We start from the raw sequence: 43,863 nt of genomic DNA, 5'->3' as shown, positions 1-43,863 counted from the left end.
TGAAGGATATTGATAAATGGCAAACCAAAAAATCCGTATCCGCCTGAAAGCTTATGATTACGCCCTGATTGACCGTTCTGCACAAGAAATCGTTGAAACTGCAAAACGTACCGGTGCCGTTGTAAAAGGTCCGATTCCGTTGCCGACCAAAATCGAGCGTTTCAACATTTTGCGTTCTCCGCACGTGAACAAAACTTCCCGTGAACAATTGGAAATCCGCACCCACTTGCGCCTGATGGACATCGTGGATTGGACCGACAAAACTACCGATGCGCTGATGAAGCTGGATTTGCCGGCCGGTGTTGATGTAGAAATCAAAGTCCAATAATTCGGACTGTCGAAAATCCCCAAGCAATCAATGCTTGGGGATTTTTTATGTTATGCCGTCTGAAAATATGCGGCGGCAAACAGATTCAAGATAAAACAACAAAATCAAAAAACAGTGCGGCCGGTGAAATCGGCTTATTTTGTGCCTCAAGAATCTTCAGACGGCATTTTTTAGTGAACAAAACAGGATATTTTTTTATCCATAGCCTTCCGAAGGCTTGCCCTCCCCCCGAAGAAAGGTAGAATCGGGCTTGGTTTGGGCAGAAGCATCCATCTGATTCTAAGGATGGATGATGTTTTATTCTCAAGTAAATAAAGGAAAGATGATGAGCTTACTTAATGTCTTTAAAGATATTTTAAACAACAAAGAATTGAATTCGGAAGAACGGCATGATTTGGAGCGGGCGGTTAAGATATTGCAAGACACGCACGTCAATATTTTGATTACCGGAGCCACCGGTTGCGGAAAATCATCCACCATCAATGCCTTATTCAGCATAGATCAGGCAACGGGAAAGAGTGATGGGGCGGTAAAGGAAGTCGCAAAAGTAGGCGTGGGTGTAGATCCTGAAACTATGGATATTGCCAAATATGAATTGGAAAATATGACGATTTGGGATAGTCCGGGCTTGGGCGACGGAGAGAAGGCAGACCAACGGCACCGGCGCAATATCATCAATAAGCTGCTGGAGAAAGACAGTAACGGCAAAGCCGTCATCGACTTGGTTTTGGTGCTGCTTGACGGCGGTTCCAGGGACTTGGGGACATCGTACGAACTGATTAACAATGTAATCATCAATACATTGAAGAAGAGCGGGGAAGGCCGTACAGACCGGTTGCTGGTTGCGATTAATCAGTGCGATATGGCGATGAAAGGGCGGAATTGGGATGCGGAAGCCGGCCGTCCGAACGCCGCCTTGGAAAACTTTTTGGAGGAGAAAGTGTGTTCGACACGCAAGCGCATTCAGGAAGCTACCGGCGTTACGGTCAATCCGATTTATTTTTCAGCAGGCTTTAAGAGTGAGGATGAGGAGCAGCGTCCCTATAACATAACCCGCCTGTTGCGTTACATCATTACTGCTATGCCGTCTGAAAAACGGGTGATTGTGGCAGAGAAGATCAATGTGGAAGAAATCGAACGAGATACCAGCCGCCGCAAACAGGAGGAGAGGCAAGAAATCGACAGCAGTATCGGCAGTGCGCTGGAGAAAATATTGGGGGCTGCGGGAGGCGTGGTTAAAGAAGTTGTTTCAACGATAGCGAGCGGTGTCGGGACGCTGATTGATAGTGCTGCAAAAACGATTAGAGGGGCGATTAGCACGGTTGCCTCTTGGTTTGGCTGGTAGGAGCGCATATGCATCGTTACCGTATTTCTGAAATCGGGCAAAAAGTCGCAGCAGCCGGTTTCCGTCCTTTGGATGTCTTGCTTGTCGGTGCGACAGGTGTCGGCAAGTCCTCAACCTTAAATGCCTTGTTTGGCGAGCAAAAAGCCAAGGTAGGCACAGGCGTGGATCCCGAAACGCAATTGGTCGAAAGTTATATGCTGAACGATGTGTTGCGGTTTTGGGACAGCGCAGGCTTGGGTGACGGGAAGGAGGCTGACCGCGCACATCGGAAAAAACTGATTGATGTCCTGTCCAAAACCTACACTCATTCGGATGGGCAGTGGGGCTGGATAGATTTGGTGTTCGTTATCCTTGACGGCAGCTCCCGCGATTTGGGTACGGCCTATGATTTATTGAGGGACGTTATCCTTAAAATGATTGATCCGGATAGGGTTGTTGTTGCAATCAATCAGGCGGATATGGCGATGAAAGGACGTTATTGGGATAAGGTGCTGCATCAGCCGCAGCCGAATTTGCAACAGTTTCTAGACGAGAAGGCTGAATCGGTACAAAAAAGGATTCTGGAAGCGACAGGTTTGCAGATTTCTAGACCTGTTTACTATTCGGCATACGAAAACTACCATCTCGAAGAAATAATGGATGCAGTCATCAACCATATTCCGGTTTGTCGGAGAAAGATGCATACGCCGCGATAATCGGATACCGACCCCTTTAAAAGCATCCGACCCTATGCCGTCTGAAGATTCAAAACGCTTCAGACGGCATATTGAAGATATTTCTGATATTTCTATTGATATTTCTTTAACTTGTCGGATATAATGCCGAGCTTGGTACATTCGTGCCAAGTTTAACTTTGTCTGAAAGACAGGCCAATCGTAGCCTGTCCCTTTACTTTAAAAGGAAAATAATCATGACTTTAGGTCTGGTTGGACGCAAAGTTGGTATGACCCGCGTGTTCGACGAACAGGGTGTTTCTGTTCCGGTAACCGTTTTGGATATGTCTGCCAACCGCGTTACACAAGTAAAATCCAAAGATACTGACGGTTATACTGCCGTTCAAGTTACCTTTGGTCAGAAAAAAGCTAACCGTGTCAACAAAGCCGAAGCTGGACACTTTGCAAAAGCAGGTGTTGAAGCCGGTCGCGGTTTGATCGAGTTTGCTTTGACTGAAGAAAAACTGGCTGAATTGAAAGCCGGTGACGAAATCACCGTTTCTATGTTTGAAGTTGGTCAACTGGTCGATGTAACCGGTACCTCTAAAGGTAAAGGTTTCTCCGGCACGATCAAACGTCATAACTTCGGTGCCCAACGTACTTCCCACGGTAACTCCCGCTCTCACCGCGTTCCAGGTTCTATCGGTATGGCGCAAGACCCGGGTCGCGTGTTCCCCGGTAAGCGCATGGCCGGCCAATACGGCAACACCAAAGCAACTGTTCAAAAATTGGAAGTTGTCCGTGTTGATGCAGAACGCCAACTGCTGTTGGTTAAGGGTGCTGTTCCGGGTGCGGTCAACAGCGATGTTGTAGTTCGTCCTAGCGTGAAAGTAGGTGCGTAATGGAATTGAAAGTAATTGACGCTAAAGGACAAGTTTCAGGCAGCCTGTCTGTTTCTGATGCTTTGTTCGCCCGCGAATACAATGAAGCGTTGGTTCATCAGCTGGTAAATGCCTACTTGGCAAACGCCCGCTCTGGTAACCGTGCTCAAAAAACCCGTGCCGAAGTAAAACACTCAACCAAAAAACCATGGCGTCAAAAAGGTACCGGCCGTGCCCGTTCCGGTATGACTTCTTCTCCGCTGTGGCGTAAAGGTGGTCGCGCGTTCCCGAACAAACCTGACGAAAACTTCACTCAAAAAGTAAACCGTAAAATGTACCGTGCCGGTATGGCGACTATTCTGTCCCAATTGGCTCGTGACGAGCGTTTGTTTGCTATCGAAGCGTTGACTGCTGAAACTCCTAAAACCAAAGTTTTTGCTGAACAAGTGAAAAATCTTGGTCTGGAGCAAGTGTTGTTTGTAACCAAACAGCTCGACGAGAATGTTTACTTGGCTTCACGCAACTTGCCAAACGTGTTGGTTTTGGAAGCTCAACAAGTTGATCCTTACAGCTTGCTGCGTTACAAAAAAGTAATCATCACTAAAGATGCAGTTGCACAATTAGAGGAGCAATGGGTATGAATCAACAACGTTTAACTCAAGTGATTTTGGCACCTATCGTTTCTGAAAAAAGCAACGTATTGGCTGAAAAACGCAACCAAATGACGTTTAAAGTCTTGGCAAATGCAACTAAACCTGAAATCAAAGCTGCTGTTGAGCTGCTGTTTGGTGTTCAAATTGCTTCTGTAACTACAGTTACAACTAAAGGCAAAACTAAGCGTTTTGGTCGTACTTTGGGCCGCCGCAGCGATGTTAAAAAAGCTTATGTAAGCTTGGCTGCCGGTCAAGAGTTGGATTTGGAAGCCGCTGCTGCAGCTGCAGATAAGGAATAAACAAAATGGCAATCGTTAAAATGAAGCCGACCTCTGCAGGCCGTCGCGGCATGGTTCGCGTGGTAACAGAAGGTTTGCACAAAGGTGCGCCTTATGCACCTTTGCTCGAAAAGAAAAATTCTACTGCCGGTCGTAACCATAATGGTCATATCACCACTCGTCATAAAGGCGGCGGTCATAAACACCATTACCGTGTTGTAGACTTTAAACGTAACAAAGACGGTATCCCTGCAAAAGTAGAGCGTATCGAATACGATCCTAACCGTACTGCCTTTATTGCACTGTTGTGCTATGCAGACGGCGAGCGTCGTTACATCATTGCTCCTCGCGGTATTCAAGCCGGTGCTGTATTAGTTTCCGGCGCTGAAGCTGCCATCAAAGTAGGCAACACCCTGCCGATTCGCAACATTCCCGTTGGTACGACTATCCACTGTATCGAAATGAAACCCGGTAAAGGTGCTCAAATCGCACGTTCTGCCGGTGCTTCTGCGGTATTGCTGGCTAAAGAAGGCGCATACGCTCAAGTCCGTCTGCGTTCTGGCGAAGTTCGTAAAATCAACGTAGATTGCCGTGCAACCATCGGTGAAGTCGGTAACGAAGAGCAAAGCCTGAAGAAAATCGGTAAAGCCGGTGCCAATCGTTGGCGCGGTATTCGTCCGACCGTTCGTGGTGTTGTCATGAACCCCGTCGATCACCCGCATGGTGGTGGTGAAGGCCGTACGGGCGAAGCTCGCGAACCGGTCAGCCCATGGGGTACTCCTGCTAAAGGCTACCGCACTCGTAATAACAAACGCACGGATAATATGATTGTTCGTCGCCGTTACTCAAATAAAGGTTAATTAGTATGGCTCGTTCATTGAAAAAAGGCCCATATGTAGACCTGCATTTGCTGAAAAAAGTAGATGCTGCTCGCGCAAGCAACGACAAACGCCCGATTAAAACTTGGTCTCGTCGTTCTACCATTCTGCCTGATTTTATCGGTCTGACCATTGCCGTGCACAACGGCCGCGCCCATGTGCCTGTGTTTATCAGCGACAATATGGTTGGTCATAAATTAGGCGAATTCTCATTGACCCGTACCTTTAAAGGCCACTTGGCCGATAAAAAGGCTAAAAAGAAATAAGGTGAATCATGAGAGTAAATGCACAACATAAAAATGCCCGTATCTCTGCTCAAAAGGCTCGTTTGGTAGCTGATTTGATTCGTGGTAAAGACGTTGCCCAAGCTTTGAATATTTTGGCTTTCAGTCCTAAAAAAGGTGCCGAGCTGATCAAAAAAGTATTGGAGTCAGCTATTGCTAATGCCGAGCACAATAACGGTGCGGACATTGATGAACTGAAAGTGGTAACTATCTTTGTTGACAAAGGCCCAAGCTTGAAACGTTTTCAAGCTCGCGCCAAGGGTCGCGGTAACCGCATCGAAAAACAAACTTGTCATATCAATGTGACAGTGGGTAACTAAGGAAAAGCTATGGGACAAAAGATTAACCCTACAGGCTTTCGCCTGGCGGTAACTAAAGACTGGGCTTCAAAATGGTTTGCTAAAAGCACCGACTTTTCTACTGTTTTGAAGCAGGATATCGATGTTCGCAATTATTTGCGTCAAAAATTGGCCAATGCTTCGGTTGGTCGAGTAGTTATTGAACGCCCTGCAAAATCTGCACGCATTACCATTCACTCCGCTCGTCCGGGTGTGGTTATCGGTAAAAAAGGTGAGGATATCGAAGTTTTGAAACGTGACTTACAAGCCTTGATGGGTGTGCCTGTTCATGTAAATATTGAAGAGATCCGCCGTCCTGAGTTGGATGCTCAAATTATTGCTGACGGAATTGCCCTGCAGTTGGAAAAACGCGTTCAATTCCGTCGTGCTATGAAACGAGCAATGCAAAATGCAATGCGTTCTGGTGCTAAAGGCATTAAGATTATGACTTCAGGCCGTCTGAATGGTGCGGATATTGCCCGTAGCGAATGGTATCGTGAAGGTCGCGTGCCACTGCATACTTTACGTGCAAATGTAGATTATGCAACCAGCGAAGCGCACACCACATATGGTGTATTGGGTCTGAAAGTTTGGGTTTATACGGAAGGCAATATTAAATCTTCCAAACCTGAACATGAGAGTAAACAAAGAAAGGCAGGTAGACGTAATGCTGCAGCCAACTAGACTGAAATACCGTAAGCAACAAAAGGGTCGTAATACCGGCATCGCTACTCGCGGTAATAAGGTAAGTTTCGGTGAGTTCGGCTTGAAAGCCGTAGGTCGTGGTCGTTTGACTGCCCGTCAAATCGAAGCTGCTCGTCGTACAATGACCCGTCACATCAAACGTGGTGGTCGTATTTGGATTCGTGTATTCCCTGATAAACCGATTACTGAAAAGCCTATTCAAGTTCGTATGGGTGGCGGTAAAGGTAACGTGGAATATTACATTGCCGAAATTAAACCAGGTAAAGTGTTGTATGAAATGGATGGCGTTCCAGAGGAACTGGCTCGTGAAGCATTCGAGTTGGCTGCTGCCAAATTGCCTATTCCTACAACCTTTGTAGTAAGACAGGTGGGTCAATAATGAAAGCAAATGAATTGAAAGACAAATCCGTTGAGCAGTTGAATGCAGATTTGTTGGACTTGTTGAAAGCTCAGTTTGGCTTACGTATGCAAAACGCTACTGGTCAATTAGGCAAACCAAGTGAATTGAAACGTGTACGTCGCGATATTGCTCGTATTAAAACCGTTTTAACTGAAAAAGGTGCTAAGTAATGAGCGAAACTAAAAATGTTCGTACTTTGCAAGGCAAAGTAGTAAGCGACAAAATGGATAAAACCGTAACAGTATTGGTTGAGCGTAAAGTAAAACATCCGCTGTATGGTAAGATTATTCGATTATCTACTAAAATCCATGCCCATGATGAAAATAATCAATATGGAATTGGTGATGTGGTTGTTATATCGGAATCTCGTCCATTGTCAAAAACTAAATCTTGGGTTGTCAGTGAGCTGGTTGAGAAAGCACGTTCTATTTAAGAATTAAAGCAACGTGCTTGGAATGGGAAACGAAGTATTGCAGCAAATCTAATTTGCGTGTAAACTTCGTTTCCTGTCTTTCAGTTTCTTCTGAAAGTTTCTTCCCTTTCGGGGTCCAAGACTGGTTTACTTGAACCGCAAGGTTTCATTTAATAAGCAGCAGCTTTGCTGTAAGTTATCTGAAAGTGGTAAATTAAGTTGGTTAATTTAAAGGTAATAACATGATTCAAATGCAGACCATCTTAGATGTGGCTGATAACTCTGGTGCGCGTAGAGTAATGTGTATCAAGGTATTGGGTGGGTCTAAGCGTCGCTATGCTTCGGTTGGCGATATTATTAAAGTTGCAATTAAAGATGCGGCTCCGCGTGGTCGTGTCAAGAAGGGCGATGTTTATAATGCTGTCGTTGTTCGTACTGCAAAAGGTGTTCGTCGTCCTGATGGGGCTTTGATTAAGTTTGATAACAATGCTGCTGTGTTGTTGAATAATAAGCTCGAACCTCTGGGTACTCGTATTTTTGGTCCTGTAACTCGTGAGCTGCGTACTGAGCGATTTATGAAAATCGTTTCATTGGCTCCTGAAGTATTGTAAGGGGTGGTGGAATGAATAAGATTGTTAAAGGCGATCAAGTTGTTGTTATCGCAGGTAAAGACAAGGGTAAGCGGGGTCAGGTCATCCGCGTGCTTGGTGGGAAGGTAATTGTTTCTGGTGTAAATGCTGTTAAGCGTCATCAGAAGCCGAATCCAATGCGCGGAGTTGAGGGTGGTATTATTGTAAAAGAAATGCCTTTGGATATTTCTAATGTTGCAATTCTGAATCCCGAGACAAACAAAGCAGACCGTGTTGGTATTAAATTGATTGAAACTGAAGGCAAAATTAAGCGCGTTCGTTTCTTCAAATCTAATGGCTCTATCATTGGAGCATAAGGAGATAACATGGCTCGTTTGAGAGAGTTTTATAAAAGTACTGTTGTTCCTGAGTTGGTTAAACAGTTTGGTTACAAATCGGTTATGGAAGTGCCCCGTATTGAAAAGATTACTTTAAATATGGGTGTTGGCGAAGCGGTTGCTGATAAGAAAGTAATGGAACACGCTGTGTCTGATTTGGAAAAAATTGCCGGTCAGAAACCTGTTGTAACTGTAGCCCGTAAATCTATTGCTGGTTTTAAAATTCGTGACAACTACCCTGTCGGTTGTAAAGTTACTTTGCGCCGTGATCAAATGTTTGAATTTTTGGACCGTTTGATTACTATTGCATTGCCTCGTGTTCGAGATTTTCGTGGTGTAAGCGGTAAGTCATTTGATGGTCGCGGTAATTACAATATGGGTGTTCGCGAACAAATTATTTTTCCGGAAATTGAGTACGATAAAATTGATGCTTTGCGTGGTTTGAATATTACTATTACTACTACAGCAAAAACCGATGAGGAAGCGAAAGCTTTATTGTCATTGTTTAAATTTCCGTTCAAAGGATAATCATGGCTAAGAAAGCACTTATTAATCGTGATCTGAAACGTCAAGCTTTGGCTAAAAAATATGCGGCTAAACGCGCGGCAATTAAAGCGGTAATCAATGATTCGAATGCAACTGAGGAAGAGCGTTTTGAAGCTCGTTTGAGGTTTCAATCCATTCCTCGTAATGCAGCACCTGTGCGTCAACGTCGTCGTTGTGCTTTGACAGGTCGCCCTCGTGGTACTTTCCGTAAATTTGGTTTGGGTCGTATTAAAATCCGTGAAATCGCCATGCGTGGCGAAATTCCGGGTGTTGTTAAAGCCAGCTGGTAATAGGAGTAATTAAGAATGAGTATGCATGATCCTATTTCCGATATGTTGACTCGTATCCGCAATGCGCAACGTGCTAATAAAGCAGCAGTTGCAATGCCTTCTTCAAAATTAAAGTGTGCTATTGCAAAGGTATTGAAAGAAGAGGGATATATTGAGGACTTCACAGTTTCATCTGACGTAAAGTCTATATTGGAAATTCAATTAAAATACTATGCAGGTCGTCCTGTAATTGAACAAATCAAGCGTGTATCTCGCCCTGGTTTGCGTATTTATAAAGCGTCTAGTGAGATTCCAAGTGTTATGAATGGCTTGGGTATTGCTATTGTTAGTACTTCTAAAGGTGTAATGACTGATCGTAAAGCACGTTCTCAAGGTGTTGGTGGTGAGTTGTTATGCATTGTAGCCTAGTGGAGGAAAAGAAATGTCACGTGTCGCAAAAAACCCAGTGACTGTTCCCGCTGGTGTAGAAGTAAAATTTGGAACAGAGGCATTAGTTATTAAGGGTAAGAACGGTGAATTATCTTTTCCTTTGCATTCTGATGTAGCCATTGAATTTAATGATGGCAAATTGACTTTTGTTGCGAATAACAGCAGTAAACAAGCAAATGCAATGTCTGGTACTGCTCGCGCATTAGTCAGCAATATGGTCAAAGGTGTTTCAGAAGGTTTTGAGAAGAAATTACAATTGATAGGCGTAGGTTATCGTGCTCAAGCACAAGGTAAAATCTTGAATCTGTCTTTGGGTTTTTCTCATCCAATCGTATATGAAATGCCTGAAGGTGTCTCCGTTCAAACTCCTAGCCAAACAGAGATTGTTTTAACCGGCTCGGATAAACAAGTTGTTGGTCAAGTTGCTGCTGAGATTCGTGCGTTCCGAGCTCCTGAGCCTTATAAAGGTAAAGGTGTTCGCTATGTAGGCGAAGTAGTGGTAATGAAAGAAGCCAAGAAAAAATAATTGAGGTTCACTAATGGATAAACATACAACCCGACTCCGTCGTGCACGCAAAACCCGTGCTCGTATTGCGGACTTGAAAATGGTAAGATTATGTGTGTTCCGAAGCAATAATCATATTTATGCTCAAGTAATTAGTGCTGAAGGTGATAAAGTATTGGCTCAAGCCTCTACATTAGAAGCTGAGGTGCGCGGTAGTCTGAAATCTGGAAGCAATGTTGAAGCAGCTGCAATAGTCGGTAAACGTATTGCTGAGAAGGCTAAAGCAGCAGGTGTAGAAAAGGTTGCTTTTGATCGTTCAGGTTTCCAATATCACGGTCGTGTGAAGGCTTTGGCTGAAGCTGCTCGTGAAAATGGTTTAAGCTTCTAAATATTTGGAGACTTTCAGATGGCAAAACATGAAATTGAAGAACGTGGTGACGGTCTGATTGAAAAGATGGTCGCAGTTAACCGTGTAACTAAAGTAGTTAAAGGTGGTCGCATTATGGCTTTCTCTGCGCTAACTGTTGTTGGTGATGGGGATGGTCGTATTGGTATGGGTAAAGGTAAGTCAAAAGAAGTGCCTGTTGCAGTCCAAAAGGCGATGGATCAAGCACGACGCTCTATGATTAAGGTACCATTAAAAAACGGTACGATTCATCACGAGGTTATTGGTCGACATGGTGCTACTAAAGTATTTATGCAGCCTGCTAAAGAGGGTAGTGGCGTAAAAGCCGGTGGACCTATGCGTTTGGTTTTTGATGCTATGGGCATTCATAATATCTCCGCCAAAGTGCACGGATCTACTAACCCATATAATATCGTACGTGCAACATTAGATGGTTTGTCTAAGTTGCATACTCCTGCTGATATCGCAGCCAAACGTGGCTTGACAGTGGAAGACATTTTGGGAGTTAACCATGGCTGAACAAAAAAAGATTAGGGTTACATTGGTTAAAAGCCTGATTGGTACAATTGAATCTCATCGTGCATGTGCACGCGGTTTAGGTTTGCGTTGCCGCGAGCATACGGTAGAGGTTTTAGATACCCCCGAAAACCGTGGTATGATTAATAAAATCAGCTACTTGTTGAAAGTGGAGTCTTGATATGTTTTTGAATACAATTCAACCTGCTGTTGGTGCTACGCATGCTGGTCGTCGTGTTGGACGCGGTATTGGTAGTGGTCTTGGCAAAACAGGTGGTCGTGGTCATAAAGGTCAAAAGAGCCGGTCTGGTGGGTTTCATAAGGTGGGTTTCGAGGGTGGTCAAATGCCCTTGCAACGACGTCTCCCTAAAAGAGGTTTTAAATCTTTAACAGCATCAGCTAATGCACAGCTTCGTTTAAGTGAACTGGAATCAATTGCTGTTAATGAGATTGATATTTTGGTCTTAAAGCAAGCAGGTCTGATTGCATCTACAGTCTCTAATGTTAAAGTTATTGCTTCTGGTGAAATTTCTAAGGCAGTTGCTTTGAAGGGTATTAAAGCTACCAAAGGTGCGAGAGCTGCTATCGAGGCTGTTGGTGGTAAGATTGAAATGTAAGGTTTAATATTGTGGCTAATCAACAAACGTCATCAGGTTTATCCAAGTTTGGAGATCTTAAGAAACGTCTTTTGTTTCTATTTGGAGCATTGATTGTTTTTCGAATTGGTGCCCATATACCCGTACCTGGAGTTGATGCTGTTGCTTTAGCTAAATTATACGAAAGCGCTGGAAACGGCATCCTGGGAATGTTGAATATGTTTTCCGGTGGGTCGTTAGAGCGCTTTAGTATATTTGCAATAGGAATCATGCCATATATTTCAGCTTCTATTATTGTGCAGCTCGCTTCTGAAATTTTGCCATCATTGAAGGCTTTAAAAAAAGAAGGGGAGGCTGGTAGAAAGGTAATTACGAAATATACTAGGTATGGTACTGTTTTGTTAGCAATTCTTCAAAGTCTAGGTGTTGCATCTTTCGTATTTCAGCAAGGAGTTGTTGTAACAAGTTCATTTGAGTTTCATGTTTCCACGGTAGTTTCTTTGGTAACGGGAACCATGTTTCTTATGTGGCTTGGGGAGCAAATTACTGAAAGGGGTATCGGGAACGGTATTTCTTTAATCATTACGGCAGGTATTGCTTCAGGTATTCCTTCGGGTATTGCAAAGCTGGTTACACTGACGAACCAAGGTTCTATGAGTATACTTACGGCGTTGCTTGTTGTATTTGGTGCCTTATTATTAATTTATTTGGTTGTATACTTTGAAAGTGCACAGCGGAAGATTCCTATTCATTATGCAAAACGCCAGTTTAATGGCGGGGTGGGTAGTCAAAATACGCATATGCCTTTCAAGTTGAATATGGCTGGTGTTATTCCCCCAATTTTTGCTTCCAGTATTATTCTATTTCCATCTACTCTTTTAGGTTGGTTTGGTTCGGCTGATACAAATAGTGTTTTGCACAAAATAGCTGGATTGTTACAACACGGTCAATTGCTGTATATGGCTTTATTTGCAGCGACAGTTATTTTCTTTTGTTATTTTTATACGGCTTTGTTTTTTAGCCCTAAAGAAATGGCAGAGAATTTAAAAAAGAGTGGTGCTTTTGTTCCTGGGATTAGACCTGGTGAGCAGACCTCTAGGTATTTAGAAAAAGTTGTATTACGTTTGACATTGTTTGGAGCTCTTTATATTACAACTATTTGTTTAATTCCAGAGTTCTTAACTACGGTTTTAAATGTACCTTTTTATTTGGGTGGCACGTCTTTGTTGATTCTAGTTGTTGTAACGATGGATTTTAGTACACAAATAAATTCGTATAGGCTTACTCAACAGTATGATAAGTTAATGACTCGTTCAGAAATGAAATCATTTTCTCGGAAATAGAATTATGGCGAAAGAAGATACTATCCAAATGCAAGGTGAAATTCTTGAAACTTTACCTAATGCAACATTTAAAGTAAAACTTGAGAATGACCATATTGTATTGGGTCATATTTCTGGGAAGATGCGGATGCATTACATTCGTATTTCTCCGGGAGATAAGGTCACAGTAGAGCTGACACCTTATGATTTAACTAGGGCTCGAATTGTTTTCAGAGCAAGATAAACCAATAAAAGGAAAATAAAATGCGTGTACAACCATCTGTTAAGAAAATTTGCCGAAATTGCAAGATTATTCGTCGAAATCGTGTAGTTCGTGTAATTTGTACTGATCCCCGTCACAAACAGCGTCAAGGTTAATGGAATATTTCTTTTAATGTGATTCTGTGATATAGTGACGCACTTTGCCCTAAAAAGGAAAAAATATGGCTCGTATTGCAGGGGTAAATATCCCTAATAACGCACACATCGTAATTGGTCTTCAGGCTATTTACGGTATTGGTGCTACTCGTGCTAAATTGATTTGTGAGGCTGCAAATATTGCGCCTGATACTAAAGCAAAAGATTTGGACGAGACTCAATTAGATGCTTTGCGTGATCAAGTTGCCAAGTATGAAGTAGAAGGTGATTTGCGTCGTGAAGTAACTATGAGTATCAAGCGATTAATGGACATGGGCTGCTATCGTGGCTTCCGTCATCGTCGCGGCTTACCATGCCGCGGTCAACGCACTCGTACAAATGCGCGTACCCGCAAAGGTCCGCGCAAAGCGATTGCTGGTAAGAAATAAATTTTAAGGAATTTTATTAATGGCTAAAGCAAACACAGCTTCACGTGTACGTAAAAAAGTACGTAAAACCGTGAGTGAGGGTATTGTGCACGTTCATGCATCTTTCAACAATACCATCATTACAATCACTGACCGTCAAGGCAATGCGTTGTCTTGGGCTACCTCTGGCGGCGCTGGTTTTAAAGGTTCTCGTAAAAGTACACCATTTGCAGCACAAGTTGCAGCAGAAGCAGCTGGTAAAGTTGCCCAAGAGTATGGCGTTAAAAATTTAGAGGTTCGTATTAAGGGTCCAGGTCCTGGTCGCGAATCCTCTGTACGTGCTTTGAATGCTCTTGGTTTCAAGATTACCAGCATTACTGACGTTACCCCGTTGCCTCATAACGGTTGCCGTCCGCCTAAAAAACGTCGTATTTAATATTGGAGTGATTTGAAACATGGCACGTTATATTGGCCCTAAATGTAAGTTGGCACGTCGCGAAGGTACGGATTTGTTTTTGAAGAGTGCGCGCCGCTCTTTGGATTCTAAATGTAAAATTGATTCCGCTCCCGGTCAGCATGGTGCAAAAAAACCGCGTCTGTCAGATTATGGTTTGCAGTTGCGTGAAAAACAAAAAATCCGCCGTATTTATGGCGTATTAGAACGTCAGTTCCGTCGTTATTTCGCAGAAGCTGATCGTCGTAAAGGTTCTACTGGCGAGTTGCTGTTGCAATTGCTGGAATCTCGTTTGGATAATGTCGTTTATCGTATGGGTTTCGGTTCTACCCGAGCTGAAGCAAGACAGCTTGTTTCTCATAAGGCGATAGCTGTAAATGGACAAGTTGTTAATATTCCTTCTTTCCAAGTGAAAGCTGGTGATGTTGTCTCAGTTCGTGAAAAAGCCAAAAAACAGGTACGTATTCAAGAAGCATTGGGTTTGGCAACTCAAATCGGCTTGCCGGGTTGGGTTTCTGTAGATGCAGATAAACTTGAGGGTGTGTTCAAAAACATGCCAGATCGCTCGGAATTGACCGGTGATATTAATGAACAGCTGGTGGTAGAGTTCTACTCTAAATAATGCTAGCTCAGTGAGGGACAGTTAAATGCAGAATAGCACAACCGAATTTTTGAAACCTCGTCAAATTGATGTAAATACTTTTTCTGCAACTCGTGCAAAAGTATCTATGCAGCCATTTGAACGTGGTTTCGGTCATACCTTAGGTAATGCTTTGCGCCGTATCTTACTGTCATCCATGAATGGTTTTGCTCCTACTGAAGTGGCTATTGCCGGTGTATTACATGAATATTCTACTGTTGATGGTGTTCAGGAAGATGTTGTTGACATCTTGCTGAATATTAAAGGTATTGTATTTAAGCTCCATGGTCGTAGCCAAGTTCAACTTGTGTTGAAGAAATCAGGTTCGGGTGTCGTATCTGCCGGTGATATTGAGTTGCCGCATGATGTAGAAATTCTGAATCCTGGTCATGTCATTTGTCATTTGGCTGATAACGGTCAAATTGAGATGGAAATTAAAGTAGAGCAAGGTCGTGGTTATCAATCTGTTTCAGGTCGTCAGGTAGTTCGTGATGAGAACCGTCAGATTGGTGCAATCCAGTTGGATGCGAGCTTTTCGCCCATCAGTCGTGTTAGCTTTGAGGTTGAGCCTGCGCGTGTAGAGCAGAGGACGGATCTTGACAAGTTGGTTTTGGATATTGAAACCGACGGTTCTATCGATCCTGAGGAGGCTGTACGTAGTGCGGCGCGTATCTTGATTGATCAGATGTCTATTTTTGCTAATTTACAGGGTACGCCTGTGGAGGAGGTTGAAGAAAAAGCACCTCCTATCGACCCCGTTCTTTTGCGCCCGGTAGATGATTTGGAATTAACGGTACGCTCGGCTAATTGCCTGAAGGCTGAGGATATTTATTATATTGGCGATTTGATTCAACGCACTGAAACCGAGCTTCTTAAAACGCCGAATTTGGGACGTAAATCTTTGAATGAGATTAAGGAAGTATTGGCATCTAAAGGTTTGACACTGGGTTCTAAGTTGGAAGCATGGCCACCTGTAGGCTTGGAAAAGCCTTAATGAAGAATTAAAGGATAATTGATATGCGTCATCGTAATGGCAATCGCAAATTAAACCGTACCAGCAGTCATCGTGCTGCAATGCTGCGTAATATGGCGAATTCATTATTGACTCACGAAACTATTGTAACAACTCTGCCTAAGGCCAAGGAATTGCGCCGTGTAGTAGAGCCGTTGATTACATTGGGTAAAAAACCGTCATTGGCAAACCGCCGTTTGGCATTTGACCGTACTCGCGACCGTGATGTTGTGGTAAAACTGTTTGGCGATTTGGGTCCTCGTTTTACTGCTCGTAACGGTGGTTATGTTCGAGTGTTGAAATACGGATTCCGTAAAGGTGATAATGCACCTCTGGCACTGGTTGAATTGGTTGACAAACCGGCTGCTGAGTAATTTTAGTCGTATAACGCCATCTGCCGAAAAGCAGGTGGCGTTATTTTTGCAATATCTGATAGGTAATAGGGTATTGGCTATTATGTTTAAAATATTAATTGAATAGCTAGGGTTTGCGAGGTAAACTTACATCATTAAAAAATTCTATGATGGTCTATATGATGAATGCCTTCGATATAAAGTCGACAAAGATGGACGTATTGTCTATATCTTTGCATACATCAGACTTGTTTGATTTGGAAGATGTGTTGGTCAAATTGGGCAAGAAGTTTCAAGAGTCTGGTGTTGTTCCATTTGTTCTGGATGTTCAAGAGTTTGATTATCCCGAGTCTTTGGATCTTGCTGCATTGGTTTCGTTGTTTTCAAGGCATGGTATGCAAATTTTGGGTCTGAAGCATTCTAATGAACGTTGGGCTGCTGTAGCTATGAAGTATCATTTGCTGTTTTGTCTGTCTCATTCGGAAAATGTTAAAGAACTGGGTCAGGTTGAGGTGCAGAAAACGGAGGATGGTCAGAAAGCAAGGAAAACAGTATTGATTACATCCCCTGTCCGTACCGGTCAGCAGGTTTATGCCGAAGATGGCGATTTGATTGTTACGGGGGCGGTCAGTCAGGGGGCGGAATTGATTGCGGATGGCAATATACATATTTATGCGCCGATGAGGGGGCGTGCTTTGGCCGGCGCCAAGGGTGATACTTCTGCCCGCATATTTATCCACTCCATGCAGGCAGAACTGGTTTCTGTGGCGGGTATTTACCGTAATTTTGAACAGGATTTGCCGGATCATCTGCACAAGCAGCCGGTACAGATATTGTTGCAGGATAATCGGTTGGTTATCAGTGCAATTGGCTCAGAGTAATTGTTTGATATTTTAAAAAGGAAATATTGTGGCAAAAATTATTGTAGTAACTTCAGGTAAGGGCGGTGTCGGTAAAACGACTACCAGTGCCAGTATTGCGACAGGTTTGGCATTACGCGGATATAAAACGGCGGTAATTGATTTTGATGTGGGTTTGCGCAATCTCGACCTCATTATGGGTTGCGAGCGTCGTGTCGTTTATGACCTGATCAATGTCATTCAGGGTGAGGCGACACTCAACCAGGCTTTGATTAAAGATAAAAATTGTGAAAACCTGTTTATTTTGCCGGCTTCCCAGACTCGGGATAAAGACGCTTTGACACGCGAGGGTGTAGAAAAAGTGATGCAGGAGCTGTCCGGCAAGAAAATGGGTTTTGAGTATATTATTTGCGACTCTCCCGCCGGTATCGAGCAGGGTGCATTGATGGCATTGTATTTTGCTGATGAAGCCATTGTAACGACCAATCCTGAGGTTTCCAGTGTGCGTGACTCCGACAGGATTTTGGGAATTTTGCAAAGCAAATCCCGTAAGGCAGAGCAAGGCGGTTCGGTTAAAGAACATCTGTTGATTACGCGTTATTCTCCCGAACGTGTGGCAAAAGGTGAAATGCTGTCTGTACAGGATATTTGCGATATTCTGCGTATTCCTTTGCTGGGTGTGATTCCCGAATCCCAAAACGTCTTGCAGGCATCCAATTCCGGAGAACCGGTCATCCATCAGGACAGCGTAGCGGCTTCCGAGGCATATAAGGACGTTATTGCCCGTCTTTTGGGCGAGAACCGTGAAATGCGTTTCTTAGAAGCTGAGAAAAAAAGCTTCTTCAAGCGTCTGTTCGGAGGATAAGGTATGTCATTAATCGAACTTTTATTCGGCAGAAAGCAGAAAACGGCAACCGTTGCCCGCGACCGCCTTCAAATCATCATTGCCCAAGAGCGCGCCCAGGAAGGTCAGGCTCCGGATTACCTGCCGACTTTACGTAAAGAGTTGATGGAAGTCCTGTCCAAATATGTGAATGTTTCATTAGACAATATCCGTATTTCCCAAGAAAAGCAGGATGGTATGGATGTGCTTGAGTTGAACATTACTTTGCCGGAACAGAAAAAGGTATAGGACATGACCTTAACCGAATTGCGGTACATCGTCGCAGTCGCCCAAGAACGTCATTTCGGCAGGGCGGCGCGGCGTTGTTTTGTCAGCCAGCCCACTTTGTCTATTGCCATTAAGAAATTGGAAGAAGAGCTTGCCGTCTCTTTGTTTGACCGGAGCAGCAACGATATTATTACGACCGAGGCGGGGGAACGTATCGTTGCACAGGCGCGTAAGGTATTGGAAGAGGCGGAGCTTATCAGGCATTTGGCAAATGAAGAACAAAACGAGCTGGAGGGTGCGTTCAAACTCGGGCTGATTTTTACGGTTGCGCCGTATCTGCTGCCGAAACTGATTGTCTCGTTGCGCCGTACTGCACCGAAAATGCCTTTGATGTTGGAAGAGAATTACACGCATACTTTGACCGAGTCGCTCAAACGCGGGGACGTTGACGCGATTATCGTTGCCGAACCGTTTCAAGAGCCGGGCATTGTTACCGAACCCTTGTATGACGAACCGTTTTTCGTGATTGTCCCGAAAGGGCATTCATTTGAGGAACTGGATGCCGTTTCGCCCCGGATGCTGGGTGAGGAGCAGGTTTTGCTGCTGACGGAAGGCAACTGTATGCGGGATCAGGTACTCTCAAGCTGTTCCGAATTGGCGGCGAAACAACGCATACAGGGATTGACCAATACATTGCAGGGCAGCTCGATCAATACAATCCGCCATATGGTTGCCAGCGGTTTGGCAATCAGCGTGTTGCCGGCAACCGCACTGACCGAGAATGATCATATGCTGTTCAGCATTATTCCGTTTGAAGGTACGCCGCCAAGCCGGCGGGTCGTATTGGCGTACCGCCGCAATTTTGTCCGTCCGAAGGCGTTGTCGGCGATGAAGGCGGCGATTATGCAGTCGCAGCTTCACGGGGTAAGTTTTATCCGCGACTAGGCGCAGGCAATGCCGTCTGAAACGGGTTTCAGACGGCATTTGTTCTATTCTTTAGATTGTATTTTGATATGTTGTGGATAAAATCCTATCAGTTGAACGAAACTCCGTTTATTCAATGGAATAGATTTTTACTGAAACAGAATCAACTGATTATTTAAACACAGTTTTTATTTAAATAGGATGTTTTATCCAGTCTTCAGTTCGGGGCAGATAGAGATACCACCTTATTGTTAGTTTGATATATTTGTAGGGATATCATATTTTTGGGATACGCTACAAGCCATATAAAAAACCTCCGTATTGTATTCAATACGGAGGTTTTCCAACTTGGTTTACCAGAGGTAGCCGACGCCGACACCGCCACCGGTTTTGGCTTTAGTATTGACGTTGACTTGACCTTTAATCAACCATTTTCCATTATCGCTGATACTGGAGTAACCAACAGCCAAAGCACCTTGAGAACCGTAGGTGCCGACTGATGCGGCAAACATAGATTTACCCGGCAGATAGGCTTGAGGAAGGGATGCGGCGGCATTCGAGCCGGCTGCCACACTGTCGATTTTATCTTCAAGATCTTTTGTAATGCCTCTGAGCTGGCTTACATTCACAGCATCACTATCTTTTATACCCGGAGCAACATTAGATATACGGACAGGTGCCTGATTGTCCTTGCTGCCAAGCTTCAGCGATCCATCTTCATCAGCACTTAAGGTCGGAGCCTGTTTGGAGGTTCCAAGAGACAGGCTGTTGAAATTCACATCATCTTTTGTCGCATAGGTAATCTTACCATTATTTTCTTGTTTCACAGACATATTTTTGCCTGCAATCATTTCAACGGTATTACCGGCTTTAATAAATTCGGTTTTATCCTTGTCAACATCCCCATCTAATCTCTCACCAAAATCTACGGCAGAAGTTTTCAAGTTAAAACCGGTGTTTTTAAGTTGAGCCACATTAACAGCATCAGTATCTTCATTTCCTGCTGCCACATTGGTAATTTGACGAGTAATTCCTTCTTCTTTATCCCCTACCGAAACCGAATTGGCTGTACTAATCCAAGTAGAAATAAGTTTACGTTTTTCTTTCTTTAATTCGGTAATACGATTTTCATGCGTGTTAAACTCATCCTTATTTTCATTTAAAAAGTTTTCTTTTTCTTCAATTTCTCTTTCAATATCGTGAAGTTTATCCCTATTCAAAATATTGTTAATTCCCAAGTTTCTAGAATCGTTTTCTCTTACTGATATACGTTTCTCTAATGTATTTTTAGCTATTGACTCTAGTTGTACGGGTTTCTAGATTGTTTAAACGTTCGTACTCTGCTTTCCAAGCTGGAAGCATTTTATTTAAATACTCAAGTTTAAGTGTATTTTCACCAATTTTCTCTTTAACTTTACGCTCGTCATTTTTTAGCGTTTTGAGTTCACTTTCGAAGGTTTTATATTTATAGTAAAGCGAGTTAACATCTGCACTCTCTTTTTCTTTTCCAACTATTTCATTATTTAATTCTTCTAAATGGGCTTTATCGTTTTCTGAAAGGATTAATTTTTTATTTTTATCTACTGATGTATTCGATATATCATATCCCGTTACGCCTTTTTCTGTTATAGCCTTGCTTCCATTCCCCAATGCAACGCCATCTTCAATCGCTGAGGCCTGATTACCAATTACTACAGAATTTGTATTAGCAACCGCTTCTGTACCAATAGCTATACCATTATCCCCATCAGCTTTACTGAGACTACCTATTACTATACTATTTTCTCCGTTTGCTACAGCACCAGAACCAGCCGAAAAGGAATATTCTCCATTTGCTATAGAAGACCAACCTATTGAAGTGCTTGATTTCCCATGAGCTTCAGCCGTATGTCCTAATGCAAGTGAATACCATCCATCTGCCGTTGTTGAATTACCAATAGCATACGCTCCACGCCCTCTCGACTGCGCATTTCCCCCTATTGAAATATTTTGAGAACCCAAGGCATTACTACCGTGACCAATGGCAATATTAGATTGAGATTCCCCATTATGATAATCAGGCCATTGTACGGGTGTAGTTTCAGCACGATAACCTATCGCAATAGAATAATCCTGACGAGCAATAGTTCCCGAACCAACTGCGACGCTATTTCTACCCGCACTTTCTGATGCTAAACCAACGGCTAGAGAACCTAATCCTACAGCTTGCGCTCTTTCTAATGCTTCCTCAGCTCTACCATAATTTTCTTTATAATCTAACTTCAGCAAGCGATCGTTTAATTTATCTAAATTCTTTTTTAAATCTTCAGTTGTAGGAGTTGCGGCATAAGCTTGATTATATATAAAAGAAGATAAAATTAATGCAATATATCGTTTCTTGATACCCATAATATTCTCCGGTTAAGATAGTGTAAATTAAAATAATTCTTATAAAGCACAAATAACTACAAGATGACCTTCATCTCCTTCCAAAAAGTTTTTAGGGCTAATCTACTTCAGCCCCTTATTTTATTACCATTGTCAACAACAATTTTTGTGTCAACACGTCTGAGTTAAGTATTGCCAACAGAAACAAATTTCCCTTGCAATGCTAGTATCTCTGCCGTCAATCAGTCAAACTGATTTGACCTGCAATCGCTTTTTACTTCACTTTCGTACATACATCACGGGAAGTTCCGTCTTCGGACACTAATTTGCCTGATTTATCCAGTTGATACACTTCATCTTCACCGGGCTTGTTTATCTGCGCAACCAATCCAGCGTACATCATGCTTTCTAAGAATCGGCCGTCTTCCGACTTTTCCAACCACGCCAGCGTTTCGGGGCTGTGCTGTCGTGAAACTTCGCTATATTTGATTTGGCTTTCCGTCAAGGCATTGTTTTCAAAACGCCATTTCCCTGAGCCGACAACATGGTATGCCAAGATATTGCCGTCATCATCAATTTTGAGTATGGCATCGCCACGGAAACTGCCGTCCTGAAGATATTCAACTTTTGCATCACTGTGAATGTTTTCATCAGTGCCGATGCAATGCCATGTACCGACAATCGGAGAAGCCAGAGCAGTTGTTGCGGATAAAAGTACCGGCAGAATAAAGAGTTTCATCTATTTCCTTTCTTAAAAGAGGCCGTCTGAAAAGTTGTAACGGCATTGAAGCTGCATTTCCAGACGGCCTTTGCGGGTATTTTACTGCAGGCGGACGTTCAAGAAATATAAATCACGAGGCCGGCAATCAGCACCAGCTGGATACCCAGCTTCATCAGTGCGGTACGGCTGACGAAGTAGATAAACCAAGTGCCGGTCAGAATCAACAATAGAATAATCAGCCACGGTCGCCATTTGTTGAGGTGGACGGCTTCGGTAAAGCAGGTATGAATATGAAGTACGACGATGGCGACGACGAGCAATATAGGCACGATGAAGTCCATCATTTGATTTCCTTTTGATGAGGCCGTCTGAAAACCCCGGTTTCAGGTTTTCAGACGGCCTTGTTTATTCAATCAAATCAGTCTTTCAACTTCGCCAATTGAGTTTGAACTTTCACCATTTTGTCTTCCAATTCCGCCAAATCGGCTTTGTCTTTTTCCACCAGATGAGCGGGGGCTTTTTCGATGTAGCCGGGTTTGGAAAGTTTGGCGTTGAGTTTGTCCAAGGCTTTTTGCAGCTTCTCGGCTTCTTTGCTCAAGCGGGCGGTTTCGGCGGCTTTGTCGATTTCGACTTTCAGCATCAGGCGCGCGCCGTTGCAGACGGCGACGGGCGCATCTTCGCTTTCGGGCAGGGCGGCGACTTGCCGTGCTTCGGTCAGGCGGGTCATCATCGGCAGGTATTTGAGGTAGTCCGCCAAGTCGTCCGCGCTTTCGACAAACAGCGGGGCTTTGACATTAGGCTGGATGCCCATTTCGCCGCGCAGGTTGCGGACGGCGCCGATCAAATCCTGCAACACGGTCATTTGCCCGAATGCCGTCTGAACAATCTCGCCGCCGTCGGCTTCGGGGAAGCGGGCGAGCATGATGCTGTCGGCGGTTTTCGCGTCGCACATAGGGGCGACGGTTTGCCACAGTTCTTCGGTGATGAACGGGATAATCGGGTGCAGCAGGCGCAGGGCGGCTTCGAGTACGCGCAACAAGGTATGGCGTGTGGCGCGCTGGCGGCTGGCGCAACCGGTTTGAAGCTGCACTTTGGCGAGTTCCAAATACCAGTCGCAATAGTCGTTCCACACGAAGCTGTACAGGGTTTCCGCCGCCAAATCAAAGCGGTAGGTTTCGTAGGCTTGCGTAACCTGTTCGATGGTCTGATTCAGACGGCCTACAATCCACATATCGGGGAAGGAATAGCCGCGCGGCTCGGTGGCGGTTGCGCCGTAGCCGCAGTCTTGGTTTTCGGTATTCATCAAGACGAAGTTGGTGGCGTTCCAGATTTTGTTGCAGAAGTTGCGGTAGCCTTCGGCGCGTTTGAAGTCGAAGTTCACGCTGCGTCCGAGGCTGGCGTAGCTCGCCATAGTGAAGCGCAATGCGTCCGCGCCCATACCGGGGATGCCTTCGGGGAAGAGTTTTTTGGTGGCTTCTTCCACTTTCGGCGCGGTTTCAGGTTTACGCAGGCCGGTGGTACGTTTTACCAGCAGCTTGTCCAAGCCGATGCCGTCAATCAAATCCACAGGGTCGATGACGTTGCCTTCGGATTTGGACATTTTTTTGCCTTCGTGGTCGCGCACGATGCCGTGGATATACACGTCTTTAAACGGTACTTTGCCGGTGAAGTGGGTGGTCATCATAATCATACGCGCCACCCAGAAGAAGATGATTTCGTAGCCGGTGACCAAGACGTTGGACGGCAGGAAGGCTTTGAGTTCGTCGGTTTCAGACGGCCAGCCGAGTGTGGAGAACGGCACAAGCGCGGAGGAGAACCAAGTGTCCAATACGTCTTCTTCGCGGGTCAAGCCTGTTTTGCCGGCTTGTTTTTCGGCTTCAGCCTGATTGCGGGCGACGTACACATTGCCTGTTTCGTCGTACCACGCGGGGATTTGATGCCCCCACCACAGTTGGCGCGAAATACACCAGTCTTGGATGTTGTTCATCCATTGGTTGTAGGTATTGACCCAGTTTTCAGGGATAAAGCGTACCGCGCCGCTGTCGACGGCTTTTTTGGCTTTGTCGGCGAGGCTCAAGCCTTTGAATTCGCTGTCAGGCTCGCCGCCGTTCGGCGTGGCGGACATAGCGACAAACCATTGGCTGGTCAGCATCGGCTCAATCACCGAACCTGTGCGGTCGCCTTTCGGCGTCATCAGCGTGTGCGCTTTGATTTCGACCAACAGGCCTTGTTCCTGCAAATCGGCAACCATTTGTTTACGCGCGGCAAAGCGGTCCAAACCTGCGTATTTTTCAGGCAGGGCAAAGCCCGGTTGCGCTTCGCCTTTGAAGTTGAACACTTCGGCGTTTGCCAATACTTTGGCTTCCAAGTCGAACACATTAATCAGGCGCGTGTCGTGGCGTTTGCCGACTTCGTAGTCGTTGAAGTCGTGCGCCGGCGTAATTTTCACGCAGCCGGTGCCGAAGTCTTTTTCAACGTATTCGTCGGCAATCACGGGAATGGTGCGGCCGGTCAGCGGCAGGATTAATTCTTTGCCGATTAAGTGGGTGTAACGTTCGTCTTCGGGATTGACGGCAACGGCCACGTCGCCTAGCAGCGTCTCAGGACGGGTGGTCGCCACGATCACGGCTTCGGCAGGATTGTCCGCCAGCGGATAGCGGATGTGCCACATAGAGCCTTGTTCTTCCACGCTTTCCACTTCCAAATCAGACACTGCCGTACCCAATACCGGATCCCAGTTCACCAAGCGTTTGCCTCGGTAAATCAAGCCTTGTTCAAACAGGCGCACGAACACTTCGGTTACGGTTTCGGCACGTACGTCGTCCATCGTGAAATACTCGCGCGTCCAGTCGGCAGAACAACCCACGCGGCGCATCTGCTGGGTAATCGTGCCGCCGGAAACTTCTTTCCATTCCCACACTTTTTCCAAGAATTTTTCGCGGCCCAAGTCATGACGGGACACGTTTTGCGCGGCAAGCTGACGCTCGACCACGATTTGCGTGGCGATGCCCGCGTGGTCTGTGCCGGGAATCCAGGCGGTGTTGCAGCCTTTCATGCGGTAGTAGCGGGTCAGGCCGTCCATAATGGTTTGGTTGAAGGCATGACCCATGTGCAGCGTGCCGGTTACGTTGGGCGGCGGCAGTTGGATGGAAAAAGACGGTTTGGTCAAATCCATATCGGGCTGGAAATAACCTTGGCTTTCCCAGTTTTGATAGTGTTTGGATTCGATTTCGGCGGGGGAGTATTTGTCTAACATATGAAGCCCTGAGGAATAAGATGATTTGATGGTTTGAATTATAGCGCAAATGCCGTCTGAAACGCTTTTGGAGGTTTCAGACGGCATCAAAAGGGTATGGTCAGCGGATGATGCCGCGCGTCGATTGTGCGAAAAAGTCTCGGAATACGGCAAGCTCGGCTTGGGTTTCGGCGCGGAGGAGAATGTCTGCCTTGGCTTCTTCAAACGGAATGCCGCGATGATAGAGGGTTTTGTACACGTCTTTGACGGCGGAAATCTGCTCTGCGGTAAAACCGTTGCGGCGCATACCTTCGCTGTTGAGGCCGGCCGGTTCGGCGCGGTAGCCCGATGCCATAAAATAGGGCGGCACGTCTTTGTGTACGCCTGCGGCGAAGGCGGTCATAGCGTAGTCGCCGATGCGGCAGAATTGGAAAACCAGCGTGTAGCCGCCCAAAACGACGTAGTCGCCGATGGTAACGTGTCCGGCAAGCGAGGCGTTGTTGGCGAAAATGGTGTGGTTGCCGACCACGCAGTCGTGCGCGAGGTGGCAGTACGCCATAATCCAGTTGTCGTCGCCGATACGGGTTTCGCCGATGCCGGTTACCGTGCCTAAATTAAAGGTGGTGAATTCGCGGATGGTGTTGCCGTTGCCGATAATCAGCTTGGTCGGCTCGTCGCGGTATTTTTTGTCCTGCGGAATTTCGCCGAGGCTGGCAAATTGGAAAATGCGGTTGTTTTCGCCGATGCTGGTGTGGCCGTTGATGACGGCGTGCGGGCCGATTTCGGTATTCGCACCGATTTGGACGTTGGGGCCGATAACGGTGTACGCGCCGACTTTGACGCTGGAGTCGAGTTCGGCTTTGGGGTCGATGACGGCGGTCGGGTGGATAAGGGTCATGTTTTTAATACTCCGCTGCTTGTTAAGACAAATAATAGAAAATTACAGTTTGTCGATTTCATCGCAGACCGCAATCACTTGATCGCTAAAATGGCTAAATACTGAAGTAGTATCTACATCCATGTAATTAAGCAGTTCAAAAATAGATTGGTGAATATTTCTAGCGTAGTTGGTATCTTTTATTGCACCTTTAAAACAAATCGGTTCGTGATGTGCCAAACGATTACGGAAATTGTTAATATTGGAAAGTTCTCGAAAAATCCATTTTTGGTTATATTGCACACTTGGTGTAGATTTGGGCTTTTTTGGAAAAACTTTCATCAATACTTTCCCTGTAGCATCAAATTGAGCATCTTTCCCTCCCGCAAACAGATACCGCCAAAAACCGAATCCTAGTCCTGCAACCAATTGGTTGTGGTCAAATTTTCCCCCGCTATTATTTTGTATTTTAGATAATGCAACCTTGATTAATTCAGCAGATTCTTTCGTACCATTTCTTAAAAAGCAACCTTGATATTTCAATGCAGGATTCGTTTGTGGCTGTATGCTATCATATAACCAGTTTCTGTCTTTAAACTCCTGTTGAAGGCAAATGTCAATTTTGTTTCTTAAAACAATCTCAAATATTGAAACAACATGAAAAAGTTCTCTTGATAAAGATAGATTCAATAAATACAATTCAGCCGCTTTGTCTTCCCCAACGGCATTTTTATACCGTTCCATTCTGAAATCAGAAAAAATACTACAGCATTCCTTATAATTCACGCTAATACCTGATTCCTTATTGTATAGTGGATTAACAAAAATCAGGACAAGGCGACGAAGCCGCAGACAGTACAAATAGTACGGAACCGATTCACTTGGTGCTTCAGCACCTTAGAGAATCGTTCTCTTTGAGCTAAGGCGAGGCAACGCCGTACTGGTTTAAATTTAATCCACTATAAAATTGACGTTTCAAACTATATTTGATACAGTTAGATAAAACTAATCCCCACCGTGTCCCTGGGTTTGAATAAACCTAAACCGGTGGGTTTTCTTTTTATTAGGTCGTCTGAAACTTTCAGACGACCTTTTTCTGAACACTCAAACCACGCGTTTGGCGCACATAATCACGGCTTCGACGGCAACTTGCCCGTCCACTTTGGCAACGGCGTTGAATTTGCCGATGCCGCGTCGGCTGGTCAGCAGCTCGACTTCAAAGACGAGTTGGTCGCCGGGGATGACTTGGCGTTTGAAACGGGCTTCGTCTATGCCGGCGAAGAAGAAGAATTCGTTTTCTTTGCGCCCGCCTTCGCTCAAAATCGCCAACGTGCCGCACGCTTGCGCCATGGCTTCGATAATCAGCACGCCGGGCATCACGGGCAGGTCGGGGAAGTGGCCTTGGAACTGCGGCTCGTTCATGGTGACGTTTTTAATCGCGGTCAGGGTTTTCATCGGCTCGAAGGCGGTAATGCGGTCGAGTTGGAGAAACGGGTAGCGGTGGGGGATGAGTTTTTGGATGTCTTTGGCTTCGATGGGGAGTTGAACGTCCATGTTTTTGTGTTCCTTGGAAAAATCGGTTTGGATTTATTGCGTGTCTTTGCCGTCTGAAAGCTGCTGTTCCAGCGTTTTGAGACGTTTGTTCATTTCGCTTAAGCGGTGGATGTAAACGGCGTTGCGCGCCCATTCTTTATGCTCGGACATCGGGAAGATGCCGGCAAGGTGTTTGCCGCTTTCGGTAATGCTGTGGGTGACGGACGTGCCGCCGCCGATGGTGGTTTTGTCGGCGATTTCGATGTGTCCGACCGTACCGACGCCGCCGCCGATGATGCAGTAGCTGCCTATGGTTACGCTGCCTGAGATGCCGGTTTTGGCGGCGATGACGGTGTGCGAACCGATTTTGCAGTTGTGTCCGATTTGGACTTGGTTGTCGATTTTGGTGCCGTTGCCGACGGTGGTGTCGCTCATCGCGCCGCGGTCGATGTTGGTGTTCGAGCCGATTTCCACGTCGTCGCCCAGCGTTACCGCGCCGGTTTGCGGGATTTTAAACCATGAATCGCCGGCAAAAGCGAGTCCGAAACCGTCTGCGCCGATGACTGCGCCGCTGTGGATTTCGACGCGTCTGCCCAGTGTGCAGCCGTAATAAACGACGGCGTTGGGATGCAGGACGACTTCGTCGCCCAGTTTGCAATCGTGTTGGACGACGGCGTTTGCCAAGATGCGGCAGCCTTCGCCGAGTACGGTGTTCGCGCCGATGTAGGCGTTCGAGCCGATTTCGCAGCTTGCGGGAACGGTCGCGCCCGGTTCGACGACGGCGGTCGGATGGATGCCGCCGCGCGCTTTGACGACGGGTGAAAACAGGCGGGCGACTTTGGCGAAATAGAGATAGGGATCGTCGGCGACAATCAGGTTGCGCCCTTTAAATCCGTCTGCCGCTTTGGCGGAAACGATGACCGCGCCCGCGCTGCTGTCGTGGACTTCGGCTTTGTATTTCGGATTGGCGAGGAAGCTGATGTGTTCCGCCTGCGCGTCTGCGAGCGGGCGCACGGCGGTAACGGAAATGTCCTCGCCGCGCCATTCGCCGCCGAGCCGAGCGGTGATTTGGGACAGGGTGTAGGTGGCCGGAATCATGGTTTTCCTGTTCGGTATGCCGTCTGAAAGGGTCAGCGGGCGTTCATTTCTTTAATGACGCTGTCGGTAACGTCGTATTGGGTGTTGACGTAAATCACGTCCTGCAAAATGACATCGTAACCTTCCTGTTTGGCGATTTTGACGATGACGCGGTTGGCGTTTTGCTGGAGGGAGGCAAACTCTTCGTTGCGGCGGAGGTTGTAGTCTTCTTCAAACTGCGCCTGTTTTTTGCGGAACGTTGCGACCAGCCCGCGCCATTTTTCTTCAGCTTGCGCCTTTTTTGCGTCTTTGAGTTTGCCTTCGGCAAGCTGCCTTTCCAAATCCAGGCCTTCGCGTTGCAGTTTTTGCAATTCGTCCTGGCGGGCGGAAAATTCGCCGTCCAGCGTTTTTTGAATCTCGCGTGCCTGCTTGGATTCGAGGTAGATGCGTTCGGTGTTGATAAAGCCGATTTTTTGGAAGGTGTCGGCGTGCGCGCCTGCGGTGCAGCACAAACCGATCAGGGCGGCGGCAAACGCGCGGGTCAAACGGGTCATGGTAAAACTCCTTCGGATGTTGCCGCGAAATGCCGTCTGAAGGGCTTCAGACGGCATTTGCGGGATTAGAACGTCGTGCCGAGTTGGAATTGGAAGCGTTGGATTTCGTCTTCCGGTTTTTTCTTCAGCGGGTAGGCGTAGCTGAATTTCATCGGGCCCAAAGGCGAGAGCCAGGTAACCGCGCCGCCGGCGGAATAGCGCAGTTCGTTGGTAAAGGTGGATTTATGCGCGTTTTCCGAGTAAACCGATTTGTTGTTGCCGCTTTCGGCGGCGGTATAGGTTTTGCCGTCCCATACGCTGCCTGCGTCGGCAAACAGGCTCAGGCGGACGGTGCGCGCGTCTTTCGCACCTGGCATCGGGAAGAGCAGCTCGGCGGAAACGTTGGCTTTTTTGTTGCCGCCGTAGCTGATTTTGTCGCCGTATTCGTCATACACTTTCGGACCGAGCGTGCCGCTTTCGTAACCTCGTACCGAACCCAGGCCGCCGCCGTAGAAGTTTTCAAAGAAGGGGATTTCTTTGGTTTTGCTGTAGCCGTTGGCATAGCCGGCTTCGCCGCCGAGCATCAGCGTGAAGGTTTTGCTCAGGGGGAAGAACCAGGTTTGGTTGTGGGTGGCGGAGTAGTATTGCAGTTTGCTGCCGGGCAGGGCGATTTCGGCATTCACGCCGGTCAGGTAACCGCGCGTCGGCCACAGGGCATTGTCGGTCTTGTTGCGCCCCCAGCCGATTGTGCCTTTGTACAGCCAGCCTTTGAAGCTGCCGTCTGTGCCGTTGGTTTTGCCGTATTGTTTGATAAAGTCGGCATAGCGTTTGGGTGCTTTGTTGTAGGTGTTGACGGTCAGGTGTTCTGCCGCCAAACCGAAATTCACGCGGTCGTATTCGGTAACGGGGATACCCATCCTTACGCCGCCGCCGACGGTGGTGGTTTTATATTGTTTGACGCTGGTCGATGCTTTGCGCGGGTCGAAGGCTTTTCCGTAAATATCGTAGCCCAGGCTGACCCCGTCTGCCGTGAAGTACGGGTCAGTAAACGACAGCGAGCCGTTAAGCGTGGTTTTGCTCCTGGAGGCGCGCAGTGCGGCCGACTTGCCCGTACCGAACAGGTTGTCTTGGGAAACGCCTGCGGACATGACCAACCCGGTATCTTGAACCCAACCCGCGCTCAAATCCAGGGAACCGGTGGAACGTTCGGTCAGACTCATGTTCAAATCGACTTTGTCGGGCGTGCCGGCAAGCGGGACAGCATCAAACTGGACATTGTCGAAGTAGCCCAAAAGCTCGACGCGCTCTTTGGAACGTTGCAGCTTGGAGGTGTCGTAAGGCGCGGATTCCATTTGGCGTAATTCACGGCGGACGACTTCGTCGCGGGTTTTGTTGTTGCCGGTGATGTGTATTTCGTTGACGTAGATTTTCCGGCCCGGTTCGATGTGCAGGACGAAATCGACGGTTTTGGTTTCAGCGTTCGGCAGCGGCTGTACGCTGATTTCGCTGTATGCGTAGCCTGCCGAGCCCATGCGGTTCTGAATCTCACCCAAAACGGCGGTCATCTGCTGGCGTTCGTACCATTTGCCGGGCTTCATGGTCAGCAGTTTTTCCAGTTCGGCTTTGGGGACTTCGTTGGTGTCGCCTTCGATGGAGACTTTGCCCCAACGGAAACGTTCGCCTTCGTGGACGGTGATTTTGATGGTCTGCTTGGTTTTGTCTTCGTTGGTTTGGATGTCGGTATCGAGGATGCGGAAATCGAAGTAGCCGTTGTTCTGGTAGAAGTCGGTTACTTTTTCCATGTCTTGGGCAAATTTCTGCTCGTTGAATTGGTTGCTTCGTGTCAGCCATGTCCAAATGCCGCCTTCGGTCAGCGACATTTGCCGCATCAGTTTGCGGTCGGAATAGACTTGGTTGCCTTCAAATTCGATGTCGGTGATTTTGGCGGATTTGCCCTCGTCAATCGTGATGTCGATGTCGACGCGGTTGCGGGCGAGTTTGGTTACTTTGGGCGTGATTTGGATATTGAGTTTGCCGCGTCCGAGGTATTCTTCTTTCAGGCCGGCGACTGCCTGATTGAGTGTCGCCTGATTAAAGTATTGTGACTGCGCCAGCCCGAACGATTCGAGGTTTTTCTTGATGGCGTCGTTTTGCAGCATTTTTGCGCCGGTGATGTTGAGCGAGCCGATGGTGGGGCGTTCGATAACGGTCAGCAGGAGCTGCCCGTCCGCAGTTTCGACGCGTACGTCGTCAAAGAAACCAGTGGCATACAGGCTTTTGATGATGGCACTGCCGTGTGTGTCGTTGTAGGTGTCGCCGACTTTGACGGGCAGGTAGTTGAATACGGTGCTCGGCTCGGTACGCTGCAAGCCTTCGACGCGGATGTCTTGGATGGTGAAGTCGGCAAATGCCAAAGGCGATATGCCCAACATCATCAGTGCGGAAGCAATCTGTTTCAGTTTCATCGTAAGTTCCTTGTGGTGCGGAATGCGGTTTCAGACGGCATTCCGAAACGTAAAATCTAACCGAGCAGCCGGGTAACGTCGTTGAAGAAGGCGACCGCCATCATCAGCATCATCAGGGCGAACCCGAAGCGCAAACCGATGTTTTGGACGCGTTCGCCCAAAGGTTTGCCGCGTATCCATTCGGCAGTATAAAACACGAGGTGCCCGCCGTCCAAAACGGGGACGGGCAGCAAGTTCAGCACGCCAAGGCTGATGCTGACCAGTGCCAAAAATTCCAAATAACTTTGCAAGCCGAGTTCGGCGGACTGTCCGGCAATATCGGCAATGGTCAGTGGACCGGAAATATGGTTGACGGAGGCGTTGCCGCTGATTAGTTTGCCGAAAAATTTGAGGGTTGTCCACGAGTGGGAAACGGTTTTTTCCCAGCCCATGCCGAACGCGCGGACAACAGACGGACGGTAGTTGCGGCGGATTTGCGCGTCCCACGCCCTGTCCGGCTGCGGACGGAGGCCGACGCGCCCGATTAGGGTGTGGTCGGGCTGTTCGACAGTATCGGGGCGGATGTCGGCGGTATGGGTTTGTCCGGCGCGTTCGTAGGTCAGGGTGATTTTTTTGCCGGGGCTTTGACGGGTCAGGTTTGCCCATTCTTGCCATGAGGCGATGGGTTTGCCGTCGGCGGCAGTCAGCCTGTCGCCCGGTTTCAGGCCTGCTTTTTCGGCGGGGCTGCCTTTTTCCACGCCGCCGGCAACGGTTGTGATTTTAAAGGGCATCAGTCCGATGTAGCCTTGGTTTTTGGCGATTTTGCCGGCTTCCGGCGTGTCTGCGGCATCGATGGTGCGGACGGTTTGCGCGCCCGATGCCGTCTGAACGCCGACGGCGACTTTGCCGGCTTCGAGGTTGAGGACGATTTCGGTTTGCGCGCTGCCCCAATCTGCAACGGGTGTGCCGTTGACGGATTGTATTTTGTCGCCGCTTTGGAAGCCGGCGCGGGCGGCAATGGTGTCGGGTTCGACTGTGCCGACGTAGGGGCGCAGTTCGGTTACTCCGAAGGAAAAGCTCAGTCCGTACAGCAAAACCGCCAGTGCGAGATTGGTCAGCGGGCCTGCGGCGACGATGGCGATGCGCTTGGCGGGGTGTTGTTTGTCAAAAGCGTAGGGTAAATCGGCTTCTGATACTTCGCCTTCGCGCGTATCGACCATTTTGACGTAGCCGCCCAACGGAATCGGGGCGAGGCACCATTCGGTGTCGCCGCGCTTTCGGGTGAAAAACGGTTTGCCGAAGCCGACGGAAAAGCGTACGACTTTGACGCCGCACAATCTGGCAACGATGTAGTGTCCGAACTCGTGCAGGCTAACCAAAATCAGGATGGCGAAGATAAAAGCTAGAAGGGTGTGCAAATGGTTTTCCTTTGATAACGGTGTTCGGACGGCATCAGCGCAGTGTGCCGATAAATGCCCGCGCTTGTGCGCGTGTCCGGGCATCTTGCGCCAAGAGCTCCCCTATATCGCCTATGCCATCTGAAAAGTCTTGTGAAAGACAATGGGCGACGGTTTTGGCAATGTCGGTAAACTTAATCTGTCCGTCCAAAAAGGCGGCGACGGCGGTTTCGTTGGCGGCGTTCAATACGCAGGGCGCGACTCCGCCCGCGTTCATGGCTTCATAGGCGAGCTTTAGGCAGGGGAAGCGGTCAAAGTCGGGCTTTTGGAAGGTCAGCGCGGACAATGCATCAAAATCCAGGTCGCCGACTCCCGAATCGATGCGCTCGGGCAGGCCCAAACAATAAGCGATGGGCGTACGCATATCGGGATTGCCCAGTTGCGCCAGCACGGAGCCGTCGCGGTAGCGCACCATGCTGTGTATCACGGACTGCGGATGGATGACGACTTCGAGTTTATCAGGCGGACAGTTGAACAGCCAATGCGCTTCAATCAGCTCCAAACCTTTGTTCATCATGGTGGCGGAATCGACGGAGATTTTGCGCCCCATACGCCAATTTGGGTGTTTGACCGCTTGGGCGGGCGTAATGCTGTCGAACGTGCCTAAATCGGTCGTTAAAAACGGGCCGCCGGAAGCAGTCAGGATAATCGAACGGATGCCGTGTTCGTTCAGACGGCCTGTGTAATCGCGCGGAAAAACTTGGAAAACGGCGTTGTGTTCGCTGTCGACGGGCAACACTGCCGCGCCGTTTGCGCGCGCCGTTTCGATAAACAGCGCGCCGGAAACCACCAACGTCTCTTTGTTCGCCAGATAAATGGTTTTGCCTTTTTGCGCCGCCGCCAGCGCGGAAGGCAGCCCCGCCGCACCGACAATGGCGCACATCACGCCGCCGGCTTCGCCGGCAGACGCAACGTCGACCAATGCCTGCGCGCCGTGTAAAACCTGCGTCGCCGTGCCGTCGCGTTTCAACAGGGCTTCAAGCCGGGCGGCGTGTTCCGCATCGGCAACGACGGCATATTCGGGGCGGAACGTTTGACATTGAGCCGCCAGTTTTTCGACCTGCTTATGCCCTGCCAGCGCGAATACGCGGAATTTTTCGGGGTGGCGGGAGACAACGTCCAGCGTGCTTTCGCCTATGCTGCCGGTACTGCCTAATATGGTCAGGACTTGTGGTGTCATAATGAGGATAACTTTATACCGGATGCCGTCTGAAGCGTTTTCAGACGGCATAGAATCAATTTAAAACCGACATCATCGCCGCATAGACGCTGATAACGGCAATCAGGCTGTCGGTACGGTCGAACACGCCGCCGTGTCCGGGCAGCAGCTTGCTGCTGTCTTTGATGCCTGCCGCGCGCTTGAGCCAGCTTTCCAACAGGTCGCCGCATATGCTGACGACGGTCAACACCAAACCGATTAACACGGTATCGAACCAGCCTGTATCGAATGCCAGCCAGCCGGCACTTCGTACGGCGGTCATGTACACTGCCACGCAAACCGCACCGCCGATTGCGCCTTCCCAGCTCTTGCCGGGGCTGATTGCCGGTGCGATTTTGTGTTTGCCGAACGCCTTGCCGCTGAAATACGCGCAAACGTCGGCAACCCAGACCAGACCCATGACGGCGAGCAGCGGCAGGGCATCATCGGGATGCGGGCGCAGGGATACGAGCGCGAACCAAAACGGCATGACCAGAAGCCAGCCGACGGCATAAACCTGCCAACCGCCGTTGAGCCTCCATTTGAGTCTCAACCATAAAGGCATGATGGCGAGCCAAAATGCCAAAACAACATACCAAACCAAATTAGGCAGCATCCAACCGCCCGCATAGGCAACCATGCCGAAAACCAAGGTTGCAGCGAGGTAATGGTTGGTTTTGATTTTGCACAAGCCGCCCATACGGGCATATTCCCACAAGGCAATCAGGGCAATCAGTCCGCAAAATGCAGCCCACAACCATTGCGGCGCGTAAAACAGCATGCCCAGCATCAGCGGCAGCAGCCACATAGCGGTTATTACCCGTTGTTTCAGCATATTCAGTTCCTTTGCTGTTCGATAGGCAGTTGCTCGGAGGTGCGTCCGAACCGCCGTTCGCGTTTTTGGAACGAAGCGACGGCATCGTCCAAAGCCTTGCCGTCAAAATCTGGCCACAAAATATCGGTGAAATATAGTTCTGCATATGCCATTTGCCAGAGCAGGAAATTGCTGATGCGCGTTTCGCCGCCGGTGCGGATGAACAAGTCCGGTTCCGGTGCATCACCCAGCATCAGGTATTTCGCCAGCGTGTCTTCCGTAATCTCGGATACGCCTTCGGCAATCAGTTTGTTTGCCGCCTGCAAAATGTCCCAACGTCCGCCGTAATCGGCGGCAATGCTCAGGGTCAGACCGGTATTGTTTGCCGTCAAGGCTTCCGCCTCTTCGATGCCTTGCAGAATCTGCCGATTAAAGCGTTCGCGGCTGCCCAGTATTTTCAGGCGCATATTGTTTTCGTGCAGACGGCGTACTTGTTTTTGCAAAGCCTGTAAAAACAGCCCCATCAGGAACGAAACTTCGTCTTCGGGGCGGCGCCAGTTTTCGGTTGAAAAGGCAAACACGGTCAGATATTGCACACCCAGTTTGGCGCAATGCTTCACCATATTTTCCAATGCGTCCAAACCGCGTTTGTGTCCCATTATACGCGGGAGGAAACGTTTTTTCGCCCAACGGCCATTGCCGTCCATAATCACGGCGATATGCTTGGGAATGGCGGTGTGTTCTAAAACGGCCTGCGTGCTGCTTTTCATGTCTGCCTTTCGCGGTTCGGCGTTCAAATGCCGTCTGAACGCCGAACCGTGCAGGTTAAATTGCCATCAAATCTTCTTCTTTGGCAGTCAGGAGTTTGTCGGCTTCGGTAATGTATTTGTCGGTCAGTTTTTGAACCGCTTCTTCGCCGCGACGTGCCTCGTCTTCGGAAATTTCTTTGTCTTTGAGGAGTTTTTTGATGTGGTCGTTGGCATCGCGGCGCACGTTGCGGATGGAGACGCGGCCTTCTTCCGCTTCGCCGCGCACGACTTTAATCAGGTCTTTGCGGCGTTCCTCGGTCAGCATGGGCATCGGTACGCGGATCAGGTCGCCGACCGCTGCCGGGTTCAGACCCAAGTTTGAATCGCGGATGGCTTTCTCGACTTTGGCCGCCATATTGCTTTCAAACGGTTTCACGCCAATGGTGCGCGCGTCCAGAAGCGTTACGTTGGCAACCTGGCTGACGGGGACCATGCTGCCCCAGTATTCGACTTCCACTTGGTCGAGCAGGCCGGTATGCGCGCGGCCGGTACGCACTTTCGCCAGATTTTCTTTCAGTACTTCGACCGAACGCTGCATCTTGCCTTCGGCTGTTTTTTGAATATCGTTGATCATATTGTTCTTTCGGTAAGATAAGGTAAGCGGGCAGCCGTCTGAAACGTGCTTCAAACCTTTCAGACGGCATGAAAACTGTTAACTGCGAATAGTACCGTTATTCGGGCATGACGACAAGGTAGGCGGATTGGGGATGCCGTCTGAAGCGGCAGGCGTTTCAGACGGCATCGTGTTTGACCGTCAACTGTGTTCCCGTGTTTCAAGCAGGCTTTGGCGCAGGTGTTGGCGTTCGTGGGCATCCAGCCATTTGCGGCGGGTGCGTTGCAGCAGGATGACGAGGGCGGAAATTTCCTGACGCATATTGGTGCTGAGCCAGAGGAAGCCCTGCCATTGGTAGTGGAGGTGTTCGGCGAGGGTTTCCAGTTCGGGGTTGATGGCGGTGTCGATGTGGATGCGGCGGGCGTGTCTGCCGTTGATAAGGGCGACGGTTTGTTGTAGGTCGGTTTGGAGCAGTGTGAAGTGGCGGTCGAGCAGCCGGATTTCGCTGCCGTTGAGTTTGGGAGATTGCAGCTTGGCGGCGGTGGTCAGGAGCAGCTCGGTGGTGTTGACAATTTTACGGTGGGCGTGCTGCATGGCTTCCATCATAGCGGGGCTGATGCGGCTTTCGCCCGATGTGGCGGCGAGATGGCTGCGGCTTTTGACCATGCGTGCGTTGATTTGGCGCATTTTCGCCATGTTCTCCTCGAGGCGTTCGCGCGTCATACGCCTGCCATTGCTGATTTCGGCAATCATTTTGCTGCAGTCGGTCAGGTTGTCGGCAAGCATGAAACGCCACATCAGTGTGGATTTCAGCGGCAGCAGTTTGGCGGCGGCAATGGCGATGGCCGCGCCGATGAGGACGTTCATGGCGCGCATCAGGCCGCTGTCGAGCCATTCGCTGCCGTTGTCGCCGATGAGCATGCACATCGTCAGCCCCGCCAGCATGGGGACGTAACCGTTTTTGCCGACCGCCGCCCAGCCGGCCAGTGCGCTTGCCGTGCCGACGGTAAGGTAGAAGAGGAGGTTGTCGTGGAAATAATGCTGGTTCAGCCATAAGACGCTCAAACCCGCACCCAGGCCGATAACTGTGCCGAGCATACGTTCCACCGCCTTGGAGTAAATCGCCCCTTGAAACTGGAGCATGCCGAGGACGACGAAGACGGTCATGCCTATCCATTCGCCGTGTTGGAGATGGAGCAGCCGGGCGAGTGCGGTGGCGAACAGGACGGCCCCGCCGAGCCGCACGGCGTGTATGAGGCGGCGGTGGCGGTAGCGTTCGTAGGAGTTGAGCCAGCGGCTGACGAGGCGGTTGCGTTGCGAGGTGTTCATATCGGTTGCCGTCTGAAGCGAAAATGTGAAAAAGCACAGGCTTCCCGGGGAAGGGAGGGTCTGTGCTTGGTATTGGTGCCGGAGAAGGGAATCGAACCCCCGACCTTCGCGTTACGAATGCGCTGCTCTACCGACTGAGCTACACCGGCTTTTTTCGTTATGATATATATGAACGGTTGTTTCTGCAACTTTTCGGGCGGCTGCCTGGGTTTTGCACGGTATAATGCGGTTTGCTTCGTGAGGAGGGTCGGTGATGTATGTGAACGAGAAATATCCCTATGCGGCTTTGTTTGCGGGATTGGTGTTTTTGACGCTGCCGTTCGCACTGTCGGTGCATGATGCCTTGGCATTTGTGTTCGGACGGACGGGGCTGCTGGTGTCGGTATCGGACGGCGGATTCGGCTGGCGGGGAGGCTGGGACGGCGTGGTGTGGTTTGTGTATGGCGTGTTTGCGTTTTTGAATGTGGTTGTATCGGCGGGTCTGACGAAGCTGGCGTATAAGAAGATGATGCGGCGGCATTCCCGTTACGCGCTGTTTCTGTCGGGCGTGGCAGCTTGCGCGGCGGCGGCGGTGGCTTGGATTTTCGAGCTGTTGTTGGGCAGTGCCGCCTTGGGCGGGCTGCGCGGGGAGGCGGTGTCGGAATATGCGTTTGCCGTGTGGCTGGTGGCGATGCTGACGCTGCCCAAACGCTTGACGCGCGCGCCGGTGCAGCCGGTGGTGTTTCACAGGAAAAAATAGCTTGGAACGGGAAGTGCCGTCTGAAACCCGACACGCGGTTTCAGACGGCATGTTTTTCCGCTAACATTACGCCTGAATATGGACAGGAAGCAGATATGGAACGCAAAGAACGCCTGCGTGCAGGCATTGCCGCGATGGGGCTGGATATTTCGGAAACGGCGCAGGACAGGCTTTTGGCCTATGTGGATTTGTTGAAAAAGTGGAACAAAACCTACAATCTGACCGCCCTGCGCGACGAGGAAAAAATGATTGTCCATCATCTTTTGGACAGCCTGACGCTGCTGCCCCATATCGAGGGTGTGCAGACGATGCTGGATGTCGGTTCGGGCGGCGGACAGCCCGGTATTCCGGCGGCGGTGTGCCGTCCGGATGTGCAGATTACGCTGTTGGATGCGAATACGAAGAAAACGGCTTTTTTACAGCAGGCGGTTATCGAGTTGGGATTGGACAATGTGCGCGTGGTATCCGGACGCGTGGAGGCGGTTTCGGACGTGCGTGCCGACGTGATTACCAGCCGTGCGTTTGCAGAACTGGCGGATTTTGTGTCGTGGACGGCGCATCTGTTGAAAGACGGCGGCTACTGGGCGGCGATGAAGGGCGTGTATCCGCAGGGGGAAATCGACCGCCTGCCGCAGGATGTGTGCGTCGAAAAAGTCCAAAGGCTTGACGTGCCGGGCTTGGATGCGGAACGCCATATCGCCATACTCCGCAAGCGTTGAGCGCGCTTCAGACGGCATGAATACCTTTTTTGTGCGGATAAAGGTAAAATTCCGCACTGTTTTTCTTTTTTCAACATCAGACGGGACACGGGCGGGACATGAGTGCGAACATCCTTGCCATCGCCAATCAGAAGGGCGGTGTGGGCAAAACGACGACGACGGTAAATTTGGCGGCTTCGCTGGCATCGCGCGGCAAACGCGTGCTGGTGGTCGATTTGGATCCGCAGGGCAATGCGACGACAGGCAGCGGTATCGACAAGGCGAGTTTGCAGTCCGGCGTTTATCAGGTCTTATTGGGCGATGCGGACGTGAAATCGGCGGCGGTACGCAGCAAAGAGGGCGGATACGGCGTGTTGGGTGCGAACCGCGCGCTGGCCGGTGCGGAAATCGAGTTGGTACAGGAAATCGCCCGGGAAGTGCGTTTGAAAAACGCGCTCAAGGCAGTGGCGGAAGATTACGACTTTATCCTGATTGACTGCCCGCCTTCGCTGACGCTTTTGACGCTTAACGGCTTGGTGGCGGCGGGTGGCGTGATTGTGCCGATGTTGTGCGAATATTACGCGCTGGAAGGGATTTCCGACCTGATTGCGACCGTCCGAAAAATCCGTCAGGCGGTCAATCCCGATTTGGACATCACGGGCATCGTGCGCACGATGTACGACAGCCGCAGCAGGCTGGTTGCCGAAGTCAGCGAACAGTTGCGCAGCCATTTCGGGGATTTGCTGTTTGAAACCGTCATCCCGCGCAATATCCGCCTTGCGGAAGCGCCGAGCCACGGTATGCCGGTGATGGCTTACGACGCGCAGGCAAAGGGTGCCAAGGCGTATCTTGCCTTGGCGGACGAGCTGATGGCGAGGGTGTCGGGGAAATAGGTCAATCCAAATCGGGCTGCCCGTGCCTTTATGCTGTTTGGCCGGGTGCGTTAATATGGCGGATTAAAATAAAAATACTTATATCGTGATTTCTAGAAATATGAACAGCAAAATTAAGCTTCGAGTTAATAAAATAATCGAACTGAAGCATCATATTGAGAATTGGGAAACTCAAACAAGCGAAGAGATCGAAAAGCTTCTTGTTGATTTTGAGAAACAGCCTAGGCAAGAAATGTCTTCTTATTATACGGAGCTTTTTAGAGATGTTCAATTTGCGGGTGTTTTGGTGCAAATAGCAAATAAGTATGCGGAAAACAGTAAAATCAATCGCTGTATAGTATCTGCTCTTGGAATGATGATGTGGAGGTATGAGCTTCCTGAGAGTGAGGAAATATATCGCCTTATGTTAGCGAATATTCAAAGAAAGGGAGTAGCTCTTTTTGTAGCATTTCATCTCCCTAAGATGAAAATGTTTGAGGAATTCCCGAATAAATGGGCCTATTTTATGAGTATACCTAAACTCTCTCCTAAAAAGACTTCTGCGGAATACTTTACTAACTTGGTCGAAGAATACATTTACTTTGTACCTATGATGTATAAGTCAGAATTGATTCAATACTTCAGTTTGAAATATAGTGAAACAAAAAGTGAATATCTAAAAGATAGATATAAAAAAATACTAATAACCCTGCGGGATTAGTACTTAATTGAGTAATTTTTATAGTGGATTAACAAAAACCGGTACAGCGTTGCCTCGCCTCAGCTCAAAGAGAACGATTCTCTAAGGTGCTCAAGCACCAAGTGAATCGGTTCCGTACTATCTGTACTGTCTGCGGCTTCGTCGCCTTGTCCTGATTTTTGTTAATCCACTATATCGTCATTCCCGCGCAGGCGGGAATCTAGGTCTGTCGGTACGGAAACTTATCGGGAAAAACGGTTTCTTTAGATTTTACGTTCCGGATTCCCGCTTTTGCGGGAATGACGGTTTGAAAGTTACCTGAAATTCAAAAAAAAACGGAAACCGGACGGATTGGATTCCCGTCTGCTCGGGAATGGCGGTTTGGAAGTTACCTGAAATTCAAAAAAAAACGGAAACCGGACGGATTGGATTCCCGTTTGCTCGGGAATGACGGATTTTAGGTTTCTTTTTTGATTTTTTGTTTTTCGCGGGAATGACGGTTGGGAAGTTTCCCGAAACTTAAAAACAACTGAAACCCAAAAAACTATAGTGGATTAACAAAAACCAGTACGGCGTTGCCTCGCCTTAGCTCAAAGAGAACGATTCTCTAAGGTGCTGAAGCACCAAGTGAATCGGTTCCGTACTGTTTTTGTACTGTCTGCGGCTTCGTTGCCTTGTCCTGATTTTTGTTAATCCACTATAAATTACCGCTTGCGCGGGAATGACGGTTTGGGTTCTTTCTCTTTGAAGTTGCGATGCTGGAAATGCCGTCTGAAGGCTTCAGACGGCATTTTTGTGCCGGTTTAAAACAAGGCCTGCTGCGCGAGCAGGTTTCTGACGGGGGCGAAGTCTCGGCGGTGTTCGGGCAGCACGCCGTATTGTTTGAGGGCTTCCAGATGTTGCTTTGTGCCGTAACCTTTGTGTTTGTCGAAACCGTATTGGGGATGGCGTTGCGCCAGTGCGTACATTTCTGCATCGCGTGTGGTCTTTGCCAAAACGGATGCGGCGGAGATTTCGATGATTTTGCTGTCGCCTTTGACGACGGCTTCGGCAGGGATGTTCAAATGTTCGGGAATGCGGTTGCCGTCGATGAATATTCTTTTGGGACGCACAGCCAAACCGTCAACGGCGCGTTTCATGGCGAGCATGGTGGCGTGCAGGATGTTGAGGCTGGCGATTTCTTCGGGCGTGGCGGCGGCGACGTGCCACGCAACCGCCTGATTTTTTATCATTTCGGCAAGCGCGTCGCGTTTTTTCTCGCTGAGTTTTTTGGAGTCGGTCAGTCCGGGCAGGTCAAATGTTTCCGGAAGGATGACGGCGGCGGCAAACACGCTGCCGACTAAAGGTCCGCGTCCTGCCTCGTCCACGCCGGCGGTCAGTATGTGCATGATGTTTCCTGTCGGGATGGTGGGAATGCCGTCTGAACGGTGTTTCAGATGGCATCGCGCCGATGTGTTTATTTCGCGTCTTTAAACCCGCGCTTCAAATGCACCATCAGCAGTGCGACGGCGGCAGGCGTTACGCCGGAAATGCGGCTTGCCTGCCCCACGGTTTCGGGTTTGTGCTGGTTGAGCTTTTGCTGCACTTCTGCCGACAAGCCTTTGACTTTCGCGTAATCGATGCCGTCGGGCAGTTTTAAGGTTTCGATGTCGCGGCGGCTGCCGATTTCTTCGTTTTGGCGGTCGATATAGCCTTGGTATTTGACTTGAATTTCGACTTGCTCGACCACTTCGGCGGAGAGGCGTTCAGACGGCATCGCGCCTTCGAGCGTCATCAGCGCGGCGTAATCGAGGTTCGGGCGGCGCAGGAGGTCGTGCAGGTTGGCTTCACGGCTGAGTTTTTGTCCGAACACGCGGATTTGTTCGCCTTCGGCGAGTTTTTGCGGCGTGTACCACGTTGTTTTCAAACGTTGGATTTCGCGTTCGACGGCTTCGCGTTTTTCGTTGAACATGCGCCATTGTTCTTCACCCACCAAGCCGATTTTGTGGCCGTCTTCGGTCAGGCGCATATCGGCGTTGTCTTCCCTGAGTTGCAATCGGTATTCGGCGCGGCTGGTGAACATTCGGTAAGGTTCGTTCACGCCTTTGGTGATGAGGTCGTCCACCAATACGCCGAGATAGGCTTGTTCGCGGCGCAGCAGGAGCGGGTCTTGTTCGCGGACGTATTGCACGGCGTTCGCGCCCGCCAGCAGTCCTTGCGCGGCGGCTTCTTCATAACCTGTCGTACCGTTGATTTGCCCGGCGAAAAACAGTCCCTCAATGGTTTTGGTTTCAAGGCTGGCTTTGAGGTTGCGCGGATCGAAGTAGTCGTATTCGATGGCGTAGCCGGGGCGCAGGATATGGGCGTTTTCGAGGCCTTTCATGCTGCGCACGAGCGCGATTTGGATGTCGAACGGCAGGCTGGTGGAGATACCGTTTGGATAGTATTCGTGCGTGGTCAGGCCTTCGGGCTCGAGGAAAATCTGGTGGCTGTCTTTGTCGGCGAAGCGGTTGATTTTGTCTTCGATAGACGGACAATAACGCGGACCCACACCTTCGATTTTGCCGGTAAACATCGGGCTGCGGTCGAAGCCTGAGCGGATGATGTCGTGGGTTTGCGTGTTGGTATGCGTAATCCAGCAGGACACTTGGCGCGGGTGCATTTCGGCGTTGCCGCGCACGGACATGACGGGAACGGGTGTGTCGCCGGGCTGTTCGGTCAGTTGGGAGAAGTCAATCGTGCGCCCGTCGATGCGCGGCGGCGTGCCGGTTTTCAGACGGCCTTGAGGTAGGTTCAATTCGCGCAAACGGCCGCCCAGCGATTTGGCGGCTGGATCGCCGGCGCGACCGCCTTCGTAGTTTTCCAAACCGATGTGGATTTTGCCGGACAAAAACGTGCCGGCGGTCAACACGACGGCGCGGGCTTTGAATTCCACGCCCATCGCGGTAATTACGCCTGAAATGCGGTCGCCATCGAGCGTTACGTCGTCAACCGACTGCTGGAAAAGGTCAAGGTTTTCTTGGTTTTCCAACATTTCACGAATGGCGGCTTTGTACA

The 43,863-nt window shown here is 48.8% G+C and carries 58 protein-coding genes and 1 tRNA gene (1 of these 59 cut by a window edge); 39 read left to right on the top strand and 20 right to left on the bottom strand.

Annotated features, from left to right (window positions below):
* Window positions 1-16: 16 nt before the first annotated feature.
* The 35 genes from rpsJ (at window position 17) to oxyR (ending at window position 18,892) form a co-directional block, all read left to right on the top strand.
* Complete coding sequence (gene rpsJ / locus ACNAU7_RS06600) at window positions 17-328, top strand: 30S ribosomal protein S10 (protein ID WP_002215394.1); 312 nt, start codon at window positions 17-19, stop codon at window positions 326-328.
* Between the two features lie 292 nt (window positions 329-620).
* The gene (locus tag ACNAU7_RS06595) at window positions 621-1,673 is read left to right on the top strand and encodes a GTPase family protein (RefSeq protein ID WP_416301634.1); all 1,053 of its coding nucleotides are present in this window, start codon (window positions 621-623) and stop codon (window positions 1,671-1,673) included.
* An 8-nt stretch (window positions 1,674-1,681) separates the two neighbouring features.
* Entirely contained in the window at window positions 1,682-2,368 is a 687-nt protein-coding gene (locus ACNAU7_RS06590) for a GTPase family protein (RefSeq protein ID WP_416301632.1), read from the top strand.
* 215 nt (window positions 2,369-2,583) lie between these two features.
* Window positions 2,584-3,228 carry a 50S ribosomal protein L3 gene (gene rplC, locus ACNAU7_RS06585; protein ID WP_002215400.1) on the top strand — a complete coding sequence of 215 codons (645 nt, stop codon included), beginning with the start codon at window positions 2,584-2,586 and terminating at the stop codon, window positions 3,226-3,228.
* Window positions 3,228-3,848 (top strand): 50S ribosomal protein L4, encoded by a 621-nt coding sequence (rplD, locus tag ACNAU7_RS06580; protein ID WP_002218573.1) that lies wholly within the window; start codon window positions 3,228-3,230, stop codon window positions 3,846-3,848. Before rplC ends, rplD begins: the two co-directional genes overlap by 1 nt.
* The gene (rplW, locus tag ACNAU7_RS06575; RefSeq protein WP_416301628.1) at window positions 3,845-4,159 is read left to right on the top strand and encodes a 50S ribosomal protein L23; all 315 of its coding nucleotides are present in this window, start codon (window positions 3,845-3,847) and stop codon (window positions 4,157-4,159) included. The genes rplD and rplW overlap by 4 nt, the downstream gene beginning before the upstream one ends.
* A gap of 5 nt (window positions 4,160-4,164) precedes the next feature.
* Window positions 4,165-4,998: a 50S ribosomal protein L2 gene (gene rplB, locus ACNAU7_RS06570; RefSeq protein WP_003707139.1), complete on the top strand. Its 834-nt coding sequence runs from the start codon at window positions 4,165-4,167 to the stop codon at window positions 4,996-4,998.
* A 5-nt stretch (window positions 4,999-5,003) separates the two neighbouring features.
* A complete protein-coding gene (gene rpsS / locus ACNAU7_RS06565) occupies window positions 5,004-5,282 on the top strand; it encodes a 30S ribosomal protein S19 (RefSeq protein WP_107879741.1) in 279 nt (92 codons plus the stop codon).
* An 8-nt stretch (window positions 5,283-5,290) separates the two neighbouring features.
* A complete protein-coding gene (rplV, locus tag ACNAU7_RS06560) occupies window positions 5,291-5,620 on the top strand; it encodes a 50S ribosomal protein L22 (RefSeq protein ID WP_002215424.1) in 330 nt (109 codons plus the stop codon).
* A gap of 9 nt (window positions 5,621-5,629) precedes the next feature.
* Window positions 5,630-6,322, top strand: a complete 693-nt coding sequence (rpsC, locus tag ACNAU7_RS06555; RefSeq protein WP_416301624.1) for a 30S ribosomal protein S3 — start codon at window positions 5,630-5,632, stop codon at window positions 6,320-6,322.
* The gene (gene rplP / locus ACNAU7_RS06550; RefSeq protein ID WP_003749802.1) at window positions 6,306-6,722 is read left to right on the top strand and encodes a 50S ribosomal protein L16; all 417 of its coding nucleotides are present in this window, start codon (window positions 6,306-6,308) and stop codon (window positions 6,720-6,722) included. The genes rpsC and rplP overlap by 17 nt, the downstream gene beginning before the upstream one ends.
* Window positions 6,722-6,913: a 50S ribosomal protein L29 gene (rpmC, locus tag ACNAU7_RS06545; RefSeq protein WP_002215432.1), complete on the top strand. Its 192-nt coding sequence runs from the start codon at window positions 6,722-6,724 to the stop codon at window positions 6,911-6,913. The genes rplP and rpmC overlap by 1 nt, the downstream gene beginning before the upstream one ends.
* On the top strand, window positions 6,913-7,176 hold the full coding sequence (gene rpsQ / locus ACNAU7_RS06540; protein WP_002215433.1) for a 30S ribosomal protein S17: 264 nt from the start codon (window positions 6,913-6,915) through the stop codon (window positions 7,174-7,176). The genes rpmC and rpsQ overlap by 1 nt, the downstream gene beginning before the upstream one ends.
* Before the next feature lie 221 nt (window positions 7,177-7,397).
* Window positions 7,398-7,766, top strand: coding sequence for a 50S ribosomal protein L14 (rplN, locus tag ACNAU7_RS06535; RefSeq protein WP_003749804.1), 369 nt, complete (start codon window positions 7,398-7,400; stop codon window positions 7,764-7,766).
* An 11-nt stretch (window positions 7,767-7,777) separates the two neighbouring features.
* A complete protein-coding gene (gene rplX / locus ACNAU7_RS06530; protein ID WP_025457697.1) occupies window positions 7,778-8,101 on the top strand; it encodes a 50S ribosomal protein L24 in 324 nt (107 codons plus the stop codon).
* Window positions 8,102-8,110: 9 nt separating this feature from the next.
* The gene (gene rplE / locus ACNAU7_RS06525; RefSeq protein ID WP_003749807.1) at window positions 8,111-8,650 is read left to right on the top strand and encodes a 50S ribosomal protein L5; all 540 of its coding nucleotides are present in this window, start codon (window positions 8,111-8,113) and stop codon (window positions 8,648-8,650) included.
* A gap of 2 nt (window positions 8,651-8,652) precedes the next feature.
* Entirely contained in the window at window positions 8,653-8,958 is a 306-nt protein-coding gene (rpsN, locus tag ACNAU7_RS06520) for a 30S ribosomal protein S14 (RefSeq protein ID WP_002216244.1), read from the top strand.
* Window positions 8,959-8,973: 15 nt separating this feature from the next.
* Window positions 8,974-9,366 (top strand): 30S ribosomal protein S8, encoded by a 393-nt coding sequence (gene rpsH, locus ACNAU7_RS06515; protein ID WP_003749810.1) that lies wholly within the window; start codon window positions 8,974-8,976, stop codon window positions 9,364-9,366.
* A gap of 13 nt (window positions 9,367-9,379) precedes the next feature.
* Window positions 9,380-9,913: a 50S ribosomal protein L6 gene (gene rplF, locus ACNAU7_RS06510; RefSeq protein WP_003749812.1), complete on the top strand. Its 534-nt coding sequence runs from the start codon at window positions 9,380-9,382 to the stop codon at window positions 9,911-9,913.
* A gap of 13 nt (window positions 9,914-9,926) precedes the next feature.
* Entirely contained in the window at window positions 9,927-10,280 is a 354-nt protein-coding gene (gene rplR, locus ACNAU7_RS06505; RefSeq protein WP_002215441.1) for a 50S ribosomal protein L18, read from the top strand.
* Window positions 10,281-10,298: 18 nt separating this feature from the next.
* Complete coding sequence (gene rpsE, locus ACNAU7_RS06500; protein ID WP_002215445.1) at window positions 10,299-10,817, top strand: 30S ribosomal protein S5; 519 nt, start codon at window positions 10,299-10,301, stop codon at window positions 10,815-10,817.
* Window positions 10,810-10,995, top strand: coding sequence for a 50S ribosomal protein L30 (gene rpmD / locus ACNAU7_RS06495; protein WP_025456591.1), 186 nt, complete (start codon window positions 10,810-10,812; stop codon window positions 10,993-10,995). Before rpsE ends, rpmD begins: the two co-directional genes overlap by 8 nt.
* A 1-nt stretch (window position 10,996) precedes the next feature.
* On the top strand, window positions 10,997-11,431 hold the full coding sequence (gene rplO / locus ACNAU7_RS06490) for a 50S ribosomal protein L15 (protein ID WP_003749814.1): 435 nt from the start codon (window positions 10,997-10,999) through the stop codon (window positions 11,429-11,431).
* 11 nt (window positions 11,432-11,442) lie between these two features.
* The gene (gene secY, locus ACNAU7_RS06485) at window positions 11,443-12,753 is read left to right on the top strand and encodes a preprotein translocase subunit SecY (protein ID WP_025457698.1); all 1,311 of its coding nucleotides are present in this window, start codon (window positions 11,443-11,445) and stop codon (window positions 12,751-12,753) included.
* A 4-nt stretch (window positions 12,754-12,757) separates the two neighbouring features.
* Window positions 12,758-12,976 (top strand): translation initiation factor IF-1, encoded by a 219-nt coding sequence (gene infA / locus ACNAU7_RS06480; protein ID WP_002215452.1) that lies wholly within the window; start codon window positions 12,758-12,760, stop codon window positions 12,974-12,976.
* Window positions 12,977-12,996: 20 nt separating this feature from the next.
* A complete protein-coding gene (gene rpmJ / locus ACNAU7_RS06475) occupies window positions 12,997-13,110 on the top strand; it encodes a 50S ribosomal protein L36 (RefSeq protein ID WP_003697674.1) in 114 nt (37 codons plus the stop codon).
* A gap of 65 nt (window positions 13,111-13,175) precedes the next feature.
* Window positions 13,176-13,538, top strand: coding sequence for a 30S ribosomal protein S13 (gene rpsM, locus ACNAU7_RS06470; protein ID WP_002215453.1), 363 nt, complete (start codon window positions 13,176-13,178; stop codon window positions 13,536-13,538).
* A gap of 19 nt (window positions 13,539-13,557) precedes the next feature.
* Entirely contained in the window at window positions 13,558-13,953 is a 396-nt protein-coding gene (rpsK, locus tag ACNAU7_RS06465) for a 30S ribosomal protein S11 (RefSeq protein WP_002216249.1), read from the top strand.
* Window positions 13,954-13,972: 19 nt separating this feature from the next.
* Window positions 13,973-14,593, top strand: coding sequence for a 30S ribosomal protein S4 (gene rpsD / locus ACNAU7_RS06460; RefSeq protein WP_003749818.1), 621 nt, complete (start codon window positions 13,973-13,975; stop codon window positions 14,591-14,593).
* A gap of 25 nt (window positions 14,594-14,618) precedes the next feature.
* On the top strand, window positions 14,619-15,605 hold the full coding sequence (locus ACNAU7_RS06455) for a DNA-directed RNA polymerase subunit alpha (protein WP_025456592.1): 987 nt from the start codon (window positions 14,619-14,621) through the stop codon (window positions 15,603-15,605).
* Window positions 15,606-15,628: 23 nt separating this feature from the next.
* The gene (rplQ, locus tag ACNAU7_RS06450; protein WP_002216251.1) at window positions 15,629-15,997 is read left to right on the top strand and encodes a 50S ribosomal protein L17; all 369 of its coding nucleotides are present in this window, start codon (window positions 15,629-15,631) and stop codon (window positions 15,995-15,997) included.
* Window positions 15,998-16,143: 146 nt separating this feature from the next.
* Window positions 16,144-16,857, top strand: coding sequence for a septum site-determining protein MinC (minC, locus tag ACNAU7_RS06445; protein WP_025457699.1), 714 nt, complete (start codon window positions 16,144-16,146; stop codon window positions 16,855-16,857).
* 28 nt (window positions 16,858-16,885) lie between these two features.
* Window positions 16,886-17,701, top strand: a complete 816-nt coding sequence (minD, locus tag ACNAU7_RS06440) for a septum site-determining protein MinD (RefSeq protein WP_003690053.1) — start codon at window positions 16,886-16,888, stop codon at window positions 17,699-17,701.
* A 3-nt stretch (window positions 17,702-17,704) separates the two neighbouring features.
* Entirely contained in the window at window positions 17,705-17,968 is a 264-nt protein-coding gene (gene minE, locus ACNAU7_RS06435) for a cell division topological specificity factor MinE (protein ID WP_003749826.1), read from the top strand.
* 3 nt (window positions 17,969-17,971) lie between these two features.
* Entirely contained in the window at window positions 17,972-18,892 is a 921-nt protein-coding gene (oxyR, locus tag ACNAU7_RS06430) for a LysR family transcriptional regulator OxyR (protein ID WP_002215466.1), read from the top strand.
* A gap of 332 nt (window positions 18,893-19,224) precedes the next feature.
* Here the strand turns inward: oxyR and ACNAU7_RS06425 are convergent, their stop codons facing one another.
* From ACNAU7_RS06425 to ACNAU7_RS06340, 18 genes are all read right to left on the bottom strand, one after another.
* On the bottom strand, window positions 19,225-20,109 hold the full coding sequence (locus ACNAU7_RS06425) for a YadA-like family protein (RefSeq protein ID WP_416301594.1): 885 nt from the start codon (window positions 20,107-20,109) through the stop codon (window positions 19,225-19,227).
* Between the two features lie 49 nt (window positions 20,110-20,158).
* Complete coding sequence (locus ACNAU7_RS06420) at window positions 20,159-21,259, bottom strand: hypothetical protein (RefSeq protein WP_416301592.1); 1,101 nt, start codon at window positions 21,257-21,259, stop codon at window positions 20,159-20,161.
* Between the two features lie 253 nt (window positions 21,260-21,512).
* On the bottom strand, window positions 21,513-21,977 hold the full coding sequence (locus tag ACNAU7_RS06415) for a hypothetical protein (protein ID WP_416301590.1): 465 nt from the start codon (window positions 21,975-21,977) through the stop codon (window positions 21,513-21,515).
* A 98-nt stretch (window positions 21,978-22,075) separates the two neighbouring features.
* Complete coding sequence (locus tag ACNAU7_RS06410; RefSeq protein WP_416301588.1) at window positions 22,076-22,303, bottom strand: enterochelin ABC transporter; 228 nt, start codon at window positions 22,301-22,303, stop codon at window positions 22,076-22,078.
* Window positions 22,304-22,377: 74 nt separating this feature from the next.
* Window positions 22,378-25,215: a valine--tRNA ligase gene (locus ACNAU7_RS06405; RefSeq protein ID WP_416301647.1), complete on the bottom strand. Its 2,838-nt coding sequence runs from the start codon at window positions 25,213-25,215 to the stop codon at window positions 22,378-22,380.
* Between the two features lie 100 nt (window positions 25,216-25,315).
* The gene (gene lpxA, locus ACNAU7_RS06400) at window positions 25,316-26,092 is read right to left on the bottom strand and encodes an acyl-ACP--UDP-N-acetylglucosamine O-acyltransferase (protein ID WP_250314496.1); all 777 of its coding nucleotides are present in this window, start codon (window positions 26,090-26,092) and stop codon (window positions 25,316-25,318) included.
* Between the two features lie 42 nt (window positions 26,093-26,134).
* Entirely contained in the window at window positions 26,135-26,815 is a 681-nt protein-coding gene (locus ACNAU7_RS06395; protein ID WP_104916094.1) for an Abi family protein, read from the bottom strand.
* A 360-nt stretch (window positions 26,816-27,175) separates the two neighbouring features.
* Window positions 27,176-27,625, bottom strand: a complete 450-nt coding sequence (gene fabZ, locus ACNAU7_RS06390; protein WP_003675936.1) for a 3-hydroxyacyl-ACP dehydratase FabZ — start codon at window positions 27,623-27,625, stop codon at window positions 27,176-27,178.
* Between the two features lie 33 nt (window positions 27,626-27,658).
* Complete coding sequence (lpxD, locus tag ACNAU7_RS06385; RefSeq protein ID WP_107863407.1) at window positions 27,659-28,702, bottom strand: UDP-3-O-(3-hydroxymyristoyl)glucosamine N-acyltransferase; 1,044 nt, start codon at window positions 28,700-28,702, stop codon at window positions 27,659-27,661.
* A gap of 32 nt (window positions 28,703-28,734) precedes the next feature.
* Entirely contained in the window at window positions 28,735-29,235 is a 501-nt protein-coding gene (locus tag ACNAU7_RS06380; RefSeq protein ID WP_416301645.1) for an OmpH family outer membrane protein, read from the bottom strand.
* 65 nt (window positions 29,236-29,300) lie between these two features.
* The gene (gene bamA / locus ACNAU7_RS06375; RefSeq protein ID WP_416301585.1) at window positions 29,301-31,679 is read right to left on the bottom strand and encodes an outer membrane protein assembly factor BamA; all 2,379 of its coding nucleotides are present in this window, start codon (window positions 31,677-31,679) and stop codon (window positions 29,301-29,303) included.
* 56 nt (window positions 31,680-31,735) lie between these two features.
* Window positions 31,736-33,076, bottom strand: coding sequence for an RIP metalloprotease RseP (rseP, locus tag ACNAU7_RS06370; protein ID WP_416301583.1), 1,341 nt, complete (start codon window positions 33,074-33,076; stop codon window positions 31,736-31,738).
* Between the two features lie 34 nt (window positions 33,077-33,110).
* The gene (gene ispC / locus ACNAU7_RS06365) at window positions 33,111-34,346 is read right to left on the bottom strand and encodes a 1-deoxy-D-xylulose-5-phosphate reductoisomerase (protein ID WP_416301581.1); all 1,236 of its coding nucleotides are present in this window, start codon (window positions 34,344-34,346) and stop codon (window positions 33,111-33,113) included.
* 4 nt (window positions 34,347-34,350) lie between these two features.
* Window positions 34,351-35,148, bottom strand: a complete 798-nt coding sequence (locus tag ACNAU7_RS06360) for a phosphatidate cytidylyltransferase (protein WP_025457712.1) — start codon at window positions 35,146-35,148, stop codon at window positions 34,351-34,353.
* Window positions 35,149-35,150: 2 nt separating this feature from the next.
* A complete protein-coding gene (locus tag ACNAU7_RS06355) occupies window positions 35,151-35,897 on the bottom strand; it encodes an isoprenyl transferase (protein ID WP_002242252.1) in 747 nt (248 codons plus the stop codon).
* A 55-nt stretch (window positions 35,898-35,952) separates the two neighbouring features.
* Window positions 35,953-36,510, bottom strand: coding sequence for a ribosome recycling factor (gene frr / locus ACNAU7_RS06350; RefSeq protein ID WP_002244379.1), 558 nt, complete (start codon window positions 36,508-36,510; stop codon window positions 35,953-35,955).
* 180 nt (window positions 36,511-36,690) lie between these two features.
* Window positions 36,691-37,818, bottom strand: coding sequence for an FUSC family protein (locus tag ACNAU7_RS06345; RefSeq protein WP_416301578.1), 1,128 nt, complete (start codon window positions 37,816-37,818; stop codon window positions 36,691-36,693).
* 73 nt (window positions 37,819-37,891) lie between these two features.
* Window positions 37,892-37,967, bottom strand: a tRNA-Thr gene (locus ACNAU7_RS06340).
* A gap of 104 nt (window positions 37,968-38,071) precedes the next feature.
* On the opposite strand from ACNAU7_RS06340, the gene ACNAU7_RS06335 reads away from it, so the two are divergent.
* From ACNAU7_RS06335 to ACNAU7_RS06320, 4 genes are all read left to right on the top strand, one after another.
* Window positions 38,072-38,557 (top strand): hypothetical protein, encoded by a 486-nt coding sequence (locus tag ACNAU7_RS06335; protein WP_416301576.1) that lies wholly within the window; start codon window positions 38,072-38,074, stop codon window positions 38,555-38,557.
* Window positions 38,558-38,652: 95 nt separating this feature from the next.
* Entirely contained in the window at window positions 38,653-39,276 is a 624-nt protein-coding gene (rsmG, locus tag ACNAU7_RS06330; protein WP_025457708.1) for a 16S rRNA (guanine(527)-N(7))-methyltransferase RsmG, read from the top strand.
* Window positions 39,277-39,374: 98 nt separating this feature from the next.
* A complete protein-coding gene (locus ACNAU7_RS06325) occupies window positions 39,375-40,148 on the top strand; it encodes a ParA family protein (RefSeq protein WP_002236612.1) in 774 nt (257 codons plus the stop codon).
* 100 nt (window positions 40,149-40,248) lie between these two features.
* The gene (locus tag ACNAU7_RS06320; protein ID WP_416301573.1) at window positions 40,249-40,848 is read left to right on the top strand and encodes a hypothetical protein; all 600 of its coding nucleotides are present in this window, start codon (window positions 40,249-40,251) and stop codon (window positions 40,846-40,848) included.
* Between the two features lie 782 nt (window positions 40,849-41,630).
* Here the strand turns inward: ACNAU7_RS06320 and rnhB are convergent.
* Both rnhB and mnmG read right to left on the bottom strand, forming a co-directional pair.
* The gene (rnhB, locus tag ACNAU7_RS06315; protein ID WP_416301571.1) at window positions 41,631-42,215 is read right to left on the bottom strand and encodes a ribonuclease HII; all 585 of its coding nucleotides are present in this window, start codon (window positions 42,213-42,215) and stop codon (window positions 41,631-41,633) included.
* A gap of 68 nt (window positions 42,216-42,283) precedes the next feature.
* Window positions 42,284-43,863 carry the 3' portion of a tRNA uridine-5-carboxymethylaminomethyl(34) synthesis enzyme MnmG gene (mnmG, locus tag ACNAU7_RS06310; protein WP_416301643.1) on the bottom strand. The gene runs 316 nt beyond the window's last position, so only the last 1,580 of its 1,896 coding nucleotides appear in the window; its start codon lies off the right edge, out of view; the stop codon is at window positions 42,284-42,286.

The sequence above is a fragment of the Neisseria sp. LACPHL-SPEC-2024-00856 genome (genome assembly GCF_047915665.1).
Taxonomy (GTDB): domain Bacteria; phylum Pseudomonadota; class Gammaproteobacteria; order Burkholderiales; family Neisseriaceae; genus Neisseria; species Neisseria polysaccharea.
The sequence above is the reverse complement of the archived record's forward strand: the minus strand, read 5'-3'. Positions and strand labels throughout refer to the sequence as shown.

Excerpts from the sequence above, each read along its gene's own strand:
- rpsJ (WP_002215394.1), top strand. The coding sequence starts at position 17 with ATGGCAAACCAAAAAATCCGTATCCGCCTGAAAGCTTATGATTACGCC.
- ACNAU7_RS06595 (WP_416301634.1), top strand. The coding sequence starts at position 621 with ATGTTTTATTCTCAAGTAAATAAAGGAAAGATGATGAGCTTACTTAAT.
- ACNAU7_RS06590 (WP_416301632.1), top strand. The coding sequence starts at position 1,682 with ATGCATCGTTACCGTATTTCTGAAATCGGGCAAAAAGTCGCAGCAGCC.
- rplC (WP_002215400.1), top strand. The coding sequence starts at position 2,584 with ATGACTTTAGGTCTGGTTGGACGCAAAGTTGGTATGACCCGCGTGTTC.
- rplD (WP_002218573.1), top strand. The coding sequence starts at position 3,228 with ATGGAATTGAAAGTAATTGACGCTAAAGGACAAGTTTCAGGCAGCCTG.
- rplW (WP_416301628.1), top strand. The coding sequence starts at position 3,845 with ATGAATCAACAACGTTTAACTCAAGTGATTTTGGCACCTATCGTTTCT.
- rplB (WP_003707139.1), top strand. The coding sequence starts at position 4,165 with ATGGCAATCGTTAAAATGAAGCCGACCTCTGCAGGCCGTCGCGGCATG.
- rpsS (WP_107879741.1), top strand. The coding sequence starts at position 5,004 with ATGGCTCGTTCATTGAAAAAAGGCCCATATGTAGACCTGCATTTGCTG.
- rplV (WP_002215424.1), top strand. The coding sequence starts at position 5,291 with ATGAGAGTAAATGCACAACATAAAAATGCCCGTATCTCTGCTCAAAAG.
- rpsC (WP_416301624.1), top strand. The coding sequence starts at position 5,630 with ATGGGACAAAAGATTAACCCTACAGGCTTTCGCCTGGCGGTAACTAAA.
- rplP (WP_003749802.1), top strand. The coding sequence starts at position 6,306 with ATGCTGCAGCCAACTAGACTGAAATACCGTAAGCAACAAAAGGGTCGT.
- rpmC (WP_002215432.1), top strand. The coding sequence starts at position 6,722 with ATGAAAGCAAATGAATTGAAAGACAAATCCGTTGAGCAGTTGAATGCA.
- rpsQ (WP_002215433.1), top strand. The coding sequence starts at position 6,913 with ATGAGCGAAACTAAAAATGTTCGTACTTTGCAAGGCAAAGTAGTAAGC.
- rplN (WP_003749804.1), top strand. The coding sequence starts at position 7,398 with ATGATTCAAATGCAGACCATCTTAGATGTGGCTGATAACTCTGGTGCG.
- rplX (WP_025457697.1), top strand. The coding sequence starts at position 7,778 with ATGAATAAGATTGTTAAAGGCGATCAAGTTGTTGTTATCGCAGGTAAA.
- rplE (WP_003749807.1), top strand. The coding sequence starts at position 8,111 with ATGGCTCGTTTGAGAGAGTTTTATAAAAGTACTGTTGTTCCTGAGTTG.
- rpsN (WP_002216244.1), top strand. The coding sequence starts at position 8,653 with ATGGCTAAGAAAGCACTTATTAATCGTGATCTGAAACGTCAAGCTTTG.
- rpsH (WP_003749810.1), top strand. The coding sequence starts at position 8,974 with ATGAGTATGCATGATCCTATTTCCGATATGTTGACTCGTATCCGCAAT.
- rplF (WP_003749812.1), top strand. The coding sequence starts at position 9,380 with ATGTCACGTGTCGCAAAAAACCCAGTGACTGTTCCCGCTGGTGTAGAA.
- rplR (WP_002215441.1), top strand. The coding sequence starts at position 9,927 with ATGGATAAACATACAACCCGACTCCGTCGTGCACGCAAAACCCGTGCT.
- rpsE (WP_002215445.1), top strand. The coding sequence starts at position 10,299 with ATGGCAAAACATGAAATTGAAGAACGTGGTGACGGTCTGATTGAAAAG.
- rpmD (WP_025456591.1), top strand. The coding sequence starts at position 10,810 with ATGGCTGAACAAAAAAAGATTAGGGTTACATTGGTTAAAAGCCTGATT.
- rplO (WP_003749814.1), top strand. The coding sequence starts at position 10,997 with ATGTTTTTGAATACAATTCAACCTGCTGTTGGTGCTACGCATGCTGGT.
- infA (WP_002215452.1), top strand. The coding sequence starts at position 12,758 with ATGGCGAAAGAAGATACTATCCAAATGCAAGGTGAAATTCTTGAAACT.
- rpmJ (WP_003697674.1), top strand. The coding sequence starts at position 12,997 with ATGCGTGTACAACCATCTGTTAAGAAAATTTGCCGAAATTGCAAGATT.
- rpsM (WP_002215453.1), top strand. The coding sequence starts at position 13,176 with ATGGCTCGTATTGCAGGGGTAAATATCCCTAATAACGCACACATCGTA.
- rpsK (WP_002216249.1), top strand. The coding sequence starts at position 13,558 with ATGGCTAAAGCAAACACAGCTTCACGTGTACGTAAAAAAGTACGTAAA.
- rpsD (WP_003749818.1), top strand. The coding sequence starts at position 13,973 with ATGGCACGTTATATTGGCCCTAAATGTAAGTTGGCACGTCGCGAAGGT.
- ACNAU7_RS06455 (WP_025456592.1), top strand. The coding sequence starts at position 14,619 with ATGCAGAATAGCACAACCGAATTTTTGAAACCTCGTCAAATTGATGTA.
- rplQ (WP_002216251.1), top strand. The coding sequence starts at position 15,629 with ATGCGTCATCGTAATGGCAATCGCAAATTAAACCGTACCAGCAGTCAT.
- minC (WP_025457699.1), top strand. The coding sequence starts at position 16,144 with ATGATGGTCTATATGATGAATGCCTTCGATATAAAGTCGACAAAGATG.
- minE (WP_003749826.1), top strand. The coding sequence starts at position 17,705 with ATGTCATTAATCGAACTTTTATTCGGCAGAAAGCAGAAAACGGCAACC.
- oxyR (WP_002215466.1), top strand. The coding sequence starts at position 17,972 with ATGACCTTAACCGAATTGCGGTACATCGTCGCAGTCGCCCAAGAACGT.
- ACNAU7_RS06420 (WP_416301592.1), bottom strand. The coding sequence starts at position 21,259 with ATGGGTATCAAGAAACGATATATTGCATTAATTTTATCTTCTTTTATA.
- ACNAU7_RS06415 (WP_416301590.1), bottom strand. The coding sequence starts at position 21,977 with ATGAAACTCTTTATTCTGCCGGTACTTTTATCCGCAACAACTGCTCTG.
- ACNAU7_RS06410 (WP_416301588.1), bottom strand. The coding sequence starts at position 22,303 with ATGATGGACTTCATCGTGCCTATATTGCTCGTCGTCGCCATCGTCGTA.
- ACNAU7_RS06405 (WP_416301647.1), bottom strand. The coding sequence starts at position 25,215 with ATGTTAGACAAATACTCCCCCGCCGAAATCGAATCCAAACACTATCAA.
- lpxA (WP_250314496.1), bottom strand. The coding sequence starts at position 26,092 with ATGACCCTTATCCACCCGACCGCCGTCATCGACCCCAAAGCCGAACTC.
- ACNAU7_RS06395 (WP_104916094.1), bottom strand. The coding sequence starts at position 26,815 with ATGGAACGGTATAAAAATGCCGTTGGGGAAGACAAAGCGGCTGAATTG.
- fabZ (WP_003675936.1), bottom strand. The coding sequence starts at position 27,625 with ATGGACGTTCAACTCCCCATCGAAGCCAAAGACATCCAAAAACTCATC.
- lpxD (WP_107863407.1), bottom strand. The coding sequence starts at position 28,702 with ATGATTCCGGCCACCTACACCCTGTCCCAAATCACCGCTCGGCTCGGC.
- ACNAU7_RS06380 (WP_416301645.1), bottom strand. The coding sequence starts at position 29,235 with ATGACCCGTTTGACCCGCGCGTTTGCCGCCGCCCTGATCGGTTTGTGC.
- bamA (WP_416301585.1), bottom strand. The coding sequence starts at position 31,679 with ATGAAACTGAAACAGATTGCTTCCGCACTGATGATGTTGGGCATATCG.
- ispC (WP_416301581.1), bottom strand. The coding sequence starts at position 34,346 with ATGCCGTCTGAAAACGCTTCAGACGGCATCCGGTATAAAGTTATCCTC.
- ACNAU7_RS06360 (WP_025457712.1), bottom strand. The coding sequence starts at position 35,148 with ATGCTGAAACAACGGGTAATAACCGCTATGTGGCTGCTGCCGCTGATG.
- ACNAU7_RS06355 (WP_002242252.1), bottom strand. The coding sequence starts at position 35,897 with ATGAAAAGCAGCACGCAGGCCGTTTTAGAACACACCGCCATTCCCAAG.
- frr (WP_002244379.1), bottom strand. The coding sequence starts at position 36,510 with ATGATCAACGATATTCAAAAAACAGCCGAAGGCAAGATGCAGCGTTCG.
- ACNAU7_RS06345 (WP_416301578.1), bottom strand. The coding sequence starts at position 37,818 with ATGAACACCTCGCAACGCAACCGCCTCGTCAGCCGCTGGCTCAACTCC.
- ACNAU7_RS06335 (WP_416301576.1), top strand. The coding sequence starts at position 38,072 with ATGTATGTGAACGAGAAATATCCCTATGCGGCTTTGTTTGCGGGATTG.
- rsmG (WP_025457708.1), top strand. The coding sequence starts at position 38,653 with ATGGAACGCAAAGAACGCCTGCGTGCAGGCATTGCCGCGATGGGGCTG.
- ACNAU7_RS06325 (WP_002236612.1), top strand. The coding sequence starts at position 39,375 with ATGAGTGCGAACATCCTTGCCATCGCCAATCAGAAGGGCGGTGTGGGC.
- ACNAU7_RS06320 (WP_416301573.1), top strand. The coding sequence starts at position 40,249 with ATGAACAGCAAAATTAAGCTTCGAGTTAATAAAATAATCGAACTGAAG.
- rnhB (WP_416301571.1), bottom strand. The coding sequence starts at position 42,215 with ATGCACATACTGACCGCCGGCGTGGACGAGGCAGGACGCGGACCTTTA.